Annotated in this window: 46 protein-coding genes (2 of these 46 cut by a window edge); 30 read left to right on the top strand and 16 right to left on the bottom strand. The window is 52.8% G+C overall.

The features are described from left to right. A protein-coding gene (locus BUB30_RS20540; protein WP_073137730.1) for a saccharopine dehydrogenase family protein crosses the window boundary here: on the bottom strand, positions 1–599 show its start. Its footprint begins 730 nt before the window's first position; 599 of the gene's 1329 nt are visible here — the first part of the coding sequence; the start codon lies at positions 597–599; its stop codon lies beyond the left edge, outside the window. 436 nt (positions 600–1035) lie between these two features. On the opposite strand from BUB30_RS20540, the gene BUB30_RS20535 reads away from it, so the two are divergent. The 12 genes from BUB30_RS20535 (at position 1036) to BUB30_RS20480 (ending at position 15753) form a co-directional block, all read left to right on the top strand. Further along, a complete protein-coding gene (locus tag BUB30_RS20535; protein ID WP_073137728.1) occupies positions 1036–1518 on the top strand; it encodes a cytidine deaminase in 483 nt (160 codons plus the stop codon). A gap of 72 nt (positions 1519–1590) precedes the next feature. Continuing rightward, entirely contained in the window at positions 1591–3441 is a 1851-nt protein-coding gene (locus BUB30_RS20530) for a GAF domain-containing protein (RefSeq protein WP_073137726.1), read from the top strand. Between the two features lie 223 nt (positions 3442–3664). Then, positions 3665–4486, top strand: a complete 822-nt coding sequence (locus BUB30_RS20525) for a CheR family methyltransferase (protein ID WP_073137723.1) — start codon at positions 3665–3667, stop codon at positions 4484–4486. A 19-nt stretch (positions 4487–4505) separates the two neighbouring features. After that, a complete protein-coding gene (locus BUB30_RS20520) occupies positions 4506–5099 on the top strand; it encodes a chemotaxis protein CheB (protein ID WP_073137721.1) in 594 nt (197 codons plus the stop codon). Next, positions 5096–5851, top strand: a complete 756-nt coding sequence (locus tag BUB30_RS20515) for a GAF domain-containing protein (protein WP_073137719.1) — start codon at positions 5096–5098, stop codon at positions 5849–5851. The genes BUB30_RS20520 and BUB30_RS20515 overlap by 4 nt, the downstream gene beginning before the upstream one ends. A gap of 25 nt (positions 5852–5876) precedes the next feature. Then, positions 5877–9371, top strand: a complete 3495-nt coding sequence (locus BUB30_RS20510; RefSeq protein ID WP_073137716.1) for a PAS domain S-box protein — start codon at positions 5877–5879, stop codon at positions 9369–9371. Between the two features lie 95 nt (positions 9372–9466). Further along, the gene (locus BUB30_RS20505; protein ID WP_073137714.1) at positions 9467–10015 is read left to right on the top strand and encodes a SiaB family protein kinase; all 549 of its coding nucleotides are present in this window, start codon (positions 9467–9469) and stop codon (positions 10013–10015) included. A 32-nt stretch (positions 10016–10047) separates the two neighbouring features. Next, positions 10048–10410, top strand: a complete 363-nt coding sequence (locus tag BUB30_RS20500) for a DUF1987 domain-containing protein (RefSeq protein ID WP_073137712.1) — start codon at positions 10048–10050, stop codon at positions 10408–10410. A 114-nt stretch (positions 10411–10524) separates the two neighbouring features. Beyond that, the gene (locus BUB30_RS20495; protein ID WP_073137710.1) at positions 10525–13626 is read left to right on the top strand and encodes an ATP-binding cassette domain-containing protein; all 3102 of its coding nucleotides are present in this window, start codon (positions 10525–10527) and stop codon (positions 13624–13626) included. A gap of 68 nt (positions 13627–13694) precedes the next feature. Further along, positions 13695–14594: a hypothetical protein gene (locus BUB30_RS20490; protein WP_073137708.1), complete on the top strand. Its 900-nt coding sequence runs from the start codon at positions 13695–13697 to the stop codon at positions 14592–14594. 17 nt (positions 14595–14611) lie between these two features. Next, positions 14612–15031, top strand: coding sequence for a hypothetical protein (locus BUB30_RS20485; protein ID WP_073137706.1), 420 nt, complete (start codon positions 14612–14614; stop codon positions 15029–15031). Positions 15032–15099: 68 nt separating this feature from the next. Next, a complete protein-coding gene (locus BUB30_RS20480; protein ID WP_073137704.1) occupies positions 15100–15753 on the top strand; it encodes an alpha/beta hydrolase in 654 nt (217 codons plus the stop codon). Here the strand turns inward: BUB30_RS20480 and BUB30_RS20475 are convergent. The 4 genes from BUB30_RS20475 to BUB30_RS20460 all read right to left on the bottom strand — a co-directional run bounded on the left by BUB30_RS20475 (position 15750) and on the right by BUB30_RS20460 (position 20216). Continuing rightward, a complete protein-coding gene (locus tag BUB30_RS20475; protein ID WP_073137702.1) occupies positions 15750–16505 on the bottom strand; it encodes an SDR family NAD(P)-dependent oxidoreductase in 756 nt (251 codons plus the stop codon). The two genes, BUB30_RS20480 and BUB30_RS20475, sit on opposite strands and share 4 nt — an antisense overlap. Before the next feature lie 119 nt (positions 16506–16624). After that, positions 16625–17356 carry a type IX secretion/gliding motility protein PorT/SprT gene (porT, locus tag BUB30_RS20470; protein WP_073137700.1) on the bottom strand — a complete coding sequence of 244 codons (732 nt, stop codon included), beginning with the start codon at positions 17354–17356 and terminating at the stop codon, positions 16625–16627. Continuing rightward, entirely contained in the window at positions 17305–18027 is a 723-nt protein-coding gene (gene ubiE / locus BUB30_RS20465) for a bifunctional demethylmenaquinone methyltransferase/2-methoxy-6-polyprenyl-1,4-benzoquinol methylase UbiE (protein ID WP_073137698.1), read from the bottom strand. The genes porT and ubiE overlap by 52 nt, the downstream gene beginning before the upstream one ends. Positions 18028–18083: 56 nt before the next feature. Continuing rightward, positions 18084–20216, bottom strand: coding sequence for an OmpA family protein (locus BUB30_RS20460; protein WP_073137696.1), 2133 nt, complete (start codon positions 20214–20216; stop codon positions 18084–18086). Between the two features lie 156 nt (positions 20217–20372). On the opposite strand from BUB30_RS20460, the gene yihA reads away from it, so the two are divergent. Together yihA and BUB30_RS20450 are read left to right on the top strand one after the other, a co-directional pair. After that, on the top strand, positions 20373–20981 hold the full coding sequence (gene yihA, locus BUB30_RS20455) for a ribosome biogenesis GTP-binding protein YihA/YsxC (RefSeq protein WP_073137694.1): 609 nt from the start codon (positions 20373–20375) through the stop codon (positions 20979–20981). A gap of 59 nt (positions 20982–21040) precedes the next feature. After that, on the top strand, positions 21041–21472 hold the full coding sequence (locus tag BUB30_RS20450) for a DUF5606 family protein (protein ID WP_073137692.1): 432 nt from the start codon (positions 21041–21043) through the stop codon (positions 21470–21472). 125 nt (positions 21473–21597) lie between these two features. On the opposite strand, the gene fbp is transcribed toward BUB30_RS20450, so the two are convergent. Continuing rightward, the gene (gene fbp, locus BUB30_RS20445; RefSeq protein WP_245804143.1) at positions 21598–22626 is read right to left on the bottom strand and encodes a class 1 fructose-bisphosphatase; all 1029 of its coding nucleotides are present in this window, start codon (positions 22624–22626) and stop codon (positions 21598–21600) included. 44 nt (positions 22627–22670) lie between these two features. On the opposite strand from fbp, the gene BUB30_RS20440 reads away from it, so the two are divergent. The 10 genes from BUB30_RS20440 (at position 22671) to BUB30_RS20395 (ending at position 32472) form a co-directional block, all read left to right on the top strand. Further along, the gene (locus tag BUB30_RS20440; protein WP_073137690.1) at positions 22671–23924 is read left to right on the top strand and encodes an aspartate kinase; all 1254 of its coding nucleotides are present in this window, start codon (positions 22671–22673) and stop codon (positions 23922–23924) included. Between the two features lie 161 nt (positions 23925–24085). After that, positions 24086–25000, top strand: coding sequence for a hypothetical protein (locus BUB30_RS20435; protein WP_073137688.1), 915 nt, complete (start codon positions 24086–24088; stop codon positions 24998–25000). A 132-nt stretch (positions 25001–25132) separates the two neighbouring features. Beyond that, positions 25133–26272: a dialkylresorcinol biosynthesis protein DarB gene (locus BUB30_RS20430; RefSeq protein WP_073137686.1), complete on the top strand. Its 1140-nt coding sequence runs from the start codon at positions 25133–25135 to the stop codon at positions 26270–26272. Between the two features lie 95 nt (positions 26273–26367). Continuing rightward, entirely contained in the window at positions 26368–26784 is a 417-nt protein-coding gene (locus BUB30_RS20425; RefSeq protein ID WP_073137684.1) for a DarG family dialkylresorcinol biosynthesis protein, read from the top strand. Further along, positions 26781–27788 (top strand): BtrH-related acyltransferase DarH, encoded by a 1008-nt coding sequence (locus tag BUB30_RS20420; RefSeq protein ID WP_073137682.1) that lies wholly within the window; start codon positions 26781–26783, stop codon positions 27786–27788. Before BUB30_RS20425 ends, BUB30_RS20420 begins: the two co-directional genes overlap by 4 nt. A gap of 68 nt (positions 27789–27856) precedes the next feature. After that, positions 27857–28531 carry an ABC transporter ATP-binding protein gene (locus tag BUB30_RS20415; protein WP_221408762.1) on the top strand — a complete coding sequence of 225 codons (675 nt, stop codon included), beginning with the start codon at positions 27857–27859 and terminating at the stop codon, positions 28529–28531. Continuing rightward, positions 28528–29796 (top strand): ABC transporter permease, encoded by a 1269-nt coding sequence (locus tag BUB30_RS20410; protein ID WP_073137678.1) that lies wholly within the window; start codon positions 28528–28530, stop codon positions 29794–29796. The genes BUB30_RS20415 and BUB30_RS20410 overlap by 4 nt, the downstream gene beginning before the upstream one ends. Before the next feature lie 116 nt (positions 29797–29912). After that, positions 29913–30185 (top strand): phosphopantetheine-binding protein, encoded by a 273-nt coding sequence (locus BUB30_RS20405; RefSeq protein WP_228450901.1) that lies wholly within the window; start codon positions 29913–29915, stop codon positions 30183–30185. Continuing rightward, entirely contained in the window at positions 30182–31390 is a 1209-nt protein-coding gene (locus BUB30_RS20400; protein ID WP_073137676.1) for a beta-ketoacyl-[acyl-carrier-protein] synthase family protein, read from the top strand. The genes BUB30_RS20405 and BUB30_RS20400 overlap by 4 nt, the downstream gene beginning before the upstream one ends. A 2-nt stretch (positions 31391–31392) precedes the next feature. Further along, positions 31393–32472: a beta-ketoacyl synthase chain length factor gene (locus tag BUB30_RS20395; RefSeq protein WP_073137674.1), complete on the top strand. Its 1080-nt coding sequence runs from the start codon at positions 31393–31395 to the stop codon at positions 32470–32472. An 8-nt stretch (positions 32473–32480) separates the two neighbouring features. On the opposite strand, the gene BUB30_RS20390 is transcribed toward BUB30_RS20395, so the two are convergent. The 5 genes from BUB30_RS20390 to BUB30_RS20365 all read right to left on the bottom strand — a co-directional run bounded on the left by BUB30_RS20390 (position 32481) and on the right by BUB30_RS20365 (position 43175). Next, the gene (locus tag BUB30_RS20390; protein WP_073137673.1) at positions 32481–33737 is read right to left on the bottom strand and encodes a hypothetical protein; all 1257 of its coding nucleotides are present in this window, start codon (positions 33735–33737) and stop codon (positions 32481–32483) included. Then, on the bottom strand, positions 33734–36178 hold the full coding sequence (locus BUB30_RS20385; RefSeq protein ID WP_073137671.1) for a DUF2339 domain-containing protein: 2445 nt from the start codon (positions 36176–36178) through the stop codon (positions 33734–33736). The genes BUB30_RS20390 and BUB30_RS20385 overlap by 4 nt, the downstream gene beginning before the upstream one ends. A gap of 238 nt (positions 36179–36416) precedes the next feature. After that, complete coding sequence (locus tag BUB30_RS20380) at positions 36417–41144, bottom strand: hypothetical protein (protein ID WP_073137669.1); 4728 nt, start codon at positions 41142–41144, stop codon at positions 36417–36419. A gap of 224 nt (positions 41145–41368) precedes the next feature. Further along, positions 41369–42103 (bottom strand): LytR/AlgR family response regulator transcription factor, encoded by a 735-nt coding sequence (locus BUB30_RS20370; RefSeq protein WP_073137665.1) that lies wholly within the window; start codon positions 42101–42103, stop codon positions 41369–41371. Next, positions 42096–43175, bottom strand: coding sequence for a sensor histidine kinase (locus BUB30_RS20365; RefSeq protein WP_073137663.1), 1080 nt, complete (start codon positions 43173–43175; stop codon positions 42096–42098). Before BUB30_RS20365 ends, BUB30_RS20370 begins: the two co-directional genes overlap by 8 nt. A gap of 237 nt (positions 43176–43412) precedes the next feature. Here BUB30_RS20365 and BUB30_RS20360 point away from each other — a divergent pair, with 237 nt between their 5' ends. Continuing rightward, positions 43413–44120 (top strand): LuxR C-terminal-related transcriptional regulator, encoded by a 708-nt coding sequence (locus BUB30_RS20360; protein WP_084138273.1) that lies wholly within the window; start codon positions 43413–43415, stop codon positions 44118–44120. A gap of 108 nt (positions 44121–44228) precedes the next feature. Here BUB30_RS20360 and BUB30_RS20355 read toward each other — a convergent pair whose 3' ends face one another. Both BUB30_RS20355 and BUB30_RS20350 read right to left on the bottom strand, forming a co-directional pair. Continuing rightward, complete coding sequence (locus tag BUB30_RS20355) at positions 44229–45941, bottom strand: GMC oxidoreductase (RefSeq protein ID WP_073137661.1); 1713 nt, start codon at positions 45939–45941, stop codon at positions 44229–44231. After that, positions 45938–46519 carry a gluconate 2-dehydrogenase subunit 3 family protein gene (locus tag BUB30_RS20350; protein WP_084138272.1) on the bottom strand — a complete coding sequence of 194 codons (582 nt, stop codon included), beginning with the start codon at positions 46517–46519 and terminating at the stop codon, positions 45938–45940. Before BUB30_RS20350 ends, BUB30_RS20355 begins: the two co-directional genes overlap by 4 nt. Before the next feature lie 414 nt (positions 46520–46933). Between BUB30_RS20350 and BUB30_RS20340 the strand changes: the two genes are divergently transcribed. The 5 genes from BUB30_RS20340 to BUB30_RS20320 all read left to right on the top strand — a co-directional run bounded on the left by BUB30_RS20340 (position 46934) and on the right by BUB30_RS20320 (position 55673). Then, on the top strand, positions 46934–49636 hold the full coding sequence (locus tag BUB30_RS20340; RefSeq protein ID WP_073137657.1) for an IPT/TIG domain-containing protein: 2703 nt from the start codon (positions 46934–46936) through the stop codon (positions 49634–49636). Positions 49637–50023: 387 nt separating this feature from the next. Then, entirely contained in the window at positions 50024–51205 is a 1182-nt protein-coding gene (locus BUB30_RS20335) for a TolC family protein (RefSeq protein WP_245804142.1), read from the top strand. Beyond that, a complete protein-coding gene (locus BUB30_RS20330; protein ID WP_073137653.1) occupies positions 51202–52215 on the top strand; it encodes an efflux RND transporter periplasmic adaptor subunit in 1014 nt (337 codons plus the stop codon). The genes BUB30_RS20335 and BUB30_RS20330 overlap by 4 nt, the downstream gene beginning before the upstream one ends. An 11-nt stretch (positions 52216–52226) precedes the next feature. Then, complete coding sequence (locus BUB30_RS20325) at positions 52227–52526, top strand: DUF190 domain-containing protein (RefSeq protein WP_073137651.1); 300 nt, start codon at positions 52227–52229, stop codon at positions 52524–52526. Between the two features lie 3 nt (positions 52527–52529). Further along, a complete protein-coding gene (locus BUB30_RS20320) occupies positions 52530–55673 on the top strand; it encodes an efflux RND transporter permease subunit (RefSeq protein ID WP_073137649.1) in 3144 nt (1047 codons plus the stop codon). A gap of 40 nt (positions 55674–55713) precedes the next feature. Here BUB30_RS20320 and BUB30_RS20315 read toward each other — a convergent pair whose 3' ends face one another. The 3 genes from BUB30_RS20315 to BUB30_RS20305 all read right to left on the bottom strand — a co-directional run. Beyond that, a complete protein-coding gene (locus BUB30_RS20315; protein WP_073137647.1) occupies positions 55714–55947 on the bottom strand; it encodes a helix-turn-helix domain-containing protein in 234 nt (77 codons plus the stop codon). Between the two features lie 443 nt (positions 55948–56390). Next, complete coding sequence (locus BUB30_RS20310; protein ID WP_073137645.1) at positions 56391–56972, bottom strand: hypothetical protein; 582 nt, start codon at positions 56970–56972, stop codon at positions 56391–56393. Continuing rightward, a protein-coding gene (locus tag BUB30_RS20305; RefSeq protein ID WP_073137643.1) for an efflux RND transporter permease subunit crosses the window boundary here: on the bottom strand, positions 56969–57671 show its 3' portion. Its footprint extends 2414 nt past the window's final position; only the last 703 of its 3117 coding nucleotides appear in the window; the start codon falls outside the window, past its right edge; the stop codon is at positions 56969–56971. Before BUB30_RS20305 ends, BUB30_RS20310 begins: the two co-directional genes overlap by 4 nt.

The raw sequence follows: 57671 nt of genomic DNA, 5'->3' as shown, positions 1-57671 counted from the left end.
TATTTGTATTGTCCGTCTTGTAAAAATTTTGCCGTACCCTGGCCGGCCATCACCACGTTGCGCGGGTTCCAGGTGAACTTATAGCGCCACGGATTTTCGGGGTCGGTCTCGGGGGCAATGAGACCGCCGGTGAACGACTCGAACGACAGCAACGTTCCTCCCCGGGCCTTGATGCCATCGATCACCTGCAGCGCACTCATGTGGTCGATGCCCGGATCCAGACCACACTCGTTCAGAAAGAGCAACCCCTTGGATAAAGCCTCGGCATGATACGACCGCATTTCGTCCGACACATAGCTGGCGTTCAACAGATGCTTGTTCCATCGCAGGCAATGCCGGGCCACCAGCGGATGCAAGGTGGCGGGCATGAGCGAGATCACCACGTCGGCCTCCTGGATGGCCGCGCTGCTTTGTGCTTCATTGTTGATATCAAAGGCGATCGCACGGCCGTGCGCCGACGTCCCGATCTTTTCGCGGGCAGCGGCTTCGGAGAAATCGCCGACCACCACCGTCCACGGTCCGGCCGCAGCATGCTGCAACAAGTATTGAATAAGCGACGAGGACGAGCGCCCAGCGCCCAGAACAAGAATGGTCTTCATAGGGGATCCACGATTTTAAACGAACCTCAACAGGACACCCCTGTTGCGCCGGCGACAAATCTATCATTTATCGGGAAATTGCGTCGTGAAGCGGGCGGGGTAATTTGAGCGCAGGTATCAGGAGCCAGGAGCCAGAAGCCAGGAGCCAGGAGCTTGTTCTCGGTATTCCAGTAGCCAGAATTCTTTCGCTAGAAGTTGGAGGAGTGTGAGCAGCCGAGACACTTGTAGGAGGAGCTGATCGTTGGGGATCTGCTTTTCAGAAGGATGAAACATCGCCCACAAATTCAAAACTCACACTCGCACCACACACCCAAACCCCTACTGGCTACTTACTACTGGCTACCGGGATACCGAGAACAAGCTCCTGGCTCTTGGCTCCTGGATTCTGGCTCCTGATTTATTCTGTATCTTTAACTACAACACTCGTCCTTCCCTTATGAAAGATTTTGTCCTTGCCCCGACCCTACAAGCCCTCGACGCTGAATCGCTCGACCTGGTGCGTCACGCGGAACGCGCCCTGCCCACGGCGCATGCACCCTATTCGGAATTTCAAGTCGGTGCAGCCCTCTTGCTGGACAATGGCGTGATCGTGGCGGGGACCAACCAGGAGAATGCCGCCTATCCCTCGGGCATGTGCGCCGAACGCGTCGCGCTTTTTGCCCTGGCGTCTCAATACCCGGGGCAAGTCATCCGGAAGCTGGCCGTGGTGGCCCGGCACCAAACGGGCACCGAGCTGACACCCGCCACCTGCTGCGGAGGTTGCCGGCAGGTGATGCTGGAGTTCGAACACCGCCAGGGAAAACCGTTCGAAGTGGTGATGCAAACGGAGGAGCGTCAATGGGTAAAAGCACCGTCGGCCCAATCGCTCCTGCCCTTCTGCTTCACCTCCTCCACACTTCGAGCAGCCAAAATCAACTAAGTTGCCCTTAACCTGACATCCTGTTTTGGCTTTCGCCTTATTTTACTTTCTTTGTTTACTTTATACTGGATTATGAAATTTTGGCGCGATAAATCTCTGAAGCAATGGGGCGTATACATCCTGGTGCTGATGACCATACTTTTTATCGCCGAGTATTTTGCCGTTCATCACACGATCCAACGCCTCAACGAGTCCGAGCGCAAAATCGACTATGCCCGCAGCATCCAGGTGAAGAACCAGGAGATCGCCTTGCAGGTGCAACAATTCATCAACGGCCACAAAGACCTGGCGGCGCCACTGGCGGCGGAACTGGAACAACAAGATCACGAGCTGCAAACGCTGGCCAAGGGTGGGCGCATGGACGGAACCGATTTTTTTTTGACACCCCTGTCGCGCCTTCCCCACATCACCTACGATAATCTCTACCCTTATTGGACCCGTTACAAGACCAGTGTTCACACGCTGCTCACCGAAAGCGAAACTGTAACCCTGAAAACTGCCGTTGCCGCGCCAGCCGATTCGTTGGCAGCGCCCACTCCGGAAATGCCGGCCACTACCGAGGGCAACCCCAAATACCATCAGGCGAAAGCCGACTTTGAAGCCCAGTGGATCTCCGTTTCCCATTGGTACGACAAGCTCATCAAAGACCTGGAAGACGAGATCGCTTCCCGCCAACAGGCCGTGCTAAACTGGTTTGCTTTCTTTCTGCTGGCCGATGTGCTGTTGCTGGGTGGGCTGTTCTATGTCTTCAACCGCTTCGTGCTGTCGCCCATCAAACGCCTGGAAAGCAATACGGCAGGTCACGTCCATACCCGCGACCTCCCGGGTCATGAGATTGGACAACTGTCGCAAAAGATCAACCAGACCATCGAAAACCTGAAAGATGCCACCGACTTTGTGACGGCCATCGGCGAGGGCAAGCTGGACGTGGACTACCGCCAGACCTTCGACAGCACCTACACGCAAGGCAAGAACAAACTGGCCGACTCGCTCATCGAAATGCAGGCCAAACTCCGGGCGATGAACGAAGAAGAGCGCAAGCGCCAATGGGCCAACGAAGGCCTCGCCAAGTTTGTGGACATCCTCCGTTCCTCCAACGACAACCTGACCACGTTGGGCGACCGGGTGATTGCCGCCCTCGTGCAATACACGCGCTCCAACCAGGGTGGCCTCTACCTGCTGAACGAAGACGACGCCAACGACAAGCACCTGCAACTGACGGCCTTGTTTGCGTTCGACATCAAGAAGTTCGAACAAAAAAAGATCAAACTGGGCGAAGGCATCCTGGGGCAGACGTTCCTTGAAAAGGAGACGACCTACCTGCCGGAAGTGCCCGAAGAATACATCCGCATCACCTCGGGCCTGGGCGATGCGCCACCCAAATCCATCCTCATGGTGCCGCTCAAGGTTGATACCCAGGTCTATGGCATCATCGAACTGGCCTCCTTCAATTCCTTTTTGCCACACGAGATCGCTTTTGTGGAGAAGTTGAGCGAGTCTATTGCCTCCACGTTGGCGTCGGTCACGGCCGCGCAGAAGAACCGCAACCTGATCGAGCAATTCCAGGAGCAAACGGAGGTGATGCGCGCCCAGGAAGAAGAGATGCGGCAGAATATGGAGGAAATGCAGGCCACCCAGGAAGAAGTGTCGCGGAAGGAGAAGAACTACCTGGCGCGTATAGCCGAACTGGAAGCCCAACCGAAATCAACCGCCAACCGAGCCGAAATAGAAGCCCTACAGGCCGCGTGGCGCAAAAAGGAAGAGGAATACCGACAAGAAGCAGACGCCCTGCAGAGCAAGCTGACCCATTCCCCCAAAGCCGACGATTGGGAGCTTGCCGTGGCCGTGGAGCAGGCCCTCCAGGTGAACTTGAAAGCGTTGCAAATAACGCAAGAAGAATTGGATAGAAAGACGGCGCGCTGAGTCTGGACGGCCTTTTCCCCGCGTTGAACGGCAACGCGAGGTTAGCGGTCATCCCACTTTTTAACGTCCTTTTCCTCAAGGAATTAGTACGAATGGGTTAATTTGATTTTCTTTAAAAATAAAATGCTTCCGGCCATTTTCCACGCGTGTAAGATTTCTCGTTGAAATTCGTCCGGCAGTAGTATGCTTGAAGTAATTTTGAGTTCCTTTTTAAAAGACCACCATGTTGGACATTGATATTGCCGACCTTAAACGGATCTCGGAGTTCATTTATCAGAAGTATCACTATGACTTTCGGAATTACGCTATGTCGTCTTTCAAACGGCGCGTGCTTCGGATCATGGAGCTGAAGAAGCTCTCGGTGGAAGGTCTCCTGAAAAAACTGAACGACTCCCCTCCCTTTATCAACGAATTTCTCGACGAGCTCACGGTCAATGTTACCGAAATGTTTCGTGACCCCAGCTTTTGGCGTGTGATGCGCGAAGAGATCCTGCCCGCCATCATGCTCAACCATAAGCAATTCAAAATCTGGCATGCCGGCTGCTCCTCGGGCGAGGAAGTGCTTTCTATGTGCATTATGCTAAAAGAGATGGGCGTGTTGCACGATGTGACCATGATCGCCACCGACCTGGACGTGAACATCCTGGAACGCGCGAAGGCCGCTACCTACCCCATCAAGAACATGGAGCTCAACGAAAAGAACTACATCCGGTTCCAGGGCACCAAATCCTTCAAAGACTACTATCAAGAAGAGAACGGCATGGCCGTTTTCAATAAAGACCTGTTGATGAACGTTTCGTTCCGCCGTCACGACCTGGTGGTGGGCGACATCTTTAACAAGTTCGACCTGATCTTGTGCCGCAATGTGATGATCTATTTCAACCAGACGTTGCAAAACGAAGTGTTGAAGAAATTCCATGAAAGCCTATTTAAATACGGATATCTGGCCATTGGGTCAAAAGAGTCATTGATATGGTGTGATTATGCCAACCGTTTTATCGTGGTGAATAATGAAGAGAAGATTTATAAGAAAATAAAAGATTAGGAGAGTTGTCTATTGACGAATGAAAAAAATCAGCCTAAATAACAGCTATAAGGCCGTTGTTATCGGTGGGTCAGCAGGCAGCTTTCAGGGTGTAGTCAAAATCCTGGCGCAATTGCCCAAAGGCTTTCCACTGCCGATCATCATGTGCTTGCACCGGCTAAAGCACGTGCGCAACGGCTTTGTGGAGGCGCTCTCCATAAAAAGTGTGGTGCAGGTCACTGAACCCCACGATAAAGAGAACATCAAAAAAGGCAGTGTGTACCTGGCGCCGGCCAACTATCACATGAGTGTGGAACTGGGCCACAGTTTTGCCCTGTCCACCGAAGAGATGGTGAACAACTCGCGGCCGGCCATAGACATCACGTTGAGCAGTTGTGCTTTTGTTTACAAAGAAAAACTGGTGGGCATCCTGCTCTCCGGCGCCAACAAAGACGGCGCCCTGGGCATGAAACACATTCACGACCGCAACGGTCTGACCATTGTGCAAGAACCCACCGAATGCATGATCGACACCATGCCGAAGGCCGCGCTGGCGGCCACGGAGATCGACTATGTGATGAAAGTAGACCAGATAGTAGAGTTTTTAAAAGAACTAGATAAACAATACCGATGATAGGCCTCTTCAACGACCGATACAAAATAAGCCTCCTTCTGGCTTCACTGTTCCTGTTAGGAGCAGGTGTATCCGTGTATTTCATTTACTCTTTGCCCGGCAGCCTCAACCTGGCCCGCGGCTTCGAGCCCAGCTTTCTGAAAGTATACCTGGTGATCAGCCTCACCTTCCTGATCGGGGCGATCAGCCTGGCGAACGCGCTGCGCTACAAGAAAGAAGTCATCGTGTTCCGCGACCGCAAGCTGGAAGACTCCCTGGCCCAACAGGAAGCTGCCGCGTCGGGCAAAAGCACCATCAGCCTCGAGACGGTGAAAGCCAGCCTGGAGCAAACCAAGGGTGAAAAACAAATCTTACAAGCCGGTCTGCACGCCATCTGCAAACAGGTGGATGCCGGTCAGGGTGCCTTGTACCGGATCGTGGAAGAAGACGGAAAACGCTTTGCCGAGTTGAAGAGCGGCTATGCCCTGAACCTCGCCGAAAGCTCCGTGATCCGTTTCGAATTCGGTGAAGGCCTCATCGGTCAGGCGGCCGCGAGTGGCAACACGCTGTATGTCGACGATGTGCCGGAAGGCTATATCAAGATCGTTTCGGGATTGGGTAGCGCGTCGCCAAAATTCTTGTTGATCACCGCCTTGAAAAAAACAGGGCAGGTGCAAGGGATCCTGGAGATCGCTTCCTTCAGCCCCATCAACGAAGATCAGCGCAAGTTTGTCGAAGAAGCCGCCCAATTGATTGCCGACAAGATTTCTTAAGCACAAATCCTAGCGTCCAACGCATATGATGAAAAGCATTAACATAAGTACCAAGATCACCCTCCTTATCCTGGCGATTTCCCTGGTGGCCGTTGCAGCCATCAGCTTTTTCAGCTTTGACTATCACCTCAAGGCAAACCAGGAGAAGTTCGCCACCAACCTCGGCGTTATTGCCGACAACCGGGCGGCCTACTTCAACACCTATTTCGAAAGAGCGGGTACGGCCATCAAGATCCTTCAAAATTCAGATCGCGTCAAAGGTGGTGGTACGGCTGCCGCCGCGGCTCCGGCCGCCGATGACATGTCGGCCTTGATGGGCGGCGCCCCTGCTCCCGACGCGGTGAGTGGAGACACCATATTGAATACATCCGTATCCACCGACCAGTCGATGTCTGATTACCTCACGAGCCAAAAATATGTGCTGGGTGTCGACGAGATCACCATCACTTCCGCAACGGGAGCGGTACTGGCGTCGACGGATCCTGCTGTGAAGGGCAACCTGGTGGACCCCGACGGTGTGACCTTCGATCGCGCCAAAAGCAACCTCTATTTCTCCGCCATCCTGCGCGACAAGACCAAAAAGAATTACTACACCTACGCCGTGGGCGCAGTGACGGACAATGCCGGCGCACAACACCTCATCTTCATCAAGCTTGACTTGAACGTGCCCTACAAGGTACTGAAGAGCTACCAGGGACTGGGCACTACCGGTGAAGTGATCATTGCCCGTGAAGACCCGATGTCGCGCAAGATCGCCTTGGTGAGCCCCCTGCGCTCCGACACTACGGCCGCCATTCAATTGCTGGACCCGAAAGATCAAAAAGATAAATTCGTAGCCGCTTTCACCCCCATATTCGAAGGCAAGACCCCCCCTGTGCAAGGCGTCGACTATCACGGTCATGACGTGCTGCAAGCGGGTCGCAAGATCAACCTGGCCAACCTGGCCCTGTTGGTCAAGATCGACAAAGAAGAAGCCGACGGCCAGGCCTCCGATCTCACGGCCCTGTTTATTTATGCCGCCCTCTGTATCCTGGCCCTGTCCACCTTGCTGGCCATGATGTTTTCCCGCTCCCTCACTCGTCCGCTCTATGGCATGCGCAACACGCTCGGCCTGGTGGCGCAAGGTGTTTTGCCCGAGTCTTCGGGCGAGCAAAGCGGCGACGAGTTCGGCCAGATGAGCACGAAAGTTGACGAATTGGTACAGGCCCTGAAGAACAGCGCCGATTTTGCGCAACGCATCGGGGAAGGCAAATATGACACCGCTTTCAAGCCCGCCAGCGACAATGATATTCTCGGGATGTCGCTCATCAACATGCGCAACAACCTGATCGAGAACGAGCGTCGCGATAAGGAACGCAACTGGATCGTACGCGGTGTGGCCGAGATCAGCGAGATCCTGCGTATGCACGACTCCACCGATGAACTGGGCGAAGATGTGATCAAATTCATTCTCGCCAAGATCGGTGCCATCCAGGGCGCGTTCTACATCGTGAACGACGACGATCCGAAACACCCCGTCATCGAAATTCGCGCCAGCCATGCCTATTCGCGTAAGAAATATCTGAAAGGAAAATTCAAGTTTGCGGAAGGCCTCGTGGGCCAGGCTGCGGCTGAAAAAGATACGATCCTGCGCACGGAGATCCCGTCCGACTACGTGACGATCACCTCGGGTATTCTCGGTGACCAACGCCCGCGTTGTATTCTCATCGTGCCCCTCATCACCAACGAAGAAGTGTATGGCGTGCTGGAGTTTGCCGGCTTCCAGAAGTTCGATCCCTCGCAGGTGAACTTCGTGAAAGAGCTTTCGCTGATCCTGGCCCGGACCATCTTCAACATCAAAGTGAACGAGCGCACGCGCAAGCTGCTGGCCGAGTCGCAGGAGATGAGTAACGAGCTGAAGGAAAAGCAGGAAGTGCTTCGCCAGAACGCCGAAGAAATGCAAGCTACCCAGGAGGAGCTGCAACGCTCCAACCAAAAACTGGAAGAGCAGATCGAAGAGGTGAACCGCACACAGAGCCGGATGCAGCTGTTGCTGGAAAACGCCTCGGAAGTGATCACGATCTACGAAGAGGACGAAAGCATCCGCTACATCTCCCCGTCGGTAGAGTCCATCCTGGGCTATGGCCAGAAGGAAATGATCGGCCGGAGCGACATCGACAAAGTGCACCCCGACCATCGCGATACTTTCCGGGAAATTTTCCGGAAGATGAAGGCCACTCCCGAAGAGGAGGTGACCATGCAATACGAATACCGTGCAAAGGACGGCAGCTTTATGTGGATCGAATCCACGGGCCGGAACCTGATGTCCAACCAGGCCATCCACGGTTTCATCCTCAACTCGCGCGACATCACCGAGCGCAGAAGAGCGGAACAGGAACAACGGATGCGAAGCAAGATGCAGGCCTTGTCGGAAAACTCGCTCGACCTTATCACGCGTTTGGAAGGCGAATCGATCTCGTATATCAACCCCGTTATCGAAGAATATACCGGCAAGAAACCGGCATCGTTCCTCAACCAGAAAGTGAAGGAAGTGGAGCTCGACGCCTCGATCCTGGAAGGCTGGTTGAAGGTGGTGGAAGAAGTGAACAACACCAACGAAAAGGCCTCGGCCGAAATGGACTTTGCTTCCGAAATGGGCAAGCGGGTGATGCAGGTAAACGCCATCCCCGAATTCGACGAAAGCAACAAGCTGGAATCGGTGCTGGTGGTGTCGCACGACATCACGGAGCGGAAGATGATCGAGTTGGAAATTCAGAATAAGAACAAGAAGATCACGGAAAGTATAAACTATGCCAAGCGCATTCAGAATGCCATCCTGCCCAACTCCAGGGTGATCAACAAGGCGCTGCCGGATTCCTTTATCCTCTACAAACCCCGTGACGTGGTGAGCGGAGACTTCCCCTGGTTCGTGCAGATCAAGGACGATATCTTTATCGCGGCCGTAGACTGTACCGGACACGGCGTGCCCGGGGCCTTGTTGTCGTTGATCGGCTACTTCCTGCTGAACGATATCGTACGCAGCCGGAAGATCACCGAGCCCGGCAAGATCCTGGATTTGCTGGACGAAGGCGTAACGACCACCCTACGTCAGGACGAGGACGCCACCACCAAGGACGGTATGGACATAGCGCTCTGTAAGATCAATATGACCGCCGGCGAGGTAGAGTATGCCGGGGCGCACCGCCCGCTTTACATCATGAAGAATGGCGTGATGGACGAGGTCAAGGGAAATAAATTCCCCATTGGAGGCGGTATTTTTAAGAACCAGACTAACTTTACCAATACAAAGATCAAACTCGAGAAAGGGGATTCCATTTACTTCAGTTCAGACGGATTCCCGGATCAGTTCGGAGGCACGGAAGGCCGCAAGTTCGGACCGAAGCGCACCCGCGAGATCATCGAGCAGGTTCACACGCTGCCCATGCAAACCGCGATGACCACGTTTGACGAGCAATGGGAAGGCTGGCGCGGCGACACCAAACAGACGGACGACGTACTGCTGATCGGTATAAAATTTTAACACGAACACCCTCTCCGGTGTAGTGCCGGAAGGTTTTAAAGGATAAAACGTATATCTTAGTGAACCACAAACTTAATCATCTAATCTTCTGAAGCATGAATTTTATTTATGACCTGCACCGCACCATGATGTCGCAGAAACTGATTCTGGTGTATCAGGGTGATTTCACCCAGGAGAGCACCAAATCCATACTGTCCATGGCCGAGCGAAACCTCGATTCTTCAGGGGAAGAATCCAGCATCAAGCGCAAGGTGTTCAATGTAATGGTCGAGGCGCTGCAAAATATTGTGAAGCATAGCGATGAACTGGTCGACGGGCAGATCCGCAGTCATGCCGCCATCTTCCTCATCGGCAAGGAGGCTAACCGTTACAGTATCATGTCGGGTAACCCCGTTCAAAAAACCAACGTGCCCAAGCTTAAGAAAAACCTGGAACAGATCAACGGGTTGGATAAGGATGGACTAAAGGAGTTGTACAAAGAGATCATTAAGAACACCACCATCTCCGACAAGGGAGGTGCAGGATTGGGATTTGTGGATATGGCCCGGAAGTCTGGCGGAAAACTCGAATTCGAGTTCCCCGAAATGAATGCCGACTATTGCTTCTTCTGCTTGAAGGTGAACGTACCCCGCGACAACGAATAATATTGATGAACCACTTAAAATAGATTGATACCATGGAAATTTTAAATCTTGAAGGAACGGAAGACACCCCAAAGATAATCCTCGATAAAAAGAATGGCATATTCGAAATCTCCGGTCGTTCACTGCCCGAAGACTCCGCCGAGTTCTATCGCCCGGTATTGGAATGGATAGAAGCGTATGGTGGCGAGTCCAACCCTTCCACGGATTTTGTCTTCAAGCTGGAGTACTTCAACACCGCATCGTCCAAATTGATCCTGGATGTTCTCTCCGCGCTGGAAGACATCAAAGGCATGAAAATACTCTGGTATTTCCACGAGGACGACGAGGATATGGAAGAAGCCGGCCAAGAGTTTTCCGAGTTGGTGGAGATCCCCTTCGAGTTCAAAACCTACTGAGTTAAGCCCTTCATAATTAATCGGTTACTGGCCATTTCTAGAACGTCCGCACAGGAATTCTATAGGCTGGTAACCGATATTTTTTTATTACCTTTATAGTCCAACTCGCTATCTATGAGTGAAGAAATACTCAAGGCCCTCACCCAACTTTTTGGCATCATCACAAAACAAGACGGCGGGGTCACCGTTCGTGAACGTCAATTCGTCATCAACTTCTTTCAAACGGAACTCGACCAGGATTCTGTCAAAGAATACCTCGAACTCTATGACCAATACTCCGGTTTTGGCAAAGAGGAAGAAGAAGGCAAGTCCAAACTTACCTCGGTAAAAGATTCGGTAAAGACCCTGGGCATTTGCAAGAAGATCAACAAGACCCTCACGCAAAAGCAGAAAGTCGTCGTGGTCATCAAGCTGCTGGAACTCGTCAGCACCGACAAGAACTTCACGCCCCAGCGCATGGAGATCATCAACACGGCCTCCACCGTTTTTAACATCGTTCAATACGAGTACCAGCTCATCGAAAACTTCGTCATCTCCGAAGACGCCAAGACCCTCAACTTTGCCGACATCCTCTTGCTGGACAAGGCCGAAAAAGCCGAGGAAGGCAAGCTCTACAAACACGTCCACGGCCACATCGAAGGCAGCCTCATCTTTATGCGCGTGCGCGGTGTGGACATGTATTTTGTGAAATACCTCGGGGAAGAATCCAACACGCTGAACGGATTTCCCATGCCGTCCAACCGCGTGTACCTCTTCTCACACGGCAGCACCATCAAGACCCAGGCCGGCGACGCGCTGTACTATAGCGACCTCGTGGCCAACTTCAACGAAGAACTCAAGACCACCAAGCTCAGCTTCAACGTGAACATCGAAGAGCTGAAGTTCGCCAGCGGCGGCATCGGGCTGCGCAACGTGGTCATCTCCGAAGGCCCCGGCAAACTCATCGGCATCATGGGCGCCAGCGGCGCAGGCAAGACCACCCTGCTCAACGTCATGGCCGGTCTGGTGAAGCCCACCAAAGGCCAGATCCTCATCAACGGCTTCGACATCAACCTTCAGAAAGATAAAATACACGGCGTCATCGGCTATGTGTCGCAGGATGACCTGCTCATCGAAGAGCTCACCGTCTATCAAAACTTATACTACAACGCCAAGCTTTGCTTCGCCACGTTCACCGAAGAACAACTTCACAAGCGCGTGATGGAAGTTTTGGAGAACCTGGGCCTCGACCAACGCAAGGACCTGCGCGTAGGGAACCCGCTGGACAAAACCATCAGCGGTGGCCAGCGCAAGCGTCTCAACATCGCGCTGGAACTGATCCGCGAACCGGCTATTCTCTTCCTGGACGAACCCACTTCCGGTCTCTCTTCGCGCGACTCGGAGAACGTGATCGACTTGCTGAAAGAACTTTCGCTAAAAGGCAAACTCATCTTCGTGGTGATCCACCAACCTTCGTCCGACATCTACAAGATGTTCGACAAGATGATCATCATGGACACCGGGGGCTACCCGGCCTACTACGGCCCGCCCATCGAGGCCGTTACCTATTTCAAGAAATCCACTCACCAGGTCGACAGCAACCGCGGCCAATGCGAGGTCTGCGGTAATGTGAACCCCGAACAGATCTTCAACATCATCGAAGCCAAGGTGGTGGACGAATACGGTCAGCCCACTAACAAGCGGAAAGTGACTCCGCCACAGTGGTATGACCTGTACAAAGACCGCTTCAAGATCAACCGCGTCGAGGACGTGCGGGAAGAACCGCCCCAGTCCTTGAGCCTGCCCAACAAACTGAAGCAAACCCTGATCTTTGCCACCCGCGACACGTTGTCGAAGCTCAGCAACAAGCAATACCTCCTCATCAACCTGCTGGAAGCCCCTTTGCTGGCCATCATCCTGGCCGTGATCATCAAGTACAAGAGCGCTCCCGGCGGCACGGGCTATATGTTCCGGTTCAACGAGAACCTGCCTGCATTTTTGCTGATGAGCATCATCGTGGCCCTGTTCATGGGATTGACCGTGAGCGCGGAGGAGATCATCCGCGACCGCAAGATCCTGCGCCGGGAGTCTTTCCTAAACCTGAGTTGGAACAGCTATCTGATGTCGAAGCTGACCATTCTGTTTGTGCTGTCGGCGGTGCAGACCTTTTCGTTTGTGCTGATTGGCAACCTCATCCTGGAAATCGAGTGGAGCATGTTGTTGCCAACGTGGTTCATTCTCTTCACCGTGTCGTGTTTCGCCAGCGTGTTGGGGCTCAACATTTCGTCGGCCTTCAACTCGGCGGTTACGGTGTATGTCATGATCCCGCTGTTGCTCATCCCGCAGATGATCCTGAGCGGTTTGCTCTTTAGCTTTGACAAACTCAACAACATCATCAGCACCAAAGGTAAAGTGCCCATCGTGGCCGATCTCATGGCCTCGCGTTGGGCATATGAAGCGCTGGCGGTGGATCAGTTTAAAAACAACAGCTATGAGAAGCCTTACTTTTTCCTGGAGAAAGTAGAAAACCAGGCCGACTTCAAGGCGTCTTACCTCGTGGATGAGATGGACAAAAAACGGAAGTTCATCGTTGAAAACGCCAAAGACAAACGGGATTCGGTGCAACAGATCATGCGCACTGATCTTCAGATCATCGAACAAAATCTGAAGAACGACCCGTTCACACAGCGGGACAAAGGCTTTGCCAAATACTTTGCCTCCGAATGGACGCCTGCTAAATTCACGCCCGAGCTCAACAAGGCGTTGGAAGAATTCCTGGCCGAATACAAAAAATTCTACCAGGGCATGTACAACAGTGCTGTGGCCGCGCGGGAGAAAGAGATCTTCAAGAAGGAGAACGACAAAGCTGAGAAATATGACCTCAACATCGCCAAGAACCTCTATTTCAACGAGAGTCTGTCGGACCTGGTGAGGAATGTGTCGGAGAAGGACCGGATCATCGAATACAATGGCGAGCTTATCCAGCAGATCAACCCTGTGTTCCTTGACCCCAAACCCCGCAGCCCCCTGGACTACCGCGCACAGTTTTTTGCACCGCAAAAGGAGTTTTTGGGGCTGAGGATCGACACCTTTGTGTTCAATAACGTGGTGATCTGGCTTATGACCCTGTTGCTATACGTCACCCTGTATTTTGAGTGGCTTCGCAAGCTGATCAACTCCTTCGATAAGGTGCCGGGCAAGTTCAACCTGCCCAAGAGTAAACCGAAAAATAAATAAAGCATTCAGGTAACTTTTTGGCTGGGAATGCTGAATTTCTAACTTTGTGAACGAATAATTTTATAGCTATGAGAATTGTATTGATCGGGCTAATACTGACGCTCTTCGCATGCGGCGGCTCTTCCAAGAAAACGGATGAGCAGGCTTTCATTGAAGGGCTGGACACGGCGAAAGCCGAGGGGCCTTCGATATCCGAAGGCGTTATTGGTGATATCCTGCAACAGATCCCAAGCCCGTTGGAGATCTCGGTATTGCTGAAAGAGTCCGGCAAAAAGTACAACGTGGGCTACCTCAACTCGGCCGACAACAGCTCGAAGTACAACAGCAACTACAAGAAAGCCCTCAACCTGGGCGTTTATGGCACCGACCTGGGCTACACCAATATCTATGAACAGAACAACGACGGTGTGAAATACATGGCTTCCATCAAGAGCCTGGCCGACGGCCTCAACATTGGCCAATTTTTCGACATCGAAACCATTGGCCGCCTGGCCACCAACAGCAAGAACCTCGATTCGCTGCTGCTCATCACCACCCAGAACTTCAACAGCATCAACCACTACCTGCAAACGCAAAACCGCTCGAATCTTAGCGTGTTGTTCCTGACCGGCGGCTGGCTGGAAGCGCTCCACATCACGTGCGAAGTGGCACAAGCCAACCCGACCAACAAGGAACTGCAAGAAACCATCGGTGAGCAAAAAATCATCCTCGAAAACATATTGCTGCTCCTCTCTTTCTACAAGGAAACGGACCAAAATATGGCATCATTGTTGACTGACATGGAGGAGTTGAAAAAGATTTATGACAAGGTAAACATCACGTATACCTATAAAGAATCAACTTTCGAGATCGTGGATGGCGTTATGGTCATCAAAGACAACAGCTCCAGCACGATCGATATCAAGCCCGAAGATATTGCCAACATCCGGGCCACAGCCTCTTCCATCAGAAACAAGATTATAAGCTAAGCATATAAAAGGAGCCTATGAAAAAGTTAATTGCTATTGTTCTATCCGTTTTCGTTCTAAGCGCCTTAGAAGTGATCGGACAGTGCAACTCAGAAGCCTTAAGCAACCAGTGCATTCCCAAGCTTTCTGCAGGTTTCAACTTCCTGAAGAGCTATAAAATTGAAAAGGGGGGAAAAGACTTTGTGGAGTATAGCTACGTGTTCACCAAAGGCACGCAGTATATGATCAACATCTGTGCAGCAGCCCAGCCTACCGATGGCATCGTGGTGAGCCTGTACGATTCCAACCGGAACAAAGTAGCCACCAGTAAGATCAACGGCCAGTTCATTTCGGCCATTGCTTATCCTTGCAACACCACCGGCATCTACTACATCCAGTATACCTTCGATGGTTCTACCGGATATTGCGGCGGCAGTGCACTGGGTTTCAAACGCTGATCGCGCACCGACCAACATCACAAAGGCTTCCTTACCGGAGGCCTTTTTTTATTGCTTACTTTTAGCGCATGGAGCAACACCCGATCGTCATCCCCTACCAGGCCCGTTACTTCACCCTGGGCACACTGAGCACCCAAACCCGGCAGATCTGGTTTGTGCTTCACGGCTACGGCCAACTGGCGGAACACTTTCTGAAGAAATTTAAAGTACTGGAAGACCAACACATCTTCGTCGTTGCCCCCGAAGGACTGGCCCACTTTTACCTCGACAACCTGCAGACCACCGGCCGCGCTTCCGACCGCGTAGGCGCCTCGTGGATGACCAAAGAAAACCGGTTGGTGGACATTCAAAACTATCTGGCTTACCTCAACGCCATCGAACAAAACGTGCTGGAGAACGTCATGGACATTCCCGTGACCATCCTGGGATTTTCACAAGGCGCGGCCACCGCTTCACGCTGGGCCGTCGAAGGCAAAGTGAAATTCCAACGCCTGATTCTCTGGGCCGGTGTCTTCCCTCCCGACATGGACTTTCATTCGGCTCACCAAATTCTGGAGCACAAGGAAACGTGCTTTGTCTATGGCACCTCCGATCCCTTCATCAACGACAGTCGCTTCGCCGAGATGAACCTGCTCTCCGCTAAATTGGGCATCACACCGCGCGTCATTTCCTTTGATGGAAAACACGAGATGGACAGTGCTACCTTGTTAAAACTTAGCTAAACTCTTTTCACCACCGCAGCGCTGGCTTGGGCCGTGGGAAACACCGTAATGTCGGCCAGCACAACGTGTGGCGGGGCTTGCAACACATACAGCATGATGTCGGCAATGTCGGGCCCGGTCAAAGGCTTCATGCCCTTATACACACTGGCTGCTTTTTCTTCGTTGCCCTTGAAGCGTACCAAGGCAAACTCGGTTTCAACAAGTCCCGGGTTTATGGACGTCACTTTTATGTTGTAGGGATTCAGGTCGAGGCGCATGCCCTTGGTGAGCGCGTCCACAGCAAATTTGCTGGCACAGTAGACGTTGCCACCGGGATAGACTTCCTTGCCGGCGATAGACCCCAGGTTGATGATGTGGCCCGAAGCCCGTTCCGTCATGCCGGGGATCACTTCCTTCGACACATAGAGCAGGCCCTTCACGTTGATGTCGATCATGGCATCCCAGTCCTCCAGGCTGCCCGTTTGGATGGGATCAAAGCCGTGGGCATTACCAGCGTTGTTGATGAGCACATCGATGGCCTTCCATTTCTCCGGCAGGGAACGGATCGCGGCTTGTACGGCCTGCGCGTCGCGCACCTCAAACGAAAGCGTTGTCACGCTGGTCTGGGATAAGAGCTCCTTTTGAAGGGCGTCCAGCCGGTCTTGGCGGCGGCCGCAAAGGATGAGATCAAAATTGTTTTTCGCCAGCAAACGGGCGGCGGCTTCTCCGATACCCGACGTGGCGCCGGTGATGAGGACGATTCTCTTGCTCATAGTGGAACGATGGGATTTTTTTGACTTGCCCAAAATAACGTAAAACTTCGGGCGACTGCCGCGAAAAATCGGTTTTCCTTTTTGCGCCCGAACCGGAAATTTGAACGGCGGTCAGGCGGTTATTGGAACATGAAATACAAGGTGATGGTATTGGTGTTCATCCGGTGCAAAGGCTGGCCGTACACGTTGTTGGGGTTGCCCAGCACGTTGACGATGCCACGCGAAAAACGGAGTTCTGGAGAAAACTTGAAGAGCGGATAGTAGAGATCGAACCCAAACCCCGCCTCCAGGCTCATGTTAGAATTGGTCACTTCCAAACTCTCCCCTGAATCGCTCTTCTTGCCCGATGCTTCGATGGCCGGCTTCACCCCGCCCACCATGTACATGCGGATGTTGCCGCGGCGTTCGGACTTGTATTTCAACAACATCGGAAATTCCACCATGGTGGATTCGATGCGCTGGTTGTCGATGCGCTCGTCGGTGTAACGGTACTGGACCCGTTGTTCATAGAACGACACCTGCGGTGTGAGGCGCACGTCCAAATATTCGGTGATGCGGTAGTTCACGATAAAGCCCAGCGAAAAGCCCGACGTCCACGACGGGTTGATGGAATGGACCGTGTCGAACTTGGGGGTGATAAACTTGTCGGAATACTGAACCTGGTAAATGGACGAATGCAGGGCGATGAGGAAACCGTAGGTCAGTTTCTTATTGTCGTAGTTGGGGTTATTTTTCTGGACCCAGGTGTTCTTTTGCGCCTCCGCGGTGAAAGCACAGACCAACAGCGCGAGCGCGAAAACTATTTTATGCCGGTGTAGATAGAGCTTATGCCAAAAGTGAGTGACTTGCATTGGGTCTGTTTAAATCCTACGTCGCGCAAGATGCGAAGAAAATCCTCGCCATCCGGGAAGGCCTCGACTGACTCCGGCAGATAGGTATAAGCCGTCTTATCACTCGACACAATCCTGCCTATTTTAGGTAAAATGAACTTAAAATAAAAATTGTATCCCTGTTTGAATGGGAACTTGCGGGGTCTTGAAAACTCCAATATCACCGCTACGCCACCCGGTCTCAGCACCCGGAAGATCTCTTCCAGGCCGCGTTCCAGGTGTTCGAAGTTCCGCACTCCAAACCCAACGGTCACGGCATCAAACTTATTTTCCTCAAAGGGGAGATTTTCAGAATCGGCCAGTTGCAGCACGATCTTGTCGGCTACGTTGCGGTCCTGCATTTTTTTTCGTCCCACCTGCAGCATGCCTTCGGAAATGTCTACGCCGGTGATCTTTTCGGGGTTCAGGCTCAGGGCCTGGAGAGCAAAGTCGCCGGTGCCCGTGGCCACGTCCAGCAGTTGGCGCGGCTTTAAAGGACGCAACAGGTTGATGGCCTTTTTACGCCACCCCCGGTCGATGCCCAGGCTCAGAAAATGGTTAAGAAAATCATAGCGGTGGCTGATGTTGTTGAACATCCGGGCCACCTGCTCCTTTTTTGACGTGTTCTCCTCTTTGTACGGTACGACTGCCATGCTTCACTAAAACAGGCCCGAAGGTAACGGGTTTGGGTTTAGGAAAGAAATCACGGCTATTTCTCCAACACCTTGAATTCCACGCGGCGGTTCAGCTCGCGTCCATCCTCCTCGTCGTCGTTGCTGGCCAGGGGCTTGGATTTGCCATAGCCCACGGGCTTCACACGACGTGTATCGATGCCTTTCTTCACCAGGTAGTCTTTCACGGCCTGGGCACGACGTTGGCTGAGGTTCTGGTTGTATTCCTTGGTGCCGACGGCGTCGGTGTGGCCACCGATCTCGACCACCATGCCGGGGTTCTGGTTGAGCATGGCCTCCAGCTTGTTCAGCTCGGTGTAGGAATCGGTTTTGAACGATGCCTTGTCGAAGTCGAAGTAAATGTTGCGCAGGATCGAGAAGACGCCCACCACGAGTTTACGCATCTCGATGGTTTTGTTGATGGTCTTCTCCTTGCTGGTGGCCCCTTCGATGCGCAGGTTCTGGTTTACGAACACATAGCCCTCCTGTTCCACCGACAAGCGATAGTCCTTCGGCTTCGTGTTGCTGACGCTGAATTCGTACACCCCACCCCCTTTCGGGGTCATGGGCACGATCACATTGTCTTTGGCGCCCACCAGGCGGATCTTGGGTTCCATGGGTGTTTTATCGTCAGCATTCAGCACGGTTACCACGTATTTGATGGGCACTACGTCTTTTTTCGCCGGGGGCACTTTGGCCACCACCACGACGGGGACTTTGTTGGTATTCTTGTCGTCAGGCTTCGGGTCTGTAGGGGTGACCTCCGGCTTCACGGCTACGCTGGCTGCCGTATCCACCGGGGGCGGCAGGTCGGTCGGTTTCTTGGAGGTGACCGCATCGGTGTTCTTCAAGCCTTCCGGGATGGTGATGCTGTAAATATCCGTATAGCCCATACCGTCTTCGCGCACCGACGAATAGTAGGCGCGCTTGCCGTCTTTGGAGGCCACGAAGTAAATGTCATCGTCGGGGGTGTTGATGGGGTAGCCCAGGTTTTCGGGTTCGCTCCATTCGTTGGTTTTCAGGTCGAAGGTGGACTTGAATACGTCGAAGCCGCCCATGCCTTTGCGGCCTTTGCTGCTGAAGTACAGCGTCACCAGATCGTAGTCGATAAACGGGCCGTCGTCGTCCAGGTCGGTGTTGATCTTGGGGCCCAGGTTCTTCACGTTGGTCCATTCCCCCTTCGAATCTTTGGTGGCCCTGTAAATATCAAGCCCCCCAAATCCGCCGGGGCGGTTACTGGAGAAGTACAAGGTTTTCTCGTCCTTGGAAATGGTAATGGATTTCTCTTCGAAACTGGAGTTAATGATCCCAGGCAGGGCGACGGGTTCGGAAAACTCGCCCGAGGGCTGGCGCTCGCTGAAGAAGATATCGCCGCCACCTTCGTCCTTGAAGATGAACAACGTGCTACCGTCGGCCGAAAGGGCCAGGTTGGAGTCGTGATAGGGTGTGTTGACGATGGGGCCGATGTTTTTGGCGTAGGTCCAGGCGCCGTTCGCCTTTTTAGAGGTGAAAATATCTTCGTAGGGTTTGTTATCGTCGAACACGTTTTGGTTCAAGTTGTCTTCGCGGCGACGGGTGGTGAACACGATCTCATCTTCATTTTCGTTCAGCACGGGCGCGTAGTCTTCAAATTCAGAGTTGATCTCCCGGCCGATGTTGACGATGGAAAAGTTGCCAGGGTTTGAAGTGAATTCTTTGCCATTCTGACACTCGAAAATGGTGCGGTCTACCGTTGCATTATCTACCTTGTCTTTGCCCTGGTAGCTGGATTTTTTAACCAGTTTTTCCTTGTAGAGGGCGTAATATTGCAAGGCCTTGTCGAATTGCTCGCCGTATTGATAGCCACGGCCGATCAGGTATTCTATGTCGAATTTGTAGGAGGGGTCCTGGCGGTATACGCGGAGGAAATATTTTACCGCACGGTCCTTTTGTACGGTGCGCAAGTGCATCCAGCCGGCCTCGTAATTGGCTTTGATAAAGGTGGTGTCCAAATCGGCGGCCGTCACCATGATTTCACGGGCATCGTCCATAGCTTTGGTTTCTCCGAGGATCAAAACAGCCTGTTCGTAGTATTGGCGAGCTGTTTCTTTGGGGTCCTGCTGACTAAAACCGGGGGTGATAAGGGCCAAAACGAGTGCTAAAAAAATCAGTACACTTCGGATACTGGTCATCGTTTAAAAAATTTTAACAATAAAGTTATCTAAAAAATCTATTCCAATATAGCGACAAGATATGAAAAAGAGACAATTTTGGCCCATAAAATTGAAATCATAAGGCACACAGTTATTACATTCTTAGTATTTTGACCTTCAATCATTACTTTAACCATGAAGATAACCTCCGCGGAATTCATTTCAAGTTATGCCGACGTTAAGAAATGCCCCGCGCCCGACCTTCCGGAGTTTGCTTTCATAGGCCGTTCCAATGTTGGCAAGTCTTCGCTGATCAACATGCTCGCCGGCATGCGCAAATTGGCCAAGACGTCGGTGACACCCGGTAAGACCCAAACAATCAATCACTTCCTGATGAACAAGACGTGGTACCTCGTGGATTTGCCCGGCTATGGCTATGCCAGCGCCAGCAAAAGCACACGCGAGGGGTTTGGCAAAATGATCGAGGAGTACGTCAAGCAGCGCGAGAACCTCAATTGCCTCTTTGTGCTGCTGGATTCGCGTCTCCCACCCCAGGCCAACGACCTCGACTTCATCGAGTGGGCTGGGGGCCAGGAAGTGCCCCTGGCGTTCATCTTCACCAAGACCGACAAACTCAAGCAGAACGAACTCCAAAAGAACCTGGCGGCCTATAAAAAGACGCTGCTCACCCGCTGGGAAGAACTGCCCCCGATCTTCCTCTCCTCGTCCGAGAAGAAACTCGGTCGCGACGAGATCCTGGCCTTCGTGGAAACCGCCATCGCGAATGGAAGCGGGAAGAAGTGAGACGCTGCTGGACTTTTCTCGCCATTTCTTTAGCTTTGCCCCTCATTTAAAAATTGCATATGACCATATCTGAAATCGCAACGGTATCGGGAAAAGGAGGACTCTACAAAGTGGTTGCCCCCACCAAGTCGGGTGTCATCCTCGAATCGCTGGACGAAGCCAAGACCAAGCTCGTGGCCACCACCAACCACCGGCTCTCGTTGCTGAACGAAATATCCATCTATACCACCACCAAAGAAGGAACCGTTGCGCTGGAAGACATCCTGAAAAAGATCCACAAAGACTTTGGCAACGATCTGGGCGTGGATGGCAATTCCGATGCGGTCGAACTGAAGGCTTTCCTCAAAGCCGTACTCCCCGAATATGACGAATCCCGCGTGTATGTCTCCGACATCAAGAAGCTGGTGCGCTGGTATGAGTCGATCCTGAAATATGCCCCTGAACTGCTGACAGAGGAAAAGAACGAAGCGGGTAAAGAGGAAAAGAAGTAGTATCTCTTGCCGATCTGTTTTTTTCACGGCTTTCATTTTTTACAGCAAAGAAAAAGACAAGCGTTGGTCATCATTCAACGGTTGGGGTATCCAGGAAAGCGTGCTTCGTCGGCGCGATGAGGTCCTTAACCAAGGGACTCAGCCTTCTCCACCATGTTTTTGGAGCCTACATAGAACGCCGTGCGTTGGTGCAGCTCTTTTACTTCGATGTCCAGAATGCGATCCTTGCCATTCGTGGCACTGCCACCGGCTTGCTCGGCCACGAAGGCCAGGGCGTTGCACTCGTACATCAGACGCAATTTTCCATTGGGTGATTTCGCGGTCGCGGGATAGATGTAGATGCCTCCCTTCAGCATGTTGCGATGAAAATCAGCCACCAACGATCCGATATAACGGGCGGTGTACTGGCGGTCTTTACAATACTGGATATAGGCCTGCACTGGCGCGGAGAAGGAGTTGGCGAGGCCTTCGTTGATGGAGTAGATCTTTCCGTCCTCGGGCATTTTCAATTGGGGGTGTGATAAAAAATATTCTCCGAGCGTGGGCTCGTAGGTAAAACCGTTCACGCCGTGTCCGGTGGTGTAGACCAGCATGGTGGATGAGCCATAGAGGACATAGCCTGCCGCCACCTGGTCCGATCCTTTTTGGAGGATGTCCGACGGTTGGATAGGTGTTCCCGCGGGACTCTTCCGGCGGTAAATAGAGAAGATGGTGCCGATGGAGACATTCACGTCGATGTTGGAGGAACCATCCAGCGGGTCGATGGCGATCACGTATTTGCCTTCGTTGTTGAGGTCGACGTAGGTGTCGGACTCTTCGGAGATGAGGGCGCAGACTTCGCCGCCTTTGGCCAGGGCGCGGGTGAAGCGGATGTTGGCTAGCACGTCGAGTTTTTGCTGGTCGTCGCCGGCCAGGTTTTGGGAGCCCACGGCACCCATCAGGTCGATGAGACCGGCCTTGTTCACTTCGCGGTTCACGACCTTGGAGGCCAGGGCGATGTCGCGCAGCAGTTGGGAGAGTTCGCCGCTGGCATAGGCAAACTGGTCCTGGTTGTTTTTGATAAAGCGGTCCAGGGCGGTGCCGATCGAATGCGCGATTCTTGACGATTCGATGCTTGGCGCATTACCATTATTGAATGATCTTTGCATGCTCATAAAGTAGCGCAAAGTTAGTTCGCAAACGATTTAGTGCAATAAAAATGAAGGTTTTTAAATTTGGAGGGGCCTCCCTGAAAACACCGGAAAGGATCCGCCACGTGGCTTCCATCATCCGTTCGCATGCCACCAGCGACCTGCTGGTGGTGGTGTCGGCCATGGGCAAGACCACCGACCTGCTGGAAACCCTGGTGGCCACCAACCGCACCCCCCAGACCATGACGGACGCCCGGCTGGCACTCAAGAAATATCACTATGATATTATCGACGCCCTCTTCAAGGACACGTCCTTCGTCCGCGCCGCGGTGGATGTCCAACTGGAGGAAATTGCCGACACGCTGGCCTCGTCCCTGGAAGGCGACCTGCTCTACGACCAGGTGGTTTCCAAAGGCGAACTGATCTCGTCGGTCATCCTCCACCATTATTTTGCCACCGAAGGCATCAAGAGCCACTGGCTCGACGCGCGCACCTGCATCAGCACCGACAGCAGCTTTCGCGAAGGCAAAGTGGACTGGACGCTCACGGCCACAAACGTGCAGCCGCTGGTGCCGCTCCTAAAAGAGAACATCGTGATCACCCAAGGTTTTATCGGGCGCACGCCGGATGGGTTCACCACCACCTTGGGTCGCGAGGGGTCGGACTACACGGCGGCCATTTTCACGTCGACCTTGGGGGCCGAGTCGCTCACCATATGGAAAGATGTGGCGGGGGTGATGAATGCCGATCCCAAGCGCTTTCCGTCGCCCGTGGTATTCGAGGAGCTGCCCTTCAAGGAGGCGGCCGAGATGACCTATTATGGGGCAAATGTGATCCACCCCAAAACCATCAAGCCGCTCGCCAACAAGAACATTCCGTTGCTGGTGAAAAACTTTGACGACCCGTCGTTGCCCGGGACGCGCATCCACGAGTGCACCGTGGACCAGTTGCCGCCCCTGATCGTGTTCAAAGACAATCAATGCCTCATCTCGTGCAAGGTGACCGACTATACCTTTATTTCGGAAGAGCAACTGAGCATCATTTTTCATGCGCTGTCCGAGCTGGACATCCGCATCAACCTCATGCAGAATTCGGCCATCTCCTTTTCCTTCTGTATCGATTTCCGCGAGAGCAAGGTGATCAAACTGATCGGCAGACTGCAAAAGCGATTCGAGGTGTATTACAATACGGGCCTTACCCTCATCACCATAAAGAACTACGACGAGGCGACGTTCGATACCTACCGGAAACAGCCGGGGGTGATGATGGAACAGTCGTCGCGGAGCACGTTGCAAGTGTTGGTGAAGACCGGAAACCCGTGAGATCCCCGTTTCAAAAAAATTCCGGCGAAGGCCGGGCCAGGGAAGTCCGGGATGCGAAAAAATATCTTCGCAACAATAATGGTACATGACCTTTAACAAAAGCCGTAGGAGCTAAAAAATATATTATTTTGCGGCCTTTAGCCTCTAGAGACCAAACCTAAATGAAAAAGATTCTCATTCTGTACTACTCCCAGTCGGGTCAGCAACTGAACATTCTCCAAACCTTAGCCAAGCCTTTTATCACCGCTGGCCACAAAGTCCACTTCGAAGAAATTCAGCCCCAGGAAAAATTCCCCTTTCCGTGGAGCGCCTTTGATTTTTTCAATGCCTTTCCCGAAACGTTTGGTCAAAAAGCCCTGGCGCTCAAATCCCCATCGGCGCAAGCCTTTGATGCCTACGATCTGGTGATCCTCGGCTATCAGCCCTGGTTCCTCACGCCTTCACGGCCCGTGAGTTCGTTCCTGCAAAGTGAAGAAGGCAAGAAAATCTTACAGAACCGAGACGTCGTCACCATATTGGGTTGCCGCAACATGTGGCTCGGCGCCCAGGAGAAAATGAAGCGCCGCCTCACCGAATCGCAGTCACGCCTGGTGGGTCATATTGCGCTCTGCGACCGTTCGGGTAACCTGACCAGTCTCATCACGATCTTGCGTTGGATGTTCACCGGCAATCGCAAACCGTTCTGGTTCTTCCCCCAAGCCGGCGTGTCCGACCAGGACGTGCGGCATTCGGAAACCTATGGCGAATTGATCAATCAATCGTTGGAAAGCGGTCAGTACGGTGGCTTGCAGGCCGCCTTGGTAAAAGAAGGCGCCATCGACATCAAGCCGAACCTGGTGCTCATGGAGCGCCGCGGTCAGAAAGCGTTTGGTGTGTGGTCCAAATTCATCGCCTCCGGTGGCGGCATCCAATCGACCGCGCGGAAGATCCGCGTGTATATTTTCATGTACCTGTTGCCCACCGCCATTTTTATTCTATCGCCGTTGCTCTGGATTCTTTCCAAGGTCCAGCTCATCGTGAAGCGCAAGGAGCTCATCCAGGACGTAGAGTATTTCAAACAAAATTCGCTTCGCTAGCAGCAGAAAACATACGAGAAACTGAACGCGCGTTAGCCCCCAAAATGCGTCAATAGTTTTATATTCTTAAAGGAAAAAAGTACTTTCGGGGCTCGAAACTTTAATGAACTGTAGCAAAACATAAAGCAGAGGATGAATAGGAGTGTTTACATTACGAGACTGGCGAGTTTTTTACCAAACGAGCCCGTTTCTAACGATGAAATTGAGAGTATCTTGGGATTGATCAACCATCAATCTTCAAAAGCAAAGCCCCTGATCTTGCGCAATAACCAGATCAAAACCCGGTATTACGCATCCGATAAGCAAGGCAACACTACGCACACCAATACCGACCTCACCACGAAGGCCGTCGAAAAACTCCTGGACAAGGATTTCACGTTGGAACAAATCGAGGTGCTCTCCTGTGGCACCACCACCCCCGACCAAATGTTGCCGGCCCATGCGGCCATGGTGCACGGTGTGCTGGGTGGTATTCCGGTAGAGATCAACTCGGCCACGGGTGCGTGCAGCGCGGGCATCCAGGCCCTTAAATTTGGTTACCTCTCCGTGTTGTCGGGAAGTGCCGAGAACGCTGTCTGCACAGGTTCGGAAAGATTTTCAAAATGGATGCTGGCCAAATTCTTCAAAGAAGAAGCCGCCAAAGTCGCACAGCTGGAAGGCGATGGTATCATTGCTTTCGAAAAAGATTTTCTTCGTTTCATGTTGTCGGATGGCGCAGGTGCCGCCCTCCTGGAATCGAAGCCCAACCCCACCGGCTTGTCGCTGAAAGTGGAGTGGGTGGAGCAACGCTCGTATGCGCACGAGCTTCCCGCTTGTATGTATTCCGGCGCCGTGAAAGATAAAGAAGGAAAATTCATCGGCTGGAGCGATATCGACCAGGAACATTGGACGGCCGAGTCTGTTTTTTCCATCAAGCAAGACACCAAGCTGCTGGGAGAATTTATCGTAAAGAAAGGTGGCGAACTGTTGAAGAAGATCGTGGACGCTAAGGGCGTCGACGTAGAGAAGATCACCTATTTCCTTCCGCACTTGTCGTCACAATATTTTGCCAGCCGCATCGAAAAGGAATTGGCTTCCCTGGGCATGAACATTCCCGGATCGAAGTGGTTCACCAACTTGTCGTGGGTGGGCAACGTCGGCGCGGCTTCGCCTTATTTGATGCTGGAGGAGCTTTTCCATTCGGGAAGACTGAAGAAAGGCGACACCTTGCTGATGATGATCCCGGAGAGTGCGCGTTTCAACTACGCGTATGTGATGCTTACTGTAGTATAGTCAGGCCGTTGATGCACGGGCGATGGTTGACGGCTTAACAGGGAACGAAAACCGTATTCGATCAACTCACGATAGACGATTAAACGTTTGAGCCTATGAACCAGGAACAGGTCCCTCAAGATCAAGAAAACCTGAACGAAGGAAAGCTTGCCAAGCTGTATTACGCCACCGACGAGAAAGGTCACTATGTGAAAGTGAACAGCATCGGGTGGGAGCCCGAGACCGTGGCCATGCAGCAAGCCTGGGATGTGGTGAACGACGAAGTAGAGGAAGCGCGCCAGAAAGTATTATCCGGCAAAGCCAGCCCGCTGCTCTATCACATCAAAAAGAATATCATGACCCCGGCGCTGGTTGCCTCCTATGCCGGCACGTTCGGCTTCATGGTCCGGCTCCACTGTCATCCTTCTTTCTTCCGGCGCCTGAGCCGCAAACAATTGGAAAAATACGCCTACACCTTTCGCATTTCCGTGGAGCAGCTCACCGATGTTGAACGCTTGAAAAACCCCCAATGACAGTAAATTTTAACCACAAGCAATCTGCACATTGCGAAAGCGGCGTAGTATCCAACCTGCTCCGCTTCCACGGCATGGACTTTGACGAACCGATGGTCTTTGGTATCGGGTCGGGATTGTTTTTTGTTTACCTGCCCTTTGTCCGTGTGAACGGCATCCCGGGCACTGCCTATCGCACCTGGCCTGGGCAGATCTTCAAACGCTTCTCCGAGCGCATCGGCATCAAGATCGAGCGCCAAAAATTTTCCACACCCGAAAAGGCCATGACCGCGCTCGACCAGATGCTCGACAAAGGTCAGCCGGTGGGCATGCTCACTTCCGTATTTTATCTCGATTATTTACCGGCAGCCTATCGTTTTCACTTCAACGCCCACAACATTATCGTGTTCGGCAAAGAGAACGGCCGCTACCTGGTGAGCGACCCGGTGATGGAACACACCACCGAAATTTCTTATGAAGACCTGGCGCGTGCCCGTTTTGCGAAAGGCATGCCCGAACCGAGTGGCCGCATGTATTATCCCGTGCAGATGCCCGGCGAATACGGTCTCAACAAAGCCATCTGGACGGGCATCAAACAAACCAGCGATCACATGACGCGCATTCCCATGCCCCTGGTGGGCAGCAAGGGCATGCAATACCTGGCCAAGCGCCTGCGTCACTGGCCCGAGCGCCAGGGCGACCGCAAGGCCATCCAATGGCTGGGCAACGTGATCCGCATGCAGGAGGAGATCGGCACCGGGGGCGCGGGCTTCCGTTTCATCTATGCCGCCTTCCTGGACCAGGCCAGTCAACGCCTTCAAAATGAAAAGCTCTTCGACTTGTCGAAACGCCTCACGAAAAGCGGCGACCGGCTTCGCGACTTTGCGTATGAAGCCGGCCGGGTTTGCAAGAACCGGAAGTCGGACGTGAAGACCTTTGTCGAGTTGGGCGATATGCTCGAGGCGGTGGCACACGAGGAGCAGGCCATATTCAGTGAACTATACGATGTGAGCCGGACCCAATGAGCAGCGTAGTTCGCCTTGATCATCTTGTCAAACAATACCCTAATGCCCCGAAGCCTGCCGTTTCGAACATGACGCTCGAAATCCCGGAAGGCGCTGTGTTCGGCCTGCTGGGACCTAACGGCGCGGGCAAGTCCACCACCGTGATGATGTTGTGCGGATTGATGCGTCCCGATTCCGGCAGCGTGGCCGTGATGGGCCTCGACATGCAGGAGCACGGCGCAGCGGTGCGCAAAAAGATCGGCGTCGCACCACAAGAGATTGCACTCTTTCCTACGCTTACCGCCTATGAGAACCTGGTGTACTTCGGCCGGATGTATGGCTTGAAGTCTTCGCACATTCATACGCAAATCAAAAAATACCTTTCGGTCTTTAATCTCCAGGAGAAAGCACACAAACAAGTGGGGACGTTTTCGGGAGGGATGAAAAAAAGACTTAACCTCATTGCCGCTTTATTGCATCAACCCAAGCTGGTCATCCTCGATGAACCAACGGCAGGGGTAGACGTGCAGTCGCGCAATATGATCCTTGATTTTTTAACCGATCTGAAATCAGAAGGCACGTCCATCATTTATTCATCGCACGTGTTGGAAGAAGCCGAAAGGATCTGCACGCACCTGGGCATTATCGATGAAGGCAAAGTTTTGCAAACCGGAACGCGGAGCACCGTGATGGGAGATCATCCCGATTGCTTTAACCTGGAGCAGTTGTTTTTGAAATTAACCGGTAAAAATATTCGCGATTGAAGATCCTGTCGACCATATATAAAGAATTCTTATTGCTGGTGCGCGACCCGGGTGGCATGGCCCTGATCTTTATCATGCCCCTGGCCCTGGTGATCGTGATGGCGCTGGTGCAGGACGCTCCTTTTCGCGACTACCAGGAAGTGAAGCTCGACGTGCTTTTCGTGGATGCCGACGCCGACTCGCTGAGCGCAAAGATCCGGCAAGCGTTCAGCGCTTCACCCAATGTGAACCTGATCCTGGAAAAAGATTCGGCCGCCGCCAAACGGCGGGTTCAGGCCGGCGAGGTGAAGGCCGCCATCGTGGTGCCTCCGCAGTCCAGTGTGCGGCTGCGCAACAAGACACGGCAGGTCATCGCCAACGTCTTCGCCAACTTCGGCTTGCCCGCCCAGGTAGACTCCACCCTGCTGCCCTCTACCGACATCAAAATATTTTTTGATCCCGCCATCAAAGCGAACTACAAGCAAGCGCTCTCCGGCGCCGTCGAAAAGATCATCGCCAATGTGCAAGCCGACTGGATGCTGGACGAACTTCAGAATCAACTTGGCGAAGGGCGGCCCGAAACAAAAAAGACGGAGATCAACCTGACGGATATCATTCACGTGAACACGGCCTATGCTTCCGAAAACAAATACCAGGGCGTCATGTTAAACTCGGTGCAGCACAATGTGCCGGCGTGGACCATGTTTGCCATGTTCTTTATACTTTATCCCCTGGCAGGAAATTTCATCAAGGAACGGGAAGAGGGTAGCATGTTGCGTTTGCGGCTGATCTCGGGGTCACAGTTTCCGGTGATTGCCGGGAAGTTTGCCTTTTATTTTTTGGTTTGCCTGGTGCAGTTTGTGATGATGGTGGCGGTGGGCATTTTTGTGATGCCCTTGCTGGGGCTGAACCGGTTGGTCTTGGGTGGTGATGCCCTGAACATCTTTATCACGGCCTGCGCAGTCGCCATGGCGGCTACCGGCTATGGGGTGTTGATCGGGGTCTATTTTAAGACGGCCCAACAGGCGTTGTCATTCGGATCGGTGTCGGTGGTGATCCTGTCCGCGATTGGGGGGGTTTGGGTACCGGTTTATGTGATGCCGGAGATTTTGCAGACGCTTAGCCGATTTTCTCCCATGAGTTGGGGCTTGGAAGCCTTTAATGACTTATTTTTACGACAGGCATCCATCGGTGTGATCTTGCCCGACGTACTAAAACTCGTGGGGTTTGCGCTGGTCACTTTGTCGGCCAGCGTCCTTATCCATAAATCGAGGACGGTTGTTTAACATGGGCACGGAAAGGTCATACGATGCAAGCGCCAACTGTCAGGCAGACCCCCGGGAATGTGCAGGAGCACGATCATTCCATGCCGCTCATCAGAAATTAATAAAGTAGGATATACATGAATCAAACGATAGAAGAACTCACACAGGAACTTCGCCAGGAGCTGATCAAACAATTGAACCTGGAAGACATGATCCCCGCGGACTTCGACGAGAACACACCCTTGTTTGGCGAAGGCCTGGGCCTGGATTCGATCGACTCGCTGGAGCTGGTGGTGTTGCTGGACCGGAACTACGGCATCAAGCTGAAGGACCCCAAAGAAGGACGCCAGGTGTTCCATAGCATCCGCACCATGGCCGAGTACATCCAAAAGAACCGGGCGCAAGTATGAGCCAACGTGTGTTCATCACAGGTTTTGGCATCATCACATCCATCGGAAAAAATACAGCAGAAAATTTAGCGTCCCTCCTTCACCGCCGGTGTGGTTTTGGCGAATTGAATGTGCTCGACACCATTCACAGCAAAACTTTGCCCGCCTGCGAGATCAAGCTTTTTAACCAGGAGCTCTGCGAACTGGCCGGCGTTCCTAATGGCAAGGGCTATACACGCACGTCGCTATTGGGATTGATCGCATTGAAAGAAGCGATCCAATCCGCATCCCTTTCGCCTGCCGAAGTGCGTGATGCAGGCTTGCTTTCGGGTACGACAACGGGCGGGATACGCGAATTTGAGCGGCACTTTTACGAGCTCATGGATCCGCTGCAAAAAGGAGACTTCGCTCAATTTGCCGACACCGCCAACCCGGGCGAGCACGGCGAACGCATGGCCGACGCGGTGGGCATTAAAAAATATATCGCCACCCTCAGCACCGCATGCTCCTCGTCGGCAAACTCGATCATGCAAGGTGCACAGCTCATCAAACACGGCAAGCTGGACCGCGCCATCTGCGGCGGCACCGAAGCGTTGTCGCGCTTCACGCTCAACGGCTTCAATTCGTTGATGATCGTTGATCCCAACCACTGCCGCCCCTTCGACAACACGCGCAAAGGATTGAACCTCGGCGAGGGCGCCGCATTTTTGGTGCTGGAATCCGAACGCGCCGTGATCGAAAAAAGAAAAACACCTTTGGCCGAACTGCGGGGCTATGGCAATGCCAATGACGCCTTCCATCAAACGGCATCATCGCCGGAAGGCACCGGGGCCTATAACGCCATGAACCTGGCGATGGCCATGGCAAACCTGGCACCCGGCCAGATCGACTACATCAACGCCCACGGAACCGCCACGGAAAACAACGACCTATCCGAAGGTTTCGGCATACAAAAGTTGTTTGGCAGCGACGTGCCGTTGTTCAGTTCCACCAAACCCTACACCGGTCACACGCTGGCCGCCGCCGGCAGCATCGAGGCGGTCTATTGTTTGCTGGGTCTGCAACACCGGGTGGTTTGGCCCAATATTAATTTTCATGAACAAATGCCTGAACTCTCTGTTTCCCCCGTTAGAGAATTGAAGCAGGAAGTGGATCTCAAAAACGTACTGTCCAACTCCTTTGGCTTCGGCGGCAACACTTCTTCAATACTTATCGGATTGGCATAACTATGGCGGGAAAAGCGCAGTATTTCATTCAGGGCATCGGCATGATCTCTCCGCAGAAGACATTTGACAACCAAATGTTTTTGGAGGAGATCACGACCTATGATCAAAACGTACTGACTGCTGTTGTTCCCGATTTCAAGGCCTATATCAACCCCATTCAATTAAGACGCCTCAGCCGCATGCTCCGCGTGGGCCTGGCCTCGGCCACGATCTGTTTACGCGATGCGGGCATAGAGCATCCCGATGGCATCATCACGGCCACCGGCTATGGCTTCCTGGACGAGACGGAGAAGTTTCTTCGCGAGATGCTGGAGATGAAGGAAAAGCAACTCACGCCCACCCATTTCATGCAAGGCACTTACAACGCCCTGGCCGGGCTGGAGGCGGTGATGATCAAATGCATGGGCTATAACAACACCTATGTGAGCAAGGGGTTTGCCTTTGAAAACGCACTGCAGGATGCCATGATGCGGCTGGATGAGCATCAGGCTGCTCATTACCTGGTGGGGTCTTACGACGAAGCCGCTCCCGTGCAATTCATCGCCAGCATTCGCGAGCATCACTTCAAAGCCGAACCGATCGTTAACCTGAACTTATTCGATACCACCACGAAGGGAACGATACAAGGCGAAGGTGCCGCGTTCTTTGACCTCACGGGCACACGTCATGAGAACACCTGGTGTGAGTTACTGGACGTGGCTATGGTCTATCGCCCCGAAACCAAAGACCACCTCGCCGCTTCCCTTGCTGATTTTCTGAAAGCAAATAACATTTCGCTGGAAGAGGTCGACGTTTGGCTCAATGGCATTACCGGCGACGCCGTACGTGACGTCATTTTGAAAGAATTAGAGCATTCGGATTTGAAGGCAATTCCACAGGCCCGATACAAGCACCTTTGTGGTGACTATTGCACGGTCACGTCATTCGCCCTTTGGCTGGGTGCATCCGTGTTGAAAAAACAATCTATTCCTGAGGTGGTGAAGGCTTCTGCTTTCGAAACCCCAAAGGAAATTAAAACGGTGTTATCGGTGAGTCACTACATGAACCGGAACTACGCTTTCATGTTGATGCAACGCGCATAGCTCCGCTTTCAGAGGCCTTCTTTTTTCTGCGCATTCGTTTCCTTCAAAAGTTTTACCGACATAAAACCCAACACGGCAATCACGCCGATCACAGCCACCCAGATAAAAGCCTTTGTGGTGAAAAATGTTGGAGAAGTTTCCGCTTGTTTTTGTTCGAACACGGTGATCACCCCGGTATGGACCACTTGAGGTTGATCCGGGATGCTGTCTTTGAAGAAAGCGAGATCGTAGGCGGGTGTTGACAAAGATTCCTGACCAACATCCAACGTATGTGTCATGCCGCTTTTTAAGTAGGCGGTCAGGTAGCGGCGCCGCTGAAAGGGCTTTGCCTCCGCGACTTCCAGCGGTGGGTTGTCCTGATTGTCGATCACAATCAAAAACTCTTTCACCTTCAATGCGGGAAATTCCAGTGTGGTGGGATGGTGAGAATTCACTTCCATCTCCTCCACGCGATTGTAGTACGTAGACGTCTCTCCTTTTTTGGATGCGCGTTGCTGCGGTTCATACAACACGGCGTGCCTGAGAAAATAAGGCGCACCCTTCATTTTCAATTCCAACTTGTCGACGAGGCGGGCGGTATCGAAACGGATGGTGACATAGGTATTCTTTTCTCCGGTTTTTTGCCCGGTGGTTATTTTTCGCACGGGCACTTCCGTGAATTTTGCTTCCTCCACGCGGCTATCTTCCGTATAGCCTGCATTTAAAATATTCAAAGGCGCGCTGGTGGAGTCGGCTATTCGCAAGGAGTAATAACGGTAGTTGCTCAGCGGAAAGTCCACGATCTTAACCTCGGATATTCCATTGGCATTGGCGGCGGGGGAAAGAGAGAAATGCTGTTTCAGCGCGAACCATTGTTTTCGATCGTCACTTCCCAGCAACGTCGCTTCTTTTGTGACCTCTGCGTTGCGGATGATCAGTTGGATGGAGTTGAGTTCGCTTTGCTTTGGATTGTGCAGGATCAGCGAGGTGCAACATCCTTCCTCTTGCTTTTTCTCCAGGATTTCGTAGGGCGTGAATTGTCCGGCATAATAGCGCGCCGACTCTTCCCGCAGGAGATAGGGTACTTCATGATGCTGGGCATCGTAGAGCCGAATGTTTCCGAAGGATTCATTCAGGTACACGGCCAACGCCGGTACGATCTCGACTTCATAAAATCCATCCTTCGTAACGGCGGGCAAGGTGGCTTCGGCCACGAAGGTTGGGGTTTGTGCCATCCCCTTGCCAGCGATCAAACAAACTGTCAATACGATCAACAAACGTCTCATGCTTCTGGATCATTTTCTTTAGTGGAAACTTCATCGGCCAGCAACAACTTCTTCAACCGCTGATACATGAACGACACGACCAGCAACAACACGCCCAGTGAAATGAAGGCGGCAATCTTCCCGCCTTCCGAGATCCCCCGGATATCCACGGCAAACAGCTTTACCAGCGTGATCAGAAAAAGGGTTAGTGATATGATGCGGAGGTGTTTCTTCTTTGTTTTCAAACCTACGGCAATGAGCAAGAACGACGTTACGCCCCACAGGATGGGATAACCGATCTTGTGGTTCTGCGTAAGGATGTGCCCCAGCGACTCCGGAGTGGAATAACCGATGCTCACCACGAGGTTATCGAGTTCGGCGCTGGCCACAAATAAATAGAAGAATACGAAAAACCAGGAATAGATATTCTGCGAGCTTTGATTAAAGGACTCCAATTTCTGGATCTCTCTCAAACTAAGAACGGACACCACCAGCAAGGCCGCGACCAAAACATAGTGAAACACAAAACCCGTTGCACTGGTCATGTCCAAAAAGTATTCGTTTCGGGCGATGACGCTTTGGCCCTGATAGAAGAACAAGTAAAGTAACATGGCAAACACACCCAATACCGCCGGGGCATATTTTGCCTCTTGTGGCAGGGGCAGTTTCTTCTGCGCTAAAAGCAATCCGGCGATGAATACCATGTTGTATACACCGATGATGATGTTTTGCGCCTCATACGAAAATCCATCGGCCGCCAGGTGGTAACGCAACTCCAACAGCTGTGAGAAATACAGCAACGCGATACCGGCAAACGTGAGCAAGGTTTTATAGACCCGCACTTGCTCCTGGCGCTCCTGCGTTTCCGACTTCAATAAGATCAAGGTCAATACGATGGAAGCCAGGGATACCAGGCTGGTGATATATCCTTTGTTCAAGATGATGCGGAGGGCTTGGTCGCCATTTTCCCCGAGATAGATCTGCCCCCAATCCATCAGCAAGCTGATCACCATCAGCACCATCACAATCACGGAGGTCAATTTCATCAACCGGATGCCCGACTTTTGCGAAAGCCACAACAACAGCACGGCTTCTGCTGCCCAGAAGAGTGTGATGTAGTTACCTTCCAATTGTACCGGCGCTGCGAGGCTTATGAAGGTCAGGACGAGGCCGATCAGCAGGTAGACCAGGTTCTTGTCCACCCGCGTGCTTTTGAACAGTGCATAGGCAAATATAAAATTGAAAATGCCGAGGCTGGCGGTGAATAGTCCTTTGAAGTCTTCGCCGTGCGGGTTGTTCAGGATCACCATGCCGGCGGCATAATAGAAAAAGGTTGTGCTCAGCAGCATGCCAATCTCCAACGCCTCGAACGACGTGCGCTTGCGCAGGTTGTTGATCATGTTCATGGCAAAGAACACGAGGTAAAACAAGGTGGCAAAGATCATGGCGCCGGCGATCATGGAAGTGTTCTCGCCATCGAAACGTGCCCCCACCCACGATCCAAAAAGAAGGATCGTGAAGGCATAGCAAATGATGTTGACAATATTCCATTTCTTGTAGTAGGCTAACACCAGCATACCGCCGTCCAGGATCAACACATAGGTAAACAACACCACATAATTCCCTTCACCCGTGCTCACCATGAAGGGCGACGCAAAGCCACCCAGGATGGACAGGATCGCGAGTTCCTTGCGGTCATACCCCAACGATAGCACCACCGCAAACGCCGTGATAACGACCATGAGCATAAAGGCCACCGTCTGGGAGAATATTTCATAATCATGAAAAGCGATATAGATGGTGAGGTAAAGTATCGCAATGCCTCCACCCACCAACACCGAGCTGAACGCCACAAAGGTCTTGCGCAGGCGATGGGCTACTCCAATCAAAATACCGCCACAGAGCACGCCGATGAATACGCGGCCGATCTCACCGATCCAATCCTGATCGATGGCATATTTCACAAAAAATCCGATGCCCAACACCAGGATACCAATCCCCACCTTGTTGGCGAGATTCTCGCCGATAAATTTCTCAAGATCCGGATTGCGCTCGAAAAAGCCGGGACGTTCGGGCTTGGGCGCCGGCACGGGTTTGCGCGGAACGGGCTCGTAGGAAGGTGTTGAAATGACTTTGGGGACGGGCACGACTTCTTCGGGTGGCCGGGGCGTCGACTTCTCCGCTGCCGGCTCCGGTTCCTTCACGGGTTCCACTTTCTTTTCGGGAACAGGCACAGGCTTCTGAACGGGTGTGGTGTGGGAAGCCACAATATCTTCCAATACCGAGCGGGCTGGCGGCGTGGGAGGCACGGGAGGCTGTTGGAATTGCAGCTTCCGCAACTCCTTCCGCAGGTCTTCTATGGTCTTTTGAAGGGTATTGAAATGACTATTGACCGTGCTCTTGACATTGAGAATGAGCGCGACCAAAATCACCGCGAGAAGAAAGACAAAAAACGCTTCCATAGAGCTAAGTTAGTGCAGGTGTAAAAATTCAGAATATTTTATAAACAGGTTCTTCTTTGTTAAACAGGCCCCTTTTTCTACACCCCTCTTCCCCGTCGCAAACTACTCGCTCCAACAATGTTGTGGAGCAAACGTATGTCCATTGACATGAGATGTATCTTTCTTCGAAATGAGATTGTTCGCGGAATTTGCCATTGGCTAGCGAGCCATGAAATTTAAAATCAGATCCTCCTCCTGACTAAAATCCATCATCCGATTCTTTTTTCTTTTCGTCGTCCTTCTTCTTGATGGTGGCGGTGCTGTCACCAAAGCTGTAGGGCACGTCGTTGCCAAAATATTCGCGGCGGAAGCGGTTGATGAACGACAGCGTTTCGTCATCACTGCCGGGAATGAAAGCCACCTCGCCGATCTTCGCTTTGCCGGCATTGGACTTCTTTGAAATGATCGTGTTAAAATCTGAATTGGACGACTGCACCATCAGGCGGTTGTCTTCCAGGCCGAAATAATACCAGGCTTCCGGCGAGGCCTTGAAGAAGACGTGGAACACCGGTGAGCCGTCTTCGTTCTTTTTTATTTCCATGAAACCTTCAAACGCGCCGTTGATGTCGTTGCGCCCACTGTTCGACATGCCCAGTGGCCCTTCGCTATAAAACGCCTTGTGTTTGGGGGACCATTTCAGATTCACGTTGGCAAACACCAGTGGCTTGGCCGTGGGGGCCAGCGTGCCCAGGGAGACATAGCCCTGGAGGCTGCGTTGCTCAAAATCTTTTACAGCTTTTTCGCCCAGGAAATCGCCGATCTTATACAACAATTCCGTTTGGTCGCCCAATCCTTCTTCCGCGCCTTCATTCTTGATCACGTCCTGGATCTGCTTGGCCATGATGTCGAACGCCTGGATGGGCACATTGGAATCGACCATGACGAAAGTATTCATCTTGATCTCATTGTTCTCCATGCTGCCCTGACCCAGGGCGGAGGCCGTTACGTTGAAGTCTTTGCTTCCTTTGAAAAGGTTGATGGGGCCTTCAAACCGCACCTGCATGTTTTCGTCCTTGTAGGCAAAAAGTTTTCCCGACAGCTTGTTTCCCGCGGCCTTCTCCATGTCTTCGATCTTGAATTCGCGGGTGGCGGTGTCGTAGTGCAACATGCCTTGGGGCATAAAGAAATCTTCGTCGTCGTCGGATTTCTTGTCGTTCATGAACGTGATGTAGAGGTCATTGTCGGAGCCTACGTGCAGACCGGCAATCACGCGCTTGCCTTCTTCGGTCACGGCGTTGGCAAAGTCGACGACCACATCGGTCTCATCGCCGCTCTGTGCATATTGGATCCACGTGTTGGCACCCTTGATCTTTTTGATATCGAGTTTCACATAGCCCGACAATTGTAACGCCGGACGTGTGGCATACATGATCATGTCGCCTTTGTAATACATGCCCGCTCCTAATACCAGCATCTCCTTATCCGTCACCGCACCGGTCGCCACCGTCTGCATACTCGCCGCAGATGACTTCCGCTTCGACGAGCGTTTGGTCAAGTCAAGGGGTTCGATGGGCTCCAGGTGAAAGTTGGTCATCTTGATGGCAAACGTATCGCGGAGGAGGTTCACATATTGATAGGTAGCGTACCCGGCAAACTCTTTCCGCGACACGATGTCCACCACGCCCTCGGTGAGGCGGTGATAGCCGTTCAACGTGTCGAGCACGATGGTGGTGTTCTTCAGGGTTCCGATCTTGGCGTTTTCCAGGATCAACACTTCGTTGTTCTCGGGTGTGATCTTAGCATCCGCCACGATGATGTAGGGAATGCCACTCACTTTCAACTCCTGGGTCTTCAGATTATATTCGGCTTTTTCGGCGTTGAAGTTCAGTGAGTCGAGGTCTTTGCGCGTGGTGTAGAAGTAGGAATTTTCCAGGGGCACGTCCGGATCTTTGCTCATGGTGATCTTCTGTGCGTTCAGATCCCACCGCATTTTGGGGATGGAAGTCTTGAATTGCGCAAAAGGGAACGCGATGGCGGCTACGCCTTCTACTTCCGGGCTGATGTCGGCATAGTTTTGTTCGAGGTTAAATTTCAGGCGGATATCGTTACCCTGCATCAAGGGTTTTTCGGGATCGTCGGACTTCACCTTGAATCGGGCGTGACGGGCGCCAAAATCCTTGGCGGCAAAATTCATGTTGCGCGAGATCAACTCGGTGCCCCGTGTCTCCAGCTTGCCCGCACCTGCCACGCCTTCCTTCGAGACGGTGACGGTGCCCTGCATTTGCGCGGTGGAGTCATAAAAGCTGAAGGGCGCCTTCATGTTCTTGAATTTCATCTTGTCGCTCTTCGGGAACCACTTCATGTCGTAGTCCGTCAGCGAGGCATTGGGGAATTCGACGCCACCAAATTGCTTTTCCGATATCGTGGCGCGCATACCGCGGGCCAGCACCGAGTCGGGGTAATAGACAAAATCGTTGGAGGTCACGGAGGCTGCCAGGTAATCAATTCTACCCGTTCCGCGGAGACCGCGGTTGTTCATGGAAAGGCTTCCGTTCATTTTTCCTTCGCCCTGATAGAGTTGATATCCTCCCTTTGGAATGGTATGATCGAAGCCCAGCGATTTGTCGGGCTGCGTATGCAATTTCTCTTTGAAGCTGGGGAACATGCCGCTCACGAACGTGCCATCAAAATTGATCGAGGCCGGGTCGGCGTTGTTCAAACTGTCGAGCTTGAACGGCGGCACTACGAAGAACATCGACCGGTCGTAGGCGCCTCCCAGCACCTCCTCTCGATCGAAGTAGATCACCCCGCCCGCTGCCGCATCCAGACGCGGATAGTGCGCCAGCTTTTGCTTGCCGGATTTGTTGTTGGCCTTGCTGATGAACAGCGTGCCCGAGGTTTGCTGCTTGTTGTCCAATCCCCCGGCCGCCGCCGCGGTGGAGTCGGTGCCCACCATGGAGTTGTTGATCTTGCGACGCACACTCTGCCCTCGTGCATTGGTTTCCGTCACATAGAAGTTGATGGAATCGATGTGTGTGAGGCTGATGTAGAAGCTGTCGTATTTCAGGGTAAAGCCTTTCCCGCTGATCTCGAAGTTCCCGGCGTTGATGGTCCCGTCGAACTTGATGTCGCGGTTTTGAAGGAGTGTGATCACACTGCTGTCGGGCTCGATGCGAACATTCAGCGAGTCGCTGACATCGAATTCCTCCACCCCGCGCACGACCATGTATTCTTTTTGGAAATTCAGCGTGGCGTTCGGAAAACTATCGATGACGGAATGGATCTTGAGGTTGTCGTAGTCCATTTCGCCACGATAGGCTTTGTAGAGCAGGATGGCTTTTTCTTTCACATGCACGACGTCCGTTTTCGGGGAATAGTCGATCAATCCTTTTTCACTCAGAAACTCGATGGCCGCCTTGATATCGGGCATCTTCTTTCCGGAGAAGGAAGCCAGGTCGCCGGAGTAGAAATCGCGGACTTTGTTTTTCAGGCAATAGTTGGCCACCAGGGCCAGCGGGTGGAACGTAAATCCTTCGCCTTTCAGCAATCGATAATCTTCGGCGTCGAAGTAGTCTACCGACTCGATGATTACCGGCACCGTATTGCGGCCACCGTCGGTCAGGATGTTCAAACTGTCGGCAAACAGATCCCAGCGGATCACGTCGGCAGCAAAATCAATATTGAAGAACGACGCCGAATAGGGCGTGTGTTTCATGTTGCCTTTGTCCTTTTGCAGCACCAGGCGCTGCGTGCTGTCTTTTCCAAAGGTGTAGCGCATCCGCACCATGCGGTGCGTGATGGAGTCGCTTTTCATGCGAATGCTCACGCTGGAATTTTTCGCCGAGATCGTGGAGTCCGTGAACACGAAGTCGGGCGACTTGGAGGTGAATTTCAATTCGCCGTTGTGATACACTTCGATGGTCGACGGGTCGCCGGTGACAGAGGCGCTGGAGATCCTCCGGCCGGTCAGCGAAAAACCGCCGCTGTATTTCACGTTCTCGTCGCCAATGCCTTTGATGGCCAGGTTGTTTTGAAATGACTTGAAGCGCGGGTAGCTGGAGGGCACGGAATCTTTGCGCGCGGCCGACTTGAACTCGAACGTGCCGGGAATATAGCCGGGCGTTTTGCCGAGGTAGTTCAGCTTGACGAGGTCCGATTTAAATTCCGGTTTGTTGACGTTGAAATTGTAGACGGTGAGATTACAGTTCACACTGTCGGCGCTCAATTGGGCGGGCGTCCAGTCAAACGTTCCCTCCTCCCCTACAAACAAGGCGGTACGGAACGAAAGCATGCCCTTGGTATTTTTCAGGAACACCGAATCATAGCGGGTCACGAAGTTGAGCGTTACGCGGTTGAAGCGGATCACGGCGCCCTCCACGATGGGTTGCGGCGGGGGGTTCATCCACAGCGGCGGCATCTCCACGTAGGCAGTGTCGGCCGAAGCGTCTGTATCGTCATGGGACGGGGTAGCCAGCGGATCGGAGACCGGCGGGGGATTTGCGTCTCCCGTGCTGGTGGTGTCGTTCATGTCAAAGGCCGGCGCGGGGATGATGTAGTCGAACGCATAGTCATCGTCGCGGGCATAGAGCCGAAAGGGTTTTTCGTAATGGAGGGCGTGGTGTTGAAAAAAGGTGTTGCTGATCTGCAGGAAGCTCGCCGCTCTTTGGGTCGTCTCCTTCTCGATCACCTGGCCGGCCACGTTCAGGAAGCCTGAGATCTTGGAGGCGTCGGCCTTTTCGGTGGAAACAGCGTTGGCGATGGCGCCGAAGTAGTTCACCTGGTGGGGCCGCAGCGGATATTTCTTCCGGCGCATCATGAACGCCTGTTTGCGGATAAGGTTCTGCTGGTCGGGAGCCAGGCTATTCCAGGCCGACGCAAAGCTGGCGCCCACCACGGTAGCATCTACATTGCGGGTGTTTTCCAGGACGATGCGAACGCTGTCGGGGAAGCTTACCGGAACCGCCGGCTGTTCCTTCTTTTGAGCCATGGAAACAACCGCCGGGAGAAGGAATGCGACGAAAAAATATGTTCTGATCTGGTTCACAGAAAATCTAAACCCTGAAATTCGGAAATATTGTGCTAATAAACTAAGGACCATCACCGTCCTAAACGACGATGTAAGAAAAAACGTGTTATGGCTCGTTAAAAAGCGTTTTGAGCGCGTTTTTCAGGGCTTTTTAGTGGCAAAATGCGCCACGCCATCGCAGGGTTTTATGACAGCGAATGCATGAAGGAATTGCGGAAATACTCGTCGATGTATTTCTTGTAGTTCACCCCGATGGGCAATGCCACCTGGTCCACAAAAACATCCTCGGCGTTATAGGCCGTGATCTTGTCCACGTTCACGATAAACGAGCGGTGGATGCGCACAAAACCATTTCCCAGCAGCTTCTCCATTTCGGCCGTGCTCATCTTGGTGACCACTTTGTTTTTGGTCGTGTGAACGTATACGTATTCCCGCATGCTTTCCACGTACAGGATGTCGCTGAACATGACCTTGGTCATGGTCTTTTTTACATTGAAAAAAGCAAAACTTTTGTCGGAGGAAGGCTGGGCTTTATTGGTCAGTTGCTGTATGGCGGCCGGGTCGGGCTTGGCGGCAATGCGGCTCACGGCTTTCAGGAACCGGTCGAACGAGAAGGGCTTCATCAGGTAGTCGCGCACATCGAGTTCGAAGGCCTCGATGGCGTATTGCGAATAGGCCGACGTGATGATGACCTGGGGTGGATCCTTCAGGATCTTGAGAAAGTCCAGGCCCGTGAGGGTGGGCATCTGGATGTCGAGGAAGATCATGTCCACGTCGTGCTTCTTCAAATAATCCAACGCACTCACGGCATCGTCGAAAACGGCGGCCAGACTGATCCATTCCGTTTTTGACAGAAATGATTTCAGCACTTCCTGGGCGGGCTTCTCGTCCTCGATCACGATGCACGTAATGTCAGGCATAGGTCAGCGATTTTTTGGCTGGAATATAAAGTGACACAATATATTTTTCCTGCGACTCATCCACATTCAAGCTATACTCTTTCCCATACAACAACTCCAGCTGTCGCCGGATGTTGGAGATCCCCTGCCCGCGTTTGTAGCCGTTGCGAGAGGTGGGCGATGTTTCCTTGTCGTTGCCAATCAGCAAATGCAAACGGTCTTCCTCGCCCCGGATGGAAATATCGATCGTGATGGCCCCGCGCTTGTTCAACAGCGTGTGCTTAAAACTATTTTCCACAAAAGGCAGAAAGATGAGGGGACTCAGCATCATGTGGGGATTTACGTCCGTTACTTCCAGGTTCACATTCAGGCGCGCCCCATGGCGCAGCTCTTCCAAAGCTATAAAATCTTTCACGACTTTGATCTCGTATTGCACGGGGATCAACGGTTTCTGACACTCGTCCAGGATAAAGCGCAGCAGGTTCGACAGGTGCAACACCACCAACTGGGCTTTCCCCGAGTCCTGGATGGTTTCCGAATACAGGGTGTTCAGGGTATTGAACAAAAAATGCGGGTGCATCTGCGCTTTGAGAAATCCCAATTCCGCCGTTTTCTTTTCAGCCGCCAATTCCTCGTTCTTTTGCTGGAGCTCTGTTTTATTTTTGATGAGCTTGATGGCGATGGCCATGGAGATCACTACCATCGACTGCAAGATCTCCGAGAGAATGCGCCGGTAGTCCCACACATCAAAGTCGATCACCTGGTTGGGGTCTACCAAGGGGCCCAGGATAAAATAGCGATAGTAACGCACGCCGACCCCCAGAAAAAGCATCACCCCCAGTATCCAAAGAAACAATTTCCCTTTGTCGCGCTCTTGCGAAAATTTCGGGATGAGGTAATAGAGGATAAAGTAGGTAGCCAGCGCAATGAGCGGAATGCGGAAAACGATCTTGTATACCTCCACGGATGTCACCTCCGTGTTCACGGAAATGATGAGGAGGTAGTTGATAATATCGGTCACCCAAAACAGCACGTGCCTGAAGATCCGAATGGCCGGGCGGTTGCTGTAAATGAAGGTGGTCAGAAAACTCATGGGTGATTCAAATGCCGGGTTCAAAGTACAAAAGAAAATACACCTTCAATTTGTGATGGCGACGGATGTGTTGTTGCACCATACCAATTCGACTCTCCGGAGGCTCAATCCGGGTTATACACTCAAAAGGCTTATTTGTACCGTTTCGCGGGGTGTCTGTAGCCGCGCCCCGTTTTGCGTTACAAAACTCGCGTACTTAAAGGTATAAAAACATCGTTCAACAAAAACCCAAAAGCTATGCAAGTAACTCTACAAGAAATTTCTTCGGCCACCGGCAAGCTTCCCTTGCCCCTGGCACCCAAAAATGTGACCCTCATCGACCCAGACGAAAATTTCTCCACCGTTGTCGCTTCCCTCATTAAAGTGTCGGGCCGCTACAACCTGGTGAGCACCTACACCGATTGCCGCGAGGCCATCAAAAGGGTGAAAGATGACCTCACGGAAATCGTGATCATGGACATCGATTTTGAGGAGATGAAAGGCACGGAATTCATTTTGAAGTTGCGGGAAAAAATTCCCGGGCTGGAAATCCTCGTCACCACCCATCACGAAGACGAAGAGGTGGTGTTCTCCACCCTCAGCCACGGCGCTTCCGGCTACTTGTTGAAGCGCAACTGCATCGAGCATCTGCTCGACGCCTTGAACACGCTCACAGAGGGCGGATCGCCTTTGGATCCCCTCATTGCGCGGCAATTGGTGCGGTCGATGCACATCAGCGAGATCTCACCGTTGTCGAATCGTGAATCGATGGTGTTGAAGCTTTTGATCCAGGGAAAAACGTACTCCACCATCGCCACGGAACTCTATATCTCCGGGGAAACGGTGAAGTCGCATTTGAAGAATATTTATAAAAAGCTCAATGTGAATTCAAAGGCGGATGCGGTGCGGAAAGCTGTCACCGATCAACTCGTGACGGGGCACATGGGATATTTCATGAGTCACTGAGAGAAGTTTCAACCGCAAAGGCGCAAAGGACGCAAAAAAAGGCGCAAAGAAAATGCACGATCTCTTTGCGTCTCCTTTGTGCTCTTTGCGCCTTTGCGGCTAATTTTTTTATACGTTCCCTTTCTTACTTTCCTTCACCGCATAATCAACTGCGCGGGCCGTCAGCGCCATGTAGGTAAGCGAAGGATTCTGTGTGCTGGTGGAAGTCATACACGCCCCATCGGTCACAAAAACATTTTTGCACCCGTGAAGCTGATTCCATTTGTTCAGCAACGAGGTCTTCGGATCGTTCCCCATCCGCACGCCACCCATCTCATGAATGTCCAACCCCGGCGCCTGTTTGGAGTCGCTGGTTTTGATATTGGTGAAGCCGGCCTTGGTGAACATTTCCGTGAATTGCTCCAGGTAATCTTTCACCATCTTCTCGTCGTTATCGTCGTAGTCGATGTTTATTTTTAACAGCGGCATGCCCCACGCATCTTTCTCATCTTTGCTGAGCGACACGGTGTTGCTTTCTTTCGGAATGGTTTCGCCCATGATGTGCGAGCCCACGCTCCAGTTGCCCAACGATGGATGGAGCAAGCTGTTCTTCAGGTCCTGTCCCACCCCATCGCGATTTTGTTCCATCCGGCGGAAGCCGCTAAAGCCTGCCGCATAGCCGCGAAGGAAATCGGTTTCCTGTTTGTACACATTCCGGAAGCGCGGCACGTAACAGCCGTTGGGACGGTTGCCATATTTTGTAAAGTTCTCGAAGCCTTCATACTCTGCCGAAACTCTTGCGCGGTAGTTGTGGAAGGCCACGTATTTGCCCATCAATCCATTGTCGTTGCCCAATCCGTTGGGGAAGCGCGACGATATGGAGTTGAGCAGGATCAGGTTGGTGTTCAGCGCAGCCGCATTGACAAAAATGACGGGCGCGAAATATTCGGTGGCCGCCTTGGTCTTGGCGTCGATCACGCGCACACCGGTGGCTTTGCCTTTTTGTTCGTCGTAGATGATGGAGTGCACCACGGAATCGGGGCGCAGTGTTAGGTTGCCCGATTTCAGGGCCCAGGGTATGGTCGAGGCATTGCTGCTGAAGTAGCCTCCAAACGGACAACCGCGTTGACACAGGTTGCGGTGTTGGCACGAGGCGCGGCCTTGTTCGGCGAACACCGGACCGGGTTGCGTGATGTGCGCGCAGCGGCCGATAATGATGTGACGGTCCTTGTAGGCGCCGGCTACTTTCTCGCTGAAATATTTTTCCACACACGTCATCTCCATCGGGGGCAGGAACTCGCCGTCGGGCAATTCTTTCAGGCCATCCTTGTTGCCGGAGATGCCGGCAAATTTTTCGACGTGACTATACCACGGTGCGAGGTCGCTGTAGCGGATGGGCCAATCCACCGCGAAGCCATCGCGGGCGGGGCCGGTGAAATCGAAGTCGCTCCAGCGCTGGGTCTGGCGCGCCCACAGCAGCGACTTGCCGCCCACCTGGTAGCCACGGATCCAGTCGAAGGGTTTATCCTGCACATAGGGATGTTCGTCGTCTTTCACAAAGAAATGTTGTGCGTCTTCGCGGAAGGCATAGCACTTGCTCACCACGGGGTTGGCTTTGCGCACTTCCTCGGTGATCTGACCGCGGTGCTCAAACTCGTAAGGCTGCAGACTGGTGGTGGGGTAATCCACGTTGTGTTTCACGTCGCGCCCGCGTTCCAGCACAAGCGTTTTCAGTCCTTTGTCTGTCAATTCTTTTGCGGCCCATCCGCCGCTTATACCCGAACCGATCACAATGGCATCGAAGGTGTTTTCCTTCTTGCCGTCAATGTTCATTAAACTCATCCGATTACCGTTTGAATATCATTCTTATCTTTTATCTCCACGCAGCCGTCGAAGCGGCCGGGGATCATTTTGTGGACCAGCACGTTGGTCATGATGTATTTCGAGTTCAGAAAGCCTTGCACGGTGTGGCGTTTGGTCATGCCATAGAAGGTGGCCAGGTCGCTCGGCTGTGTCTGCGCTTCGTCGGCTTTTTTGCGTTCTTCCTCCAGCCCTTTCAAAAATGTCTCCCGCGCAGCAGTGTCGCTATCGGTGAACGTTTTGCCGGTTTTCTTTTTCATTTCGTCTTCCAGTGACGTCAGCCCCGCCACGAAACTTTTCTGCTGCTCAGCATCATAACAGTCGTCGACCATGCGCAAAACGAACGATGGTACGTCCAGCCCTTTGGCACCGGGGATGTCGGTGGCTGGCAGGATGGTTTCGGCCACTTCGGCCAGCAGTGTTTCCTGGTCACCGGTGATGGTGATGTGTTTCAGCGATACGGAAACAGCCTTGGCCTGGTTCACGCAGGAGGGCAGCAGCAGCACGCCGCCGGTAATGATGCCCAATTGCTTCAGGGCGATTCTTCGGTTGATCAGCATATGGTCCAGCTTGTCGTTTATTCGGCCAATTTCTCACGCTCCCCCATGGCCTTCCAGGAGCGGGCCTAAAGTTAATAAAGTTCGGAATTCCGACAGGCTCCGGACATTTTTTTTGCGGGTTCCGGCAGGGATGGCTTTAAAGGGCATTTTGCGGTGAGGGCTTGTGTTTTTTAAATTTTCGACGAGTTGATCTTCACGGTCGTGGAGTACGCGCATTTTGACGTCTACTATTTTCTTGCGTCTTCTGTGAGCGACAAAGAAAATCGCCACGGAATCGTTCGTTCTTTCGGATTGCTCCACAACGGAATGGGTACTGTTCACGATGACATTTTTGTCACCCTAAAAATCCTGTCACTGCAATTAGGTTTCAGTTTGTGCCTTCACCTTTGCGATGGACCTTCCGCCCTATGTCCTATGAAAAAGAAAACGCATCACTTTTGGCAGCTTGCCATCACGATGGTTCTTTCCGTGGTGGTTTTTGTTTTTTTGTTCCATGGCTGCAGCCGGCGAGATGAACTCCCTTTGGTCCCGCCAATCATTTCTTCCATCGATCCCGACAGCGGCATGCCGGGAACGGAAATAAAGATTGCCGGCACCGGATTTGGATCAGATATCGACAAGGTTTCTGTCACCATCAACGGGGTGGCCGTGGTAGTGGAAAGTGTGACGGAAACCCAGATCGTGGTGATCATTCCGGAAGATGCAGGGTCAGGGCCGGTGAAGGTCACAGTGAATGGCGTGACGGTGACCGGGCCGTCGTTCGCCTTTCAGGACAAACTTATCATCAAAGACATTCAACCCAGAGAAGGCCCGGCCGGCACCCTGGTGGCCATTATCGGGAAAGGTTTCAGCGCGAGGGCGGCCGACGACAAGGTGACTTTCAATGGCAAAACTGCCATCCTGAAAAGTGTAAAAAAAGATACGCTCTATGCAGAGGTGCCCTTTCAGGCCGGCGATGGCACCGTGGGCCTGGTGGTGGGAAATCAATTGGTGACGGGACCATTTTTTGACTTCATCGAGTCTACCGGACTCACCATTACCTCCGTAAACCCGTCGACCGGAGTGGCCTCCACGGAGGTGACCATTTTCGGCTCGCAGTTCGGAGCCACGAGTGCACAAAACATCGTGAAGTTTAACGGTGTGGCCGCGACGGTCACGCAGGCCACCACAGCGCAACTGAAGGTGACCGTTCCTGCAGGAGCCACCTCCGGTTCCGTTAGTGTAGAGGTAGCGGGTCAACGGGTGACGGGTCCATTGTTCACGGTGTTTGGGATCTCACAACTCGATCCGGCTGTGGGCACACCGGGCACGGTGGTCACCGTCAACGGCGATGCCTTTAGCCAGGTGCCCTCTGGCAACACGGTGCTTTTCAACGGCGCAGTCGCCACCGTGACTTCGGCGTCGGCACGGCAGCTGTTGGTTGTTGTCCCGCTGGGTGCTACGACCGGGGCGGTGACTGTGAAGGTTGGCAACCTGATGGCTACTGGCCCATTGTTCACCGTGAGTCCATCGGCTATTTCAGATATTTCCCCAAGCCGGGGCTTTCCGGATTCGGAGGTCGCGATAAACGGGCAAGGGTTCGATACTCAGAACGCTCCGCTCGTAAAATTCAATGGGGTTGCGGCCGACGTTAAGAGAATTTCGTCCACGCAAATTAAGGCCCTCGTGCCCACCACGGCCACCACGGGCTACGTGACCGTTGAATATAGTTCGCGGTTGTTGAGCGGCCCCATCTTCACCGTCATTCAAACCAATGTGGGTTCGGTACAACCGTCCTCGGGTCCGGCCGGCACAACGGTGACCATCAGCGGAGCGGGCTTTAACACCGACATGAGTCAAATCGTTTTAAAATTCAATGGCGTGCCTGCGGTCATTCAAAGCATTACGGAAACGCAGATCATCGCCGTTGTTCCACAAGGCGCTAAAACCGGGAACATTTCTGTGAAATACGGTAAGCGTGAAGTCTATGGACCTGTGTTCACCGTACAACAACTGTCGTTCGGCTCTTTCGCGCCGGCAAGCGGGCCGGTCGGCATCACGGTAACACTGACGGGCACGGGATTCGATCCAACCCTGGCGGGTACGCTCGTCACTTTTAACGGCGTCGCGGCTACGGTGGTGAGCGCAACATCCGCGGAAATCGTCGTCACGGTTCCCAACGCGGCTACTACCGGCGACCTGGTGCTCACCGTCAACGGCTTTCAAATGAACGGCGGCACCTTTACCGTTACGCCCACCACCGGGATCACTACCTTTATCAGTGGATTGGCGGCGCCCCCGCTAGGCATTGCCATTGGGCGGGCCGGGAACCTGCTGGTCAGCCAAGGAACCATTCACAGCATTTTGAGCATCGATGGCAGCGGAACAGCCACCACCTTTTCCGGGGGGAACGGACCGGGCTTTGTCGACGGCGCCAACACTGCCGCTGCGTTCAACATCCCCAATGGTGTTTTCGCCGATGTCACATCGGGCGATCTGTATGTTGCCGATGGGAACAACAACGCGATCCGCCAGATCAGCAACGGTGTTGTCACCACGCTGGCCGGCGGAACACAAGGGCTGCAGGATGGCACGGGAAGCAACGCCCAATTCCATTATCCCCTGGGAATAACCATGGCGCCCAATGGCAACCTCTATGTTACAGATTACTATAATCACCTGATCCGAAAGATCACCCCGGGTGGAAATGTCACGACCTTTGCCGGAAGCGGCCGTGCGGGCGCCGTGAATGGCGTTGGAACCGCGGCCTCCTTCAACGCACCCTATGGCATTGCCAGCGACAACGCCGGCAACCTCTATGTCTGTGATCTGAATAATGACCTTGTGCGGAAGATAACCCCTTCGGGCGAAGTGACCACCCTCGTCAATTTACCTATGCCCATGGGCATAGTGGCGGACAAGACCGGACCGCTTTACGTATGCACAGGCCACTCGCACATCTATGAAGTGTCAACCGGAAGCCCTGTGCTGGTCGCAGGGTCAACACCGGGCAATACCAACGGCCCTCTCCTGACGGCCTCATTGAATACCCCCGTGGCCATGGCCATCGACGCCGATGGAAATCTTTATGTGGCCGACTCCAATAACAAGTCCATTCGAAAGGTCACATTGCATTGAGGTGTACCTGGCATAAGCACTAAACCGGGAGTAGAATTCCTGGTAACCTTCCGCAACGATTGCCGTCAAGCCCGTTACGTAATTCCTGGAGCGTTACTTTTCGCGATACACATGCGCTCTTATTATCCTTCACGACATTCACCGACAAAGTAACACTACCTTAAAAAGAACTTAATTCCGTACATTTTTCCTGGAATGTATGTGACTTTATGAACAAGCTGTGATCTATAAGCTTTGTTTCGATTGGTGAGGGATCAAAATCCTCCTGAATTTGCTCTATCTTTAAATGTTTTTTTAACGTCCCTTATCCCGGCCATGCGTTATCGAATATCCTTTCTATTGGTACTTGGCTACGTTGTTTGCCTGACCGCAGAAGCACAGTCATCTATGAGTCTGCAAGAGGCATTGAAGGCCGCGCGCGTGAACAACCTTTTTCTCAAAACGGAGCGCTATACCATAGAAGCCGGCCAGGCCGATATTGTCTCGGCCAAACTCCGGCCCAACCCGGCGCTGAACAATCAAACGCTGCAACTGGCCAACAGCAAATACTACGCTGAGAACACCGCCTGGAACAGTCCCCATAACCGGCAGGTCTGGTGGCAGCTGACCAAGCCCTTTCAATTGCCCAACCAACGGAAGTACCGCATCGATGTCGCCAATCAAGGCTACAATCTCATCAACAAGAATTTTCTGGAATTGGAGCGGAATGTCTTTTTTGACGTAGCCTCCAAATGGCTTGATGTGTGGATTGCTCAAAATCAGATCCGCGTCATTGAAATTGCCAAGAACAACGCCGACACGCTGGCCAAGATCAATGCGCTCCGTTTGAAGAACCAGGTGATCTCGGAGACCGACCTGATCCGGACGCAGCTGTTGTCGGAGCAGTATGCCGTTCAATTGAAATCCGTCCGGCAAGATCTCTTGAACAAGCGGAGTCAATTGCGTTTTTTGATCGGTACAACCGACTCGGTGGATGTGGACCTGACCAATGAATTTCTATTTCCCGAATCCATCAACATCGATACGCTTTTGCGATACGCCCTCGCCAACCGGTCGGATATCCAACAGATCCAGACCATGATCACCCTTTCGGAGAGCAACATAAAATTCCAGAAGTCGATGGCCCTTCCCCAGCCGGAGCTGGGCATGATCTGGAACCCACAGAACACCGTGCCCTATGTCGGTTTCTTTGGCACGATCGAGTTGCCGATCTTTTCCCGCAACCAGGGCGAAATTCAAAAGTCAACGATCTTAAAAAGGCAAGCCGAACAGAACTATGTGACGGTTCAAACGCAGATCCAAACCGAGATCAACACGGCCTATAAAAGCTTTATCGTTCAGCAACAGAATGTGGAGCGGTTCACGGGCATCCTGCAACAGGCACAATCCATACTCGACCGGGTGCGCTACGCCTACCTGCGCGGCGGCACCACGATCATCGACTTTTTGGAAGCTCAACGAAGCTGGCTGGAAACGCAGCAGCAATACTACGACGCACAACAACAATACCGGCAAAGCTATATTCAGCTCTTATTTGTCTCAGGCTTAATAAACCAATTGGCACAATGATATCTCGACGTTTAACATGGGCCAGCACGGCGGCTTTCCTGTTATTGATTTCGTGCGGTAAAAAGGATCCGCACGTCCCGGTGGTGAGCTATGCTCCCGAAGTCAAGGACCATGGCAACACCATCGTGTTTCATGATACGCTCGGTATTAATTTCTTTAAAACGGAGGTGATCGGAAAAAAAGGTATCACGGCCAACCTCACCATTCCGGCCAAGGTTTCGGCCACCGTCATCCCTTCGGGCGAGGGCGCCACGCAAAACATTGTGCTCTTCGAAAACCCTGACCTGGCGGGCAACTACACGTCGTTGATCCAGCATCAGATCAATATCAACCAGATCCAAAAAATCAATATCAAACAAAAGGAAATCGAATTGGGCCGGATCAAAGACCTGCAGGCTCACGGTGTGGCTACCGGCAAAGACCTGTTGGATGCCCAGACGGCCCTGGCGATGGAACAAACCAACCTGGCCAACGAGCGCGCCGCCCTGATCGAGCACGAAACTAAATTGAAGTCGAACGGCTTCAATCCGGAGGCGCTGCGGAAGTCATCGGCCGGCATGGCCTACATTACGTGTGACCTCCCCGAAAACCAGCTCAGCAGAGTCACTGAAGGCGGACCTTGCACGATACAGTTCACATCGTTCCCCACCGAGACCTTCCACGGAAAAATTGACGACATCGCCGATGTCGTAGACAACGCCACGCGCATGGTGAAGCTCCGCGTGACCTTGAAGAATGCTCAAAACAAGTTGAAGGCCGGGATGTTTGCGTTGTTGTCTTTTGGCGTCGACGAAGGAGAGGTGATCAGCGTTCCCAAATCGGCGGTGATCACGGTGCAGGGAAAGCATTATGTTTTTGTTAAATCAGATAGCTTGCAGTATCAGCGCCAGGAAGTGAGTATCGGCGCCCAGGTTGGAGATCGCACCCTCATCAGCAACGGCATCGCGCTTGGCGCCAGGGTGGTGGTGGAAGGTTCCATTCAGTTAAAGGGTCTATCATTCGGCTATTAACCCCCATACACATGCTGCAAGCACAGATCTTTATCGACAAGGATGAACTCCACGGATCACAGCCCTTGTTCGAATACATCATCCGATTTCTGATCCGCCATAAGATAAAAGGAGCAACCGCGTTTCGGGGCCACATCGGCTTTGGTTCCAACCAACACCTGAAGCGCCCCGACGATCTTTTCAGTTTTGACGAGCCCCCCATGATGATAACGTTTATAGACGAAGACGAAAAGGTGCTCCACACCGTTTCCCAGCTTCGCAAGGAATTTAAAAATGGATTGATCATTACCCATCCGGTAGAAATTCACTAACCCATGATCAGAGGGCTCTTACTTTTTTCGCTTCAAAACAGGTTGATCGTTGTCGGCGTGAGCGTGGCCATGATGGCCATCGGCTATTGGTGCTTCACGCAATTGAAGATCGAAGCCTATCCCGACATTGCCGACACGAACGTGATCATTGTGTCACAATACCCGGGAAGAGCCGCCGAGGAAGTGGAGCAGCAAGTGACGGTGCCCGTTGAACGCGCCCTGCAGAACACACCGCGCGTGCTCGACAGAAGAAGCCGGACGATCTTTGGTCTGAGCGTTGTGCAGTTAACATTCCAGGATGGCACCGACGATTATTTTGCCCGTCAGCAAGTGTTGGAGCGCCTGCAGTCGGCACAATTGCCCGATGGCGTTGCGCCCGAATTAGCACCCCTGTCCACCGCCGTGGGCGAAATTTTTCGCTACGTCGTGGAAGGACCACCATCGTTCACGCCTACCGAGTTACGGGACTTGCAAGACTGGGTGATCAAACCCTACCTGCTCCAAACGCCGGGTGTGGCCGACATCACCACGTTTGGTGGCCCGCTGAAACAGTTCCACATCCTGGCCTCCCCCGAAAAACTCCGCCGCTATGACCTGGCGATTTCCGATGTCGAGAATGCCGTCGCAGCCAACAACCAAAACACGGGTGGAAACCTGATCGATCAGGGTGAACAAGGCTATGCCATCCGCGGCCTTGGCGCCATCAAATCCGAAACAGACATCCAAAACATTGTTTTGAAATCCGAAAACGGTGTGCCCATATTTTTGCGCGACGTGGCGAGTGTGGAGATTGCGCCGCCGCCACCAAGTGGTGTGCTGGGCTATTCCGTGGCCGAAGACAACACGAACGTGAACAGCGGTGTGGAAGGCATTGTGCTTTTGCGTCGTTATGAAAACCCCAGCGATGCGTTAAAGGCCCTGAAACAAAAACTCAAAGACCTGCAGGAGCACGAACTGCCCGAAGGGATCCGCATCCGTACCCTGTATGACCGGAGTTTTCTGATCGATCATTCCCTTCAAACCGTGGGAAAGACCTTGGTGGAAGGTGTCAGTATTGTCGTGATCATCCTCGTCTTGTTTTTAGGAAGCATTCGAAGCGCCCTCGTAGTGGCCCTGACCATTCCATTCTCTTTGTTGTTCGCCTTTATCCTAATGCGGCTCACCGGCATCCCGGCCAACTTGCTTTCCCTCGGCGCCATCGACTTCGGGATCATTGTGGATGGAGCCTGTGTGATGGTGGAGCACCTGGTGCGAAAATACCGATCGTCCAGTGCGGACGAACGTCGTCAGGGCATTATCAAGATCACGAACCTGGCGGCCCAGGAAGTGGGACGGGAGATCTTCTTTTCCGTCACCATCATCATCCTGGCCTACATGCCGATCTTGCTGATGACCCGGGTAGAGGGCAAGCTCTTTTCGCCGATGGCACTCACCCTGGCGTTCGCTGTGATCGGTTCGATGCTCGCTGCGCTCACGCTGATCCCCGTGCTGGTGTCGTTTGCCTATGGAAAAACGATCGCCAATGTGGATGAGCCGATCAAGGAGCATAAAAATAAAGTACTGGACTTCCTGCAAAATCAGTATGGCTCACTGGTGAAGGGTATCCTCTCCAAAACAAAACTGACCGTGTTGGTCGGATTCACCATTGTGCTGATCCTCGTTGGTTTTGGATCCAAGCTGGGAACAGAATTTCTGCCCGAGCTGGATGAAGGTTCCATTTTTCTCCGCGGTAATTTTCCCTCCGGGATCACCATCCAGAAGAACGCGCAATACTCACCCCAGATCAGGGGCATCATCCGACAATATCCACAGATCGCTTTTGTGATCACACAGACCGGCCGAAACGACGAAGGCACCGACCCTTTTCCTGCCAACCGGAACGAGATCCTCGTCGGCTTGAAAGATTATCATTTGTGGAGTGACACCGTTTCGAAAAAAGAACTGGTGTCGCGGATCCGCGTCGACCTGGAGCGGGCTTTCCCCAGCGTGCGGTTCTCGAGTGGCCAGCCGATCATCGACCAGGTCATGGAGATCGTGACGGGAAGCGCCGCCGACCTTGCCGTCTCCATCATTGGGGACGACCTGGTGAAGATGAGACCGAAAGCAGATTCCATTGCGGCCATCGTCAGAAATATGAAAGGCAGCGAGTCGGTGAACATCGAACAAGAGGGCCCGCAAGAACAGTTGGCCATCAAGATCAACCGCGAAAATGCAGCTCGCTTTGGCATCAACATCTCCGACATCGAAAATATGATCGAAGCTGCCGTGGGCGGGAAAGTCATCTCCGTTCTGTATGACGGCACCAAACGCTACGACATCGTGATCCGCTATCTGCCGGAGTTCCGCAACAACGTCGATGTGATCAAGAACCTGCAGGTGTCGTCGATTGCCGGCGCCCTGATCCCTATGAGCCAGCTGGCCGACATCACGTTCGTGGAAGGGCAGACCAACATCTACCGCTACAGCGGGAAGCGCATGGTGACCGTGCGCACCAACATCCGCGGCCGCGACCAAGGCGGGTTTGTAAAAGACCTTGAAGAAAAGATCCACGAGTCCATCAAAATTCCCAAAGGCTATAGTGTGATCTATGGCGGTCAATACGAAAACCTGGAAAGGGCCGGCAAGCAACTGCTGATCACCATTCCCCTCACCATTGTGATGGTATTCCTTTTTCTGTTCATGCTCTTCAAAAGCCTCAAGCACACGCTCGTCACCATGAGTTGTATCTTGTTTGCGCTGGCGGGCGGAATTCTCGCGTTGCTGCTGAGGGGCTATTACTTCAACGTATCGGGGGGCGTGGGTTTTGTGAGCATCTTCGGGATCTCGGTGATGGCGGGTGTGCTGCTCGTGTCCGCATTGAACCGGGCCTCCCTGGAAAATACGTTTAACGTCGACACGGTGCAGAAGACCGCTGAGGAGCAAATGCGGGCCATCCTCTCCATTCTCATTGTAGCCATTGTGGGGTTAATCCCCGCAGCGACATCGTCCGGCATTGGCTCGGATGTGCAGCGGCCTCTGGCTACGGTAATTATCGGTGGCCTCACGTCCACCCTCATCTTCGCGCCGATACTCATTCCCCCGCTGTACTGGTGGGTGGAGCGCAGTAGTCACGCAGAAGAAAAGAGCGACGACGATAGTGAGGCCTAGACCGTCCCAACGGGTCGCGATCGTGCGTGATGTGATTTGGCTAAAAGTCGAAGAGGTCTTTCGGCGATACCTTAAGCGCGCGGGCCAGGTCGAAAACTGTGCAGACGCCGGTGTTGAGGTGTCCGTTCTCCACTTTATTTATGGTTGAAAAAGCAACGTTGGCCCGGTCGGCGAGGTCTTCCTGCGAGATGCCCTTTTCTATTCTGATGCGTTGAAGATTATTTCCGAAGGCAGCCAGCTTTTTGAGATTGCGCTGTTTTGTGTTTTGGGTCATTTTAACGGAATTGGATGTATAGCGAATTTGCTATATTTTTTCAGAGCAGAGTATAGCAAATTTGCTATACATTGTGTATTCTTGTTTGGGATATGAAAAATATCCTGTTCCATAACCCAAATTCCCGATAAGGGACCCGTGGAGTCCAACTTCCCCGCCCGTGGCATGCGTTGCCACGGGCATTTTTTATCGCTAAAGGTTTCACCGCCTCGCCTTCGCTAAGCTTCGGCGAGCAAAGAAAGACGCCGAGGACCCTCCTTCGCTGAAGCTTCGGCGGGCAGGCAGCAAAGTCAACGCAGCGTTAATCCAGCCCTTGCTTTGTGCCTTTAATGCAAAATTGATTAACCCACCACTCACAACGGGCAACACTACACGCTACGATAAAAGAAACGCCTCAGCTGCGAAGGCAACCGAGGCGCGAGAAACTAATTTATAGATGGGCTTTACTTCGTTCGAGACAGGTAGAGGTCATTGATGAGCATATGACCGTTTTTTTCGGTGAGGAAGACCTGACCCTGCAATGTGCTTGTGGCGGCGTCAACAAAGACAGGGTCAGTTGAAAAGTCTTCCTTCAGATTTTGCCGGGTGAGCTTGCGCACGGGCATCTCCCATCCGGTACTGTAATAGTAAAACGTCTTGCCTCCAGTCTTGTGGTTGACGGAGCGTTTGGAATAAATGATCAGGCCTGCGTCGTCGAGCACTTTGTAGTAGCCCGACGTCTTGAAAATACTCTTCTTGCCAAAGGCACGGTAGCGGTATCCGTCTTTATAGTAACCGGAAAGCGTGCCGAACGTATAACGCTGTTCAACGCCTTGACGGGTGACCAGCACCTGGTCATCGAGGTTCACCACCAAGGTGTTCAGATCGTCGGTCGTCGCCTGTTCAGTGACGTTGTTGGTGGCGAGGTCCCGGGGTGTGATGAAGATGCCGTTCGTCAATATCTCCCCTCCCGCATGCTGATCGGATGCGCTGACGGTGGTCAGCGGAAGCGGCAACAGGAAAAGGAAATACGCTAGTCGTTTCATGCGCTTTGCGGCTTATACTTGCGACCATGGTTGCGACGATTCGCGAGTTCGTAGAAAATGGGAAAGATCAATAAAATCAGAACCGTGGCCGTGATTAACCCCCCGATTATCACTATGGCCAACGGTTTCTGACTTTCTGACCCAATGCCCGTGGACAAAGCCGCAGGCATAAGACCTATAGACGCCATCAGCGCCGTCATGACGACGGGCCGCGTGCGTTGCTTGATCCCGAGCGCGATCGCATCGGACAAGCTCATATCTTTATTTAAGTTTTCATTGAATTCCGTGATCAGGATCACCCCGTTCTGCACGCAGATGCCAAAGAGCGCGATGAATCCCACCCCCGCAGAGATCCCGAAGTTGATCCCAGTAATGTGAATGGCAAGTATGCCACCGATGAGCGCGAAGGGCACGTTGATGAGCACCAGCCCCGCATCTTTGGCGTTGCCGAAGGTGATGAACAGCAGCACGAAGATGGCGATGAGACTGAGGGGCACCACTTGCGCCAGCCGGGCCGTTGCCCGCACCTGGTTCTCAAATTCGCCCGTCCATTGTATGGTGTAGCCTTGTGGTATGTGCAGGCGTTGCTTCACGCGTTGCTGTGCCTCCGCGATGGTGCTGCCCAGGTCGCGCTCGCGCACGGTGAACTTGACGCCGATGAAACGGCTGTTGTTGTCGCGATAGATAAAGGCCGGACCG

Origin of the sequence: Chryseolinea serpens (assembly GCF_900129725.1) — a bacterium.
Taxonomy (GTDB): Bacteria; Bacteroidota; Bacteroidia; order Cytophagales; family Cyclobacteriaceae; genus Chryseolinea; species Chryseolinea serpens.
Note: the sequence above shows the minus strand (reverse complement) of the source record. Positions and strands in the feature narration are given on the sequence as shown.

Excerpts from the sequence above, each read along its gene's own strand:
- BUB30_RS20535 (WP_073137728.1), top strand. The coding sequence starts at position 1,036 with ATGAAAGATTTTGTCCTTGCCCCGACCCTACAAGCCCTCGACGCTGAA.
- BUB30_RS20530 (WP_073137726.1), top strand. The coding sequence starts at position 1,591 with ATGAAATTTTGGCGCGATAAATCTCTGAAGCAATGGGGCGTATACATC.
- BUB30_RS20525 (WP_073137723.1), top strand. The coding sequence starts at position 3,665 with ATGTTGGACATTGATATTGCCGACCTTAAACGGATCTCGGAGTTCATT.
- BUB30_RS20520 (WP_073137721.1), top strand. The coding sequence starts at position 4,506 with ATGAAAAAAATCAGCCTAAATAACAGCTATAAGGCCGTTGTTATCGGT.
- BUB30_RS20515 (WP_073137719.1), top strand. The coding sequence starts at position 5,096 with ATGATAGGCCTCTTCAACGACCGATACAAAATAAGCCTCCTTCTGGCT.
- BUB30_RS20510 (WP_073137716.1), top strand. The coding sequence starts at position 5,877 with ATGATGAAAAGCATTAACATAAGTACCAAGATCACCCTCCTTATCCTG.
- BUB30_RS20505 (WP_073137714.1), top strand. The coding sequence starts at position 9,467 with ATGAATTTTATTTATGACCTGCACCGCACCATGATGTCGCAGAAACTG.
- BUB30_RS20500 (WP_073137712.1), top strand. The coding sequence starts at position 10,048 with ATGGAAATTTTAAATCTTGAAGGAACGGAAGACACCCCAAAGATAATC.
- BUB30_RS20495 (WP_073137710.1), top strand. The coding sequence starts at position 10,525 with ATGAGTGAAGAAATACTCAAGGCCCTCACCCAACTTTTTGGCATCATC.
- BUB30_RS20490 (WP_073137708.1), top strand. The coding sequence starts at position 13,695 with ATGAGAATTGTATTGATCGGGCTAATACTGACGCTCTTCGCATGCGGC.
- BUB30_RS20485 (WP_073137706.1), top strand. The coding sequence starts at position 14,612 with ATGAAAAAGTTAATTGCTATTGTTCTATCCGTTTTCGTTCTAAGCGCC.
- BUB30_RS20480 (WP_073137704.1), top strand. The coding sequence starts at position 15,100 with ATGGAGCAACACCCGATCGTCATCCCCTACCAGGCCCGTTACTTCACC.
- BUB30_RS20475 (WP_073137702.1), bottom strand. The coding sequence starts at position 16,505 with ATGAGCAAGAGAATCGTCCTCATCACCGGCGCCACGTCGGGTATCGGA.
- porT (WP_073137700.1), bottom strand. The coding sequence starts at position 17,356 with ATGCAAGTCACTCACTTTTGGCATAAGCTCTATCTACACCGGCATAAA.
- ubiE (WP_073137698.1), bottom strand. The coding sequence starts at position 18,027 with ATGGCAGTCGTACCGTACAAAGAGGAGAACACGTCAAAAAAGGAGCAG.
- BUB30_RS20460 (WP_073137696.1), bottom strand. The coding sequence starts at position 20,216 with ATGACCAGTATCCGAAGTGTACTGATTTTTTTAGCACTCGTTTTGGCC.
- yihA (WP_073137694.1), top strand. The coding sequence starts at position 20,373 with ATGAAGATAACCTCCGCGGAATTCATTTCAAGTTATGCCGACGTTAAG.
- BUB30_RS20450 (WP_073137692.1), top strand. The coding sequence starts at position 21,041 with ATGACCATATCTGAAATCGCAACGGTATCGGGAAAAGGAGGACTCTAC.
- fbp (WP_245804143.1), bottom strand. The coding sequence starts at position 22,626 with ATGAGCATGCAAAGATCATTCAATAATGGTAATGCGCCAAGCATCGAA.
- BUB30_RS20440 (WP_073137690.1), top strand. The coding sequence starts at position 22,671 with ATGAAGGTTTTTAAATTTGGAGGGGCCTCCCTGAAAACACCGGAAAGG.
- BUB30_RS20435 (WP_073137688.1), top strand. The coding sequence starts at position 24,086 with ATGAAAAAGATTCTCATTCTGTACTACTCCCAGTCGGGTCAGCAACTG.
- BUB30_RS20430 (WP_073137686.1), top strand. The coding sequence starts at position 25,133 with ATGAATAGGAGTGTTTACATTACGAGACTGGCGAGTTTTTTACCAAAC.
- BUB30_RS20425 (WP_073137684.1), top strand. The coding sequence starts at position 26,368 with ATGAACCAGGAACAGGTCCCTCAAGATCAAGAAAACCTGAACGAAGGA.
- BUB30_RS20420 (WP_073137682.1), top strand. The coding sequence starts at position 26,781 with ATGACAGTAAATTTTAACCACAAGCAATCTGCACATTGCGAAAGCGGC.
- BUB30_RS20415 (WP_221408762.1), top strand. The coding sequence starts at position 27,857 with ATGACGCTCGAAATCCCGGAAGGCGCTGTGTTCGGCCTGCTGGGACCT.
- BUB30_RS20405 (WP_228450901.1), top strand. The coding sequence starts at position 29,913 with ATGAATCAAACGATAGAAGAACTCACACAGGAACTTCGCCAGGAGCTG.
- BUB30_RS20400 (WP_073137676.1), top strand. The coding sequence starts at position 30,182 with ATGAGCCAACGTGTGTTCATCACAGGTTTTGGCATCATCACATCCATC.
- BUB30_RS20395 (WP_073137674.1), top strand. The coding sequence starts at position 31,393 with ATGGCGGGAAAAGCGCAGTATTTCATTCAGGGCATCGGCATGATCTCT.
- BUB30_RS20390 (WP_073137673.1), bottom strand. The coding sequence starts at position 33,737 with ATGAGACGTTTGTTGATCGTATTGACAGTTTGTTTGATCGCTGGCAAG.
- BUB30_RS20385 (WP_073137671.1), bottom strand. The coding sequence starts at position 36,178 with ATGGAAGCGTTTTTTGTCTTTCTTCTCGCGGTGATTTTGGTCGCGCTC.
- BUB30_RS20380 (WP_073137669.1), bottom strand. The coding sequence starts at position 41,144 with ATGGCTCAAAAGAAGGAACAGCCGGCGGTTCCGGTAAGCTTCCCCGAC.
- BUB30_RS20370 (WP_073137665.1), bottom strand. The coding sequence starts at position 42,103 with ATGCCTGACATTACGTGCATCGTGATCGAGGACGAGAAGCCCGCCCAG.
- BUB30_RS20365 (WP_073137663.1), bottom strand. The coding sequence starts at position 43,175 with ATGAGTTTTCTGACCACCTTCATTTACAGCAACCGCCCGGCCATTCGG.
- BUB30_RS20360 (WP_084138273.1), top strand. The coding sequence starts at position 43,413 with ATGCAAGTAACTCTACAAGAAATTTCTTCGGCCACCGGCAAGCTTCCC.
- BUB30_RS20355 (WP_073137661.1), bottom strand. The coding sequence starts at position 45,941 with ATGAGTTTAATGAACATTGACGGCAAGAAGGAAAACACCTTCGATGCC.
- BUB30_RS20350 (WP_084138272.1), bottom strand. The coding sequence starts at position 46,519 with ATGCTGATCAACCGAAGAATCGCCCTGAAGCAATTGGGCATCATTACC.
- BUB30_RS20340 (WP_073137657.1), top strand. The coding sequence starts at position 46,934 with ATGAAAAAGAAAACGCATCACTTTTGGCAGCTTGCCATCACGATGGTT.
- BUB30_RS20335 (WP_245804142.1), top strand. The coding sequence starts at position 50,024 with ATGAGTCTGCAAGAGGCATTGAAGGCCGCGCGCGTGAACAACCTTTTT.
- BUB30_RS20330 (WP_073137653.1), top strand. The coding sequence starts at position 51,202 with ATGATATCTCGACGTTTAACATGGGCCAGCACGGCGGCTTTCCTGTTA.
- BUB30_RS20325 (WP_073137651.1), top strand. The coding sequence starts at position 52,227 with ATGCTGCAAGCACAGATCTTTATCGACAAGGATGAACTCCACGGATCA.
- BUB30_RS20320 (WP_073137649.1), top strand. The coding sequence starts at position 52,530 with ATGATCAGAGGGCTCTTACTTTTTTCGCTTCAAAACAGGTTGATCGTT.
- BUB30_RS20315 (WP_073137647.1), bottom strand. The coding sequence starts at position 55,947 with ATGACCCAAAACACAAAACAGCGCAATCTCAAAAAGCTGGCTGCCTTC.
- BUB30_RS20310 (WP_073137645.1), bottom strand. The coding sequence starts at position 56,972 with ATGAAACGACTAGCGTATTTCCTTTTCCTGTTGCCGCTTCCGCTGACC.